Source organism: Gordonia sp. NPDC003424, from assembly GCF_053588655.1.
On sequence record NZ_JBSFQJ010000004.1, the window covers coordinates 1 to 57,671 of the forward strand.

The 57,671-nt window shown below is 67.4% G+C and carries 48 protein-coding genes, 1 pseudogene and 1 riboswitch (1 of these 50 running past the window's edge); of the genes and pseudogenes, 32 read left to right on the forward strand and 17 right to left on the reverse strand.

From position 1 onward, the window contains the following. The 12 genes and pseudogenes from ACWDTI_RS07455 to ACWDTI_RS07510 form a co-directional block, all read left to right on the forward strand. Positions 1–1,113: DUF222 domain-containing protein (locus ACWDTI_RS07455; RefSeq protein WP_449737426.1), on the forward strand; the 1,113-nt coding region annotated here is incomplete at its 5' end. A gap of 87 nt (positions 1,114–1,200) precedes the next feature. Then, positions 1,201–2,688 carry an MFS transporter gene (locus ACWDTI_RS07460; RefSeq protein WP_449737427.1) on the forward strand — a complete coding sequence of 496 codons (1,488 nt, stop codon included), beginning with the start codon at positions 1,201–1,203 and terminating at the stop codon, positions 2,686–2,688. A 154-nt stretch (positions 2,689–2,842) separates the two neighbouring features. Further along, entirely contained in the window at positions 2,843–4,114 is a 1,272-nt protein-coding gene (gene mdo / locus ACWDTI_RS07465) for an NDMA-dependent methanol dehydrogenase (RefSeq protein WP_449737428.1), read from the forward strand. 163 nt (positions 4,115–4,277) lie between these two features. Beyond that, positions 4,278–5,335, forward strand: a pseudogene (locus tag ACWDTI_RS07470) (MadB family AAA-type ATPase). A 5-nt stretch (positions 5,336–5,340) separates the two neighbouring features. Then, the gene (gene madC / locus ACWDTI_RS07475; RefSeq protein ID WP_449737429.1) at positions 5,341–6,882 is read left to right on the forward strand and encodes a MadC family VWA domain-containing protein; all 1,542 of its coding nucleotides are present in this window, start codon (positions 5,341–5,343) and stop codon (positions 6,880–6,882) included. Then, entirely contained in the window at positions 6,879–7,349 is a 471-nt protein-coding gene (locus ACWDTI_RS07480) for a response regulator (protein ID WP_449737430.1), read from the forward strand. Before madC ends, ACWDTI_RS07480 begins: the two co-directional genes overlap by 4 nt. Positions 7,350–7,539: 190 nt before the next feature. Continuing rightward, complete coding sequence (locus tag ACWDTI_RS07485) at positions 7,540–8,679, forward strand: HoxN/HupN/NixA family nickel/cobalt transporter (protein WP_449737431.1); 1,140 nt, start codon at positions 7,540–7,542, stop codon at positions 8,677–8,679. A 287-nt stretch (positions 8,680–8,966) separates the two neighbouring features. Next, positions 8,967–9,554 (forward strand): L,D-transpeptidase, encoded by a 588-nt coding sequence (locus ACWDTI_RS07490; RefSeq protein ID WP_449737432.1) that lies wholly within the window; start codon positions 8,967–8,969, stop codon positions 9,552–9,554. 57 nt (positions 9,555–9,611) lie between these two features. Next, positions 9,612–10,961: an 8-oxoguanine deaminase gene (locus tag ACWDTI_RS07495; RefSeq protein ID WP_449737433.1), complete on the forward strand. Its 1,350-nt coding sequence runs from the start codon at positions 9,612–9,614 to the stop codon at positions 10,959–10,961. Continuing rightward, a complete protein-coding gene (locus ACWDTI_RS07500; RefSeq protein WP_449737434.1) occupies positions 10,961–11,779 on the forward strand; it encodes an FAD binding domain-containing protein in 819 nt (272 codons plus the stop codon). The genes ACWDTI_RS07495 and ACWDTI_RS07500 overlap by 1 nt, the downstream gene beginning before the upstream one ends. Beyond that, positions 11,776–14,553: a molybdopterin-dependent oxidoreductase gene (locus tag ACWDTI_RS07505; protein WP_449737435.1), complete on the forward strand. Its 2,778-nt coding sequence runs from the start codon at positions 11,776–11,778 to the stop codon at positions 14,551–14,553. The genes ACWDTI_RS07500 and ACWDTI_RS07505 overlap by 4 nt, the downstream gene beginning before the upstream one ends. A 79-nt stretch (positions 14,554–14,632) precedes the next feature. Then, complete coding sequence (locus ACWDTI_RS07510) at positions 14,633–15,910, forward strand: Nramp family divalent metal transporter (RefSeq protein WP_449737436.1); 1,278 nt, start codon at positions 14,633–14,635, stop codon at positions 15,908–15,910. 19 nt (positions 15,911–15,929) lie between these two features. Here the strand turns inward: ACWDTI_RS07510 and ACWDTI_RS07515 are convergent, their stop codons facing one another. After that, positions 15,930–17,159, reverse strand: a complete 1,230-nt coding sequence (locus tag ACWDTI_RS07515; protein ID WP_449737437.1) for an acyl-CoA dehydrogenase family protein — start codon at positions 17,157–17,159, stop codon at positions 15,930–15,932. Positions 17,160–17,270: 111 nt separating this feature from the next. Further along, complete coding sequence (locus tag ACWDTI_RS07520) at positions 17,271–17,924, reverse strand: GAP family protein (protein ID WP_449737438.1); 654 nt, start codon at positions 17,922–17,924, stop codon at positions 17,271–17,273. A gap of 51 nt (positions 17,925–17,975) precedes the next feature. Between ACWDTI_RS07520 and ACWDTI_RS07525 the strand changes: the two genes are divergently transcribed. Continuing rightward, entirely contained in the window at positions 17,976–18,638 is a 663-nt protein-coding gene (locus ACWDTI_RS07525; RefSeq protein ID WP_449737439.1) for a (2Fe-2S)-binding protein, read from the forward strand. Here ACWDTI_RS07525 and ACWDTI_RS07530 read toward each other — a convergent pair. Both ACWDTI_RS07530 and ACWDTI_RS07535 read right to left on the reverse strand, forming a co-directional pair. After that, on the reverse strand, positions 18,584–19,426 hold the full coding sequence (locus ACWDTI_RS07530) for a CbtA family protein (RefSeq protein ID WP_449737440.1): 843 nt from the start codon (positions 19,424–19,426) through the stop codon (positions 18,584–18,586). The two genes, ACWDTI_RS07525 and ACWDTI_RS07530, sit on opposite strands and share 55 nt — an antisense overlap. A 27-nt stretch (positions 19,427–19,453) precedes the next feature. Continuing rightward, positions 19,454–19,678 (reverse strand): CbtB domain-containing protein, encoded by a 225-nt coding sequence (locus tag ACWDTI_RS07535; RefSeq protein ID WP_449737441.1) that lies wholly within the window; start codon positions 19,676–19,678, stop codon positions 19,454–19,456. A gap of 62 nt (positions 19,679–19,740) precedes the next feature. Further along, a riboswitch (cobalamin riboswitch) is annotated at positions 19,741–19,823 on the reverse strand. A gap of 63 nt (positions 19,824–19,886) precedes the next feature. On the opposite strand from ACWDTI_RS07535, the gene ACWDTI_RS07540 reads away from it, so the two are divergent. Both ACWDTI_RS07540 and ACWDTI_RS07545 read left to right on the forward strand, forming a co-directional pair. After that, on the forward strand, positions 19,887–24,539 hold the full coding sequence (locus ACWDTI_RS07540; RefSeq protein WP_449737442.1) for an ATP-dependent helicase: 4,653 nt from the start codon (positions 19,887–19,889) through the stop codon (positions 24,537–24,539). Next, a complete protein-coding gene (locus tag ACWDTI_RS07545; RefSeq protein WP_449737443.1) occupies positions 24,532–25,299 on the forward strand; it encodes a DNA-formamidopyrimidine glycosylase family protein in 768 nt (255 codons plus the stop codon). Before ACWDTI_RS07540 ends, ACWDTI_RS07545 begins: the two co-directional genes overlap by 8 nt. A gap of 99 nt (positions 25,300–25,398) precedes the next feature. Here the strand turns inward: ACWDTI_RS07545 and ACWDTI_RS07550 are convergent, their stop codons facing one another. Both ACWDTI_RS07550 and ACWDTI_RS07555 read right to left on the reverse strand, forming a co-directional pair. After that, positions 25,399–25,821 carry a pyridoxamine 5'-phosphate oxidase family protein gene (locus tag ACWDTI_RS07550; protein WP_449737444.1) on the reverse strand — a complete coding sequence of 141 codons (423 nt, stop codon included), beginning with the start codon at positions 25,819–25,821 and terminating at the stop codon, positions 25,399–25,401. Between the two features lie 108 nt (positions 25,822–25,929). Further along, a complete protein-coding gene (locus tag ACWDTI_RS07555; RefSeq protein ID WP_449737445.1) occupies positions 25,930–27,672 on the reverse strand; it encodes a glycerol-3-phosphate dehydrogenase/oxidase in 1,743 nt (580 codons plus the stop codon). A 55-nt stretch (positions 27,673–27,727) separates the two neighbouring features. Between ACWDTI_RS07555 and glpK the strand changes: the two genes are divergently transcribed. Beyond that, positions 27,728–29,233: a glycerol kinase GlpK gene (gene glpK / locus ACWDTI_RS07560; RefSeq protein ID WP_449737446.1), complete on the forward strand. Its 1,506-nt coding sequence runs from the start codon at positions 27,728–27,730 to the stop codon at positions 29,231–29,233. Between the two features lie 148 nt (positions 29,234–29,381). Here glpK and ACWDTI_RS07565 read toward each other — a convergent pair whose 3' ends face one another. Then, positions 29,382–30,785 (reverse strand): NAD(P)H-quinone dehydrogenase, encoded by a 1,404-nt coding sequence (locus ACWDTI_RS07565; protein WP_449737447.1) that lies wholly within the window; start codon positions 30,783–30,785, stop codon positions 29,382–29,384. Between the two features lie 236 nt (positions 30,786–31,021). On the opposite strand from ACWDTI_RS07565, the gene ACWDTI_RS07570 reads away from it, so the two are divergent. Beyond that, entirely contained in the window at positions 31,022–31,504 is a 483-nt protein-coding gene (locus tag ACWDTI_RS07570) for a gamma-glutamylcyclotransferase (RefSeq protein ID WP_449737448.1), read from the forward strand. Between the two features lie 16 nt (positions 31,505–31,520). Here the strand turns inward: ACWDTI_RS07570 and ACWDTI_RS07575 are convergent, their stop codons facing one another. Together ACWDTI_RS07575 and ACWDTI_RS07580 are read right to left on the reverse strand one after the other, a co-directional pair. After that, positions 31,521–32,678, reverse strand: a complete 1,158-nt coding sequence (locus ACWDTI_RS07575; protein WP_449737449.1) for an amidohydrolase — start codon at positions 32,676–32,678, stop codon at positions 31,521–31,523. After that, positions 32,675–33,373 (reverse strand): enoyl-CoA hydratase/isomerase family protein, encoded by a 699-nt coding sequence (locus ACWDTI_RS07580; RefSeq protein ID WP_449737450.1) that lies wholly within the window; start codon positions 33,371–33,373, stop codon positions 32,675–32,677. The genes ACWDTI_RS07575 and ACWDTI_RS07580 overlap by 4 nt, the downstream gene beginning before the upstream one ends. A gap of 192 nt (positions 33,374–33,565) precedes the next feature. Between ACWDTI_RS07580 and ACWDTI_RS07585 the strand changes: the two genes are divergently transcribed. The 3 genes from ACWDTI_RS07585 (at position 33,566) to ACWDTI_RS07595 (ending at position 37,128) form a co-directional block, all read left to right on the forward strand. Next, positions 33,566–34,369: a purine-nucleoside phosphorylase gene (locus ACWDTI_RS07585; protein ID WP_449737451.1), complete on the forward strand. Its 804-nt coding sequence runs from the start codon at positions 33,566–33,568 to the stop codon at positions 34,367–34,369. 188 nt (positions 34,370–34,557) lie between these two features. Beyond that, positions 34,558–35,343 carry an ABC transporter ATP-binding protein gene (locus ACWDTI_RS07590; protein ID WP_449737737.1) on the forward strand — a complete coding sequence of 262 codons (786 nt, stop codon included), beginning with the start codon at positions 34,558–34,560 and terminating at the stop codon, positions 35,341–35,343. A gap of 219 nt (positions 35,344–35,562) precedes the next feature. Further along, complete coding sequence (locus ACWDTI_RS07595; RefSeq protein WP_449737452.1) at positions 35,563–37,128, forward strand: DUF222 domain-containing protein; 1,566 nt, start codon at positions 35,563–35,565, stop codon at positions 37,126–37,128. A gap of 2 nt (positions 37,129–37,130) precedes the next feature. Here the strand turns inward: ACWDTI_RS07595 and upp are convergent, their stop codons facing one another. Beyond that, positions 37,131–37,754: a uracil phosphoribosyltransferase gene (gene upp, locus ACWDTI_RS07600; RefSeq protein WP_449737453.1), complete on the reverse strand. Its 624-nt coding sequence runs from the start codon at positions 37,752–37,754 to the stop codon at positions 37,131–37,133. Between the two features lie 123 nt (positions 37,755–37,877). On the opposite strand from upp, the gene ACWDTI_RS07605 reads away from it, so the two are divergent. The 3 genes from ACWDTI_RS07605 to ACWDTI_RS07615 all read left to right on the forward strand — a co-directional run bounded on the left by ACWDTI_RS07605 (position 37,878) and on the right by ACWDTI_RS07615 (position 40,519). Beyond that, complete coding sequence (locus ACWDTI_RS07605) at positions 37,878–38,204, forward strand: type VII secretion target (RefSeq protein WP_449737454.1); 327 nt, start codon at positions 37,878–37,880, stop codon at positions 38,202–38,204. Next, positions 38,205–39,143 carry a C40 family peptidase gene (locus ACWDTI_RS07610; RefSeq protein WP_449737455.1) on the forward strand — a complete coding sequence of 313 codons (939 nt, stop codon included), beginning with the start codon at positions 38,205–38,207 and terminating at the stop codon, positions 39,141–39,143. It begins immediately after the preceding gene. A 62-nt stretch (positions 39,144–39,205) separates the two neighbouring features. Further along, positions 39,206–40,519, forward strand: coding sequence for a primosomal protein (locus ACWDTI_RS07615; RefSeq protein WP_449737456.1), 1,314 nt, complete (start codon positions 39,206–39,208; stop codon positions 40,517–40,519). A 19-nt stretch (positions 40,520–40,538) separates the two neighbouring features. Here ACWDTI_RS07615 and ACWDTI_RS07620 read toward each other — a convergent pair whose 3' ends face one another. The 3 genes from ACWDTI_RS07620 to ACWDTI_RS07630 are packed head-to-tail and all read right to left on the reverse strand — an operon-like array spanning position 40,539 to position 43,410. Beyond that, positions 40,539–41,687: an adenosine deaminase gene (locus tag ACWDTI_RS07620; protein WP_449737457.1), complete on the reverse strand. Its 1,149-nt coding sequence runs from the start codon at positions 41,685–41,687 to the stop codon at positions 40,539–40,541. After that, complete coding sequence (locus ACWDTI_RS07625) at positions 41,684–43,006, reverse strand: thymidine phosphorylase (RefSeq protein WP_449737458.1); 1,323 nt, start codon at positions 43,004–43,006, stop codon at positions 41,684–41,686. Before ACWDTI_RS07625 ends, ACWDTI_RS07620 begins: the two co-directional genes overlap by 4 nt. Then, positions 43,003–43,410, reverse strand: coding sequence for a cytidine deaminase (locus tag ACWDTI_RS07630; RefSeq protein WP_449737459.1), 408 nt, complete (start codon positions 43,408–43,410; stop codon positions 43,003–43,005). The genes ACWDTI_RS07625 and ACWDTI_RS07630 overlap by 4 nt, the downstream gene beginning before the upstream one ends. A 224-nt stretch (positions 43,411–43,634) precedes the next feature. Between ACWDTI_RS07630 and sdhC the strand changes: the two genes are divergently transcribed. The 6 genes from sdhC to ACWDTI_RS07660 all read left to right on the forward strand — a co-directional run bounded on the left by sdhC (position 43,635) and on the right by ACWDTI_RS07660 (position 49,466). Next, complete coding sequence (sdhC, locus tag ACWDTI_RS07635; RefSeq protein ID WP_449737460.1) at positions 43,635–44,042, forward strand: succinate dehydrogenase, cytochrome b556 subunit; 408 nt, start codon at positions 43,635–43,637, stop codon at positions 44,040–44,042. A 10-nt stretch (positions 44,043–44,052) separates the two neighbouring features. Beyond that, positions 44,053–44,511: a succinate dehydrogenase hydrophobic membrane anchor subunit gene (locus ACWDTI_RS07640; RefSeq protein WP_449737461.1), complete on the forward strand. Its 459-nt coding sequence runs from the start codon at positions 44,053–44,055 to the stop codon at positions 44,509–44,511. A 17-nt stretch (positions 44,512–44,528) separates the two neighbouring features. Beyond that, positions 44,529–46,283, forward strand: a complete 1,755-nt coding sequence (gene sdhA / locus ACWDTI_RS07645) for a succinate dehydrogenase flavoprotein subunit (RefSeq protein WP_449737462.1) — start codon at positions 44,529–44,531, stop codon at positions 46,281–46,283. Further along, positions 46,283–47,071 carry a succinate dehydrogenase iron-sulfur subunit gene (locus ACWDTI_RS07650; protein ID WP_449737463.1) on the forward strand — a complete coding sequence of 263 codons (789 nt, stop codon included), beginning with the start codon at positions 46,283–46,285 and terminating at the stop codon, positions 47,069–47,071. The genes sdhA and ACWDTI_RS07650 overlap by 1 nt, the downstream gene beginning before the upstream one ends. Before the next feature lie 186 nt (positions 47,072–47,257). Further along, a complete protein-coding gene (locus ACWDTI_RS07655) occupies positions 47,258–48,763 on the forward strand; it encodes an APC family permease (protein WP_449737464.1) in 1,506 nt (501 codons plus the stop codon). After that, positions 48,753–49,466, forward strand: coding sequence for a type 1 glutamine amidotransferase (locus ACWDTI_RS07660; RefSeq protein ID WP_449737465.1), 714 nt, complete (start codon positions 48,753–48,755; stop codon positions 49,464–49,466). Before ACWDTI_RS07655 ends, ACWDTI_RS07660 begins: the two co-directional genes overlap by 11 nt. An 11-nt stretch (positions 49,467–49,477) precedes the next feature. Here the strand turns inward: ACWDTI_RS07660 and ACWDTI_RS07665 are convergent, their stop codons facing one another. After that, entirely contained in the window at positions 49,478–50,893 is a 1,416-nt protein-coding gene (locus ACWDTI_RS07665; protein WP_449737466.1) for an NAD(P)/FAD-dependent oxidoreductase, read from the reverse strand. Then, a complete protein-coding gene (locus tag ACWDTI_RS07670) occupies positions 50,890–52,380 on the reverse strand; it encodes a gamma-aminobutyraldehyde dehydrogenase (protein ID WP_449737467.1) in 1,491 nt (496 codons plus the stop codon). The genes ACWDTI_RS07665 and ACWDTI_RS07670 overlap by 4 nt, the downstream gene beginning before the upstream one ends. A 111-nt stretch (positions 52,381–52,491) precedes the next feature. Here ACWDTI_RS07670 and ACWDTI_RS07675 point away from each other — a divergent pair, with 111 nt between their 5' ends. Genes ACWDTI_RS07675 through ACWDTI_RS07685 form a run of 3 tightly spaced genes read left to right on the forward strand, consistent with a single transcriptional unit; the run spans position 52,492 to position 55,615 of the window. Then, positions 52,492–52,956, forward strand: coding sequence for an Lrp/AsnC family transcriptional regulator (locus ACWDTI_RS07675; RefSeq protein WP_449737468.1), 465 nt, complete (start codon positions 52,492–52,494; stop codon positions 52,954–52,956). Continuing rightward, positions 52,953–54,320, forward strand: coding sequence for an aspartate aminotransferase family protein (locus ACWDTI_RS07680; protein WP_449737469.1), 1,368 nt, complete (start codon positions 52,953–52,955; stop codon positions 54,318–54,320). The genes ACWDTI_RS07675 and ACWDTI_RS07680 overlap by 4 nt, the downstream gene beginning before the upstream one ends. A gap of 20 nt (positions 54,321–54,340) precedes the next feature. Next, entirely contained in the window at positions 54,341–55,615 is a 1,275-nt protein-coding gene (locus tag ACWDTI_RS07685; RefSeq protein WP_449737470.1) for a D-alanyl-D-alanine carboxypeptidase family protein, read from the forward strand. Positions 55,616–55,617: 2 nt separating this feature from the next. On the opposite strand, the gene ACWDTI_RS07690 is transcribed toward ACWDTI_RS07685, so the two are convergent. Beyond that, complete coding sequence (locus tag ACWDTI_RS07690) at positions 55,618–56,709, reverse strand: YhjD/YihY/BrkB family envelope integrity protein (protein ID WP_449737471.1); 1,092 nt, start codon at positions 56,707–56,709, stop codon at positions 55,618–55,620. A 20-nt stretch (positions 56,710–56,729) separates the two neighbouring features. Next, positions 56,730–57,671, reverse strand: partial view of a tryptophan--tRNA ligase gene (trpS, locus tag ACWDTI_RS07695; RefSeq protein WP_449737472.1) — the 3' portion only. It continues 93 nt past the right edge of the window; only the last 942 of its 1,035 coding nucleotides appear in the window; its start codon lies off the right edge, out of view; the stop codon is at positions 56,730–56,732.

Below are 57,671 nucleotides of genomic sequence, written 5' to 3' on the forward strand. Positions count from 1 at the left end.
CTCCGGGCGGGCAGGTTCTCGGCGAAACGGTTGCGCGACATGATCGACCGCATCATTTTCCGGCATGATCCCGACGCGGTGCGCGAACGCCGCAAGGATGCGATGGATAAGCGGGGCGTGTGGGTGGAGAACCGGGGCGACGGCACCGCGGCGCTGACCGCGGTGATGTCGGCGGAAAACGCCCGCATCGCCTATGCCAGCATTGACGCGCTGGCCGGCCGGGTGTGTGACCACGACGGCCGCACCAAGAATCAGCGTCGCTCCGACGCGGAGTTCGCACTGCTGTCGGGCACCGAGTACGCGTGTGAATGCGGCCACGGTGACTGTCCGATCACCGCACCCACCCTCGACGCGGCATCCGACAGCGACGCGGCCACCTCGACGGCTGTGGTGCCGGTGGCCGCCAAGGTCGTCATCCATGTCGTGTGTGACGAGGCCACCCTGGCCGGGCGTGCGAACAATCCGGGTTTCCTGGATGGGCACGGGGTGATCGACGATGAGCATGTGCGGGAGTTGGCTGCGCGTCCGGATGCGCGGATCGCTCCGCTGATCCCGCCCGGCACCCCGAGGAATCCCGATGGCTCGGTCACGGTGGCCGGGTCGTTGCCGTCGGATCCGTATCGGCCGTCCGCGTCGTTGGATGCGTTCCTGCGGATTCGCCACGGCTACTGCAGCGAACCCGGCTGCGGTATGAGCGCGTGGGAGTGCGACGGCGACCACGTCGCCGAGTTCGACCACGACGATCCCGCCGCGGGTGGTCAGACCACCTCGGAGAACATGAACCCGAAATGCCGGCCGTGGCACTTGCTGAAAACGTTCTCCGGCTGGCTCGATTACATGTGGCGCGACGAGAAGGGTCGGCTGCGTACCGAGACGGTCACCCCCGAGGGACTGGTCATCCCGGGTGAGGCCGAGACCATGGAGGAACTGTTCCCCGGGCTACGCCGCATCCGCTACACCGCGACCCCGCAAGCACCGCCCACCACCCAGGCCCCACCGATCGACCGCCCGACACGCACCCGCAGTCGGACGGCGAACAAACACGCCCGCCGACGCGCAGAACGCAACCGCAACCACAAACGCCACCACGACGGACCACCACCACCCTTCTGAACCCGACCGCGCCCGTCGAATACAGACCCCACCGAACGCCCGATCGGTCGCCCGATCCGCGTGGGTTACGGTGTTCAGCGGAGGTGGATGTCGGTGAGTGCGCTCGATAAGCCGCGGGCGAAGACGCCCGTAGGCCCCCCGGACGACACCCCACCGGAGCACCATCCCCGCCTCGCCGTCAGCGTGCTCTGCGCCGCCGGCATCGTCGTCGCGCTGATGCAGACGATCATCGTGCCGCTCATCCCCAGCCTTCCGACTCTGCTCGACGCAGCACCGGCCGACACCTCGTGGGCGCTGACCATCACCCTGCTGACCGGTGCCGTCGTCACCCCGATCGGTGGACGGCTCGGCGACATGTACGGAAAGCGCCGGATGCTCGTCGCCAGCATGGGTGCGGTCGCCACCGGCTCCGTGGTGTCCGCCCTGTCCACCTCGCTCGTACCCTTCCTGATCGGCCGCGGCCTGCAGGGTCTCGGCTTCGGCACCATCGCCCTGGGCATCAGCGTGATGCGCGACATCGTGCCGCCCCGTCACCTCGGGGCGTCGGTCGGCACCATGAGTGCCTCCCTCGGTGTCGGTGGCGCGCTTGGACTTCCGTTCGCCGCGGCGATCGCCCAGCACCTGAGTTGGCACGCCCTGTTCTGGGCCTGTGCGGCCGCCGCGGTGGCCGGCGGCATCGGCATCCGGCTGACGGTCCCGGAGAGTCGTGCTCCCAGTGGCGGCCGATTCGACATCGTCGGAGCGATCGGTCTTGCCACCATGCTCACCTGTCTGCTATTGCCGCTGTCCAAGGGCGCGGCGTGGGGATGGGCCGATCCGCTGACCCTCGGACTCTTCGGCGCGTTCGTGCTGGTGGCCGCGGCGTGGTGGTTCGTCGAACGGCGCGCGGCGACCCCACTGATCGACCTGCGCCTGGCCGCCGAACGGCCGGTGCTGCTCACCAACATCGCGTCGATAGCGGTCGGGTTCGCCTTCTACTCGATGCAGCTCATCCCGATCCAGCTCCTGATGGCGCCGACGTCGACTCCCGACGGACTCGGCTTCGACATGCTCACCGCGAGCCTGGTGCTGACCCCGAGCGGCCTGGTCATGTTCCTGTTCTCCAACCTCAGTGCCCGGCTCACCGCCGCCTACGGACCGCGCGTGTCACTGGCCACCGGCGCGGTCGTCCTCGGCCTCGGATACGTCGTGTTCATCGTGGCGATGGCCGGACCGTGGCCCATGACCTGGTGGCTGATGGTCATCCTCGCGTCGCTGATCGGCGCGGGCCTCGGTATCGCCTACTCCGCGATGCCCGCACTCATCATGCGCGCGGTCCGGGTGGAGCAGACCGGCGAGGCCAACGGCGTGAACGCGCTCATGCGTGTGGTCGGTACCTCCACATCGGCGGCGGTGGTCGGCATGATCCTCACCGCCTCGCTGATCCACGTGTCCGCCGACGGCGCCGCCGTGTCGGTCCCGTCGACCGGCGGATACCTCGCCGCCGCGGCCATCTCCCTCGGTGCGTGCGCGGTCGCGGCGATGCTGGCCCTGGCGATCCCCTCAGCCAGGCCGATGGTCGTCGAAGACATCTGACGCACTTCCCACCTGTCCCAACAGGCAGGTCACGTAACTGACCTCTAGGACTGAACATATGTGTATATGAACAGGTGATCTTGTTTGGGGTGTGATCTGTCCAACAGTCTGGAAGGGCTTCAGATCAATTCGCCTCACTAGGGAGTTTGACCACATGGCCATCGAGCTCAACCAGATCTGGGACTTCCCGATCAAGGACTTCCACCCCTTCCCCAACGCCAAACTCGGTGTCGGCGCCCACGACATGCTCGGCGTCGAGGCCCGCAACCTCGGCATGACCCGCGTCCTGCTGATGACCACCGGCCTGCGCGGCTCGGGGATCATCGAGGAGTTGACGGGCAAGATCGAGTATCAGGGCGTCGACGTCGTCCTGTACGACAAGGTCGAGTCCAACCCCAAGGACTACAACTGCATGGACGCCGCGGCGCTCTATCAGTCCGAGAAGTGCGACGGCATCATCTCGGTCGGCGGCGGATCGAGCCACGACGCCGCCAAGGGCGCCCGGATGGTCATCGCGCACGACGGCCGCAACATCAACGAGTTCGAAGGCTTCGCCAAGGCCACCAACAAGGAGAACCCCAAGCACATCGCGGTCTCCACCACCGCAGGCACCGGGTCGGAGACCTCGTGGGCCTACGTCATCACCGACACGTCGGACATGAACAAGCCGCACAAGTGGGTGGCCTTCGACGACACCTGCCTCGTCGACCTGGCGATGGACGATCCGCTGCTCTACTACAGCTGCCCCGAGCACTTCACCGCGTTCTGCGGCTTCGACGTGCTGGCCCACGCGAGTGAGCCGTACGTGTCGCGGCTGGACTTCGCCCCGTCGCTGGGTAACGCCAAGTACTCGATCGAGCTCATCCGCGATCACCTGCGCACGGCCGTGTACGAGCCCCGCAACCTCGAGGCGCGCACGGGCATGATGCACGCGCAATACATTGCGGCACAGGCATTCAACTCGGGCGGTCTCGGCCTCATCCACTCGCTGTCGCACGCGGTGAGCGCCTTCTACGACAGCCACCACGGACTGAACAACGCGATCGCGCTGCCGCGAGTGTGGGAGTACAACCTGCCGTCCCGCTACGAGCGCTACGCCGACATCGCCCGGCTGATGGGTGTCGACACGTCCAAGATGACCACCGTGCAGGCGGCCGACGCGGCCGTGGAGGAAGCGATCCGCCTGTCGAAGGATCTCGGCATCCCGGACAACTTCGGACAGGTCACCGTCGCCAGCTACGAGAAGAACCGGATGAACACCGGCAAGTACGAGGGCCGCGGCGACACCATGGACACCTCGGACAAGCAGATCCGCGCGATCGCCGAGCACATGATGGATGACTGGTGCACGCCGGGCAACCCGCGTGAGTGCACCGTCGAGTCGCTGATCCCGATGGTGACGCACGCCATGACCGGAAGTTACTGACCTACCAGTAATTCCGGTGCGAAACGTCGGTGGTGGGGCAACGCTGCCGTCGAACGGCCCGGGTGAGGTTCGCATGAGCCTCACCCGGGCCGTGCCCTGTACATACCCGTTCTGTCACAACCTGTTGTCCGACAACACTTTTACTCACCCGAATCGAGGAGTCATGTCCGCCATGCCGGCCCTGTCCGAGCCGCTCACCACCTTCGACACCGTCGATGACCTGACGGCCGCCCTCGGCGCCCAGGGCTACCTCATCGACGACGATCTCGCGGTTGTCGTCCATCTGGCGACCCTGCTGGACCGGCCGCTGTTGCTCGAGGGCCCGGCCGGGGTGGGCAAGACGGAACTGGCCAAGGCATTGGCCGCAGCCGCCGGGCGCGAGCTGATCCGGCTGCAGTGCTACGAAGGCCTCGACGAGTCCCGCGCCCTCTACGAGTGGGACTACGCCCGCCAACTCCTGCACGTGCAGATGCTGCGCGACCGGATCAGCGGGGAGTTGGCCGCCGAAACCAGCCTGTCGTCGGCGTCGGCGGCCCTCGCGCGCACGGACGTCGGCGTCTACACCGAGGACTTTCTCGTCCCACGGCCACTGCTGGCGGCCATCATGTCGACAGTGCCCACCGTCCTGCTGGTCGACGAGATCGACCGCACCGACGAGGCGATGGAGGCGGTGATGCTCGAGGTGCTCGCCGAACGTCAGGTGAGCGTGCCCGAGCTGGGTACCTTCACCGCCCGGTCGGCACCGTGGGTCATCTTGACCTCCAACGACACTCGCGAACTCTCCCCCGCACTCAAGCGCCGCTGCCTGCACTTTCAGGTCGACTACCCGTCGGTGGAACGCGAGCGGCGCATCGTCGCGGTGCGCGCACCCGAGGTGGAGGAGGCGGTCATCGGTCGGGTCGTCGACCTGGCCCGCGACCTGCGCGACCTGCCGCTGCGCAAGAGCCCATCGATCGCCGAGGTCATCGACGCGGCCCGCGCCGCGTCCTTCCTCGAGGCCGGCGGGTTCGGGCCCGACCGGGCCGCGGTCGATCGAGCTCTCCTGGCACTGTTGTTGAAGTTCGGCTCCGACCTGGATATCGCGCGGCGGGCACTGGTGACACCCTCAGGTCGCGATTCCACCGGCGGTCAACAGATCAGAACCGACGGCTCGACCCCACCGGGACGGTGACCGCGACCGCCTTCGGCGCCGGTCGAGCACGCAGCGCGCAGCGGCGGTAGCGGCGATGTCGACCCTCGACGGCACGTCACCGGAGACGGCCGATCGCGATCGGGTACTCGACGTCCTCTCCGTACTGTTCGGACAGACCCTGCGCCGCCACTCGGTCGCCGCGTCCCCCGCGGAGGTCATCGAGATCCGCCGCACGCTCGCCATCGTCGGCGCCGCCGATCTGACCGTACTGCGGGCGGCACTGCGTAGCGTCTGCGTGAAGTACGCCCATGAAGACACGGGTTTCGACCGGGCGTACGAGATGTTCTTCGCCGCGGGCGGCGCCGACCATGCCGACCAACCGCTGCCGCGCATCCGCGGAGCTGCCGCCGAGCTGCCGGAAGACGTGGTGTGGGATGACGAATTCGTCGGCGCGGCACGACGAATCGGCGCCGACGAGCACACCGACGAGATCGGCGAGCTGATGATCGACGATCCCGACACGGCCGAACGCAATGCGGAGAGCGCGCATCGCGAGGAGAACGACTTCACCGTCTCCTCGGGATCCGAGCAGCTCGGCGTGGACCCCGACACCGAATCGGTTGCCGGCGGCATCACCTACACCGTCGAGATAGAGGAGGCCGATTCCGGCTCGGTCGGCGAACTCGTCGGATCGGCGACGCGGGTCCGCGGCACACCGTTGGGACTGACCGACGCGGCCGCGATCCTGGCCGCCCTCGACGGCTACGACGCACGGCGCGCGTACGGCACCGACGGCGCGGAAGGCCTCGACGACCGGCGACGGGCCGAACTCGAACGCGCCCTGACGGCGTTCATCGACGCTCTGGCCGCCCGGCTCGACGCCGAGCTGTCAGTAATCGCCGACGACGAGTCGCCGCCGCAGGCCGCCAGTGACCAGGCCGAGATCGATCGCGCATGCCATCGGCTCGTACAGCGCATGCGCGGCGCACCCCGTCGCGTGGCACGGCGCGGCGACCGCGGCATGCTCGACATCCGCCGGACCATGCGTGCGTCGGTGACCACCGACGGAGTGCCCCTGCAGCTTTGGCGCAGGCAGCGCACGCCGGGCCCGGTGCGGCTGCTCATCCTCGTCGACGTATCCCTGTCGGTCCGACCCGTCACCGGATTCATCCTGCGACTCGCCCAGACGCTGCACCGCATGGGCGACCGGTGCGAGGTCGTCGCCTTCGTCGACCGTCCGGTCCTGGTCACGACGGCACTACGCGCGGCACACGCCGACAACGCACTCGCCGCGGTGCTGGCGGCCGACGGTCTCGACCTCGCCGCCACCAGTGACTACGGCACCATGTGGGACTCGCTGCTCGAGGAGTACGGCGATCTCGTCACCTCGCGGACCTCGGTTCTCGTCGTCGGCGACGCCCGCAGCAATGGTTTCGACCCGCGGCCCGATCTGTTCGCCGAGGTGTCTCGGCGTGCGCATCGAGTCGCGTGGGTGACCCCGGAACCCACCCGGTACTGGACCCAAACAGGCTGCGCCATGGCCGATTACGCAGACCATTGCGCGAAAGTCGTGGCGGCCCGCGACGGGACCGAAATGCTCAGCCGGGCAGATGATCTGGGGAGCGGACTGAGTTGACCGCCAGGCGTGCATCGCTGCCCGCCCGCACTCGCTGCTCGACACCGGTGCGGGTGGTCCTCGCCGACGACCACGTCATGCTGCGTGAGAGCCTGCGCTGTCTATTGGATCGGCACCCGCAGATCGACGTCGTCGGCGAGGCGGGGTCCACGGAGGAGGCATTCGAGCTGATCACCGGCCTGAATCCCGACGTGGCGGTGGTCGACCTGAAACTCGTCGGCGCGCAGGGCCACTACTGCGGGCTGGACCTGATCGAGCGGTTGGCCGGCAATCACCCGGCCGTGGCTTCGCTGCTGCTCACCACATTTCTGGACGAGCGTGTGGTCGCAGCGGCGGCCGATGCCGGCGCACGCGGTTGCGTCGTCAAAGACGTCGACACCACACGCCTGGTCACCGCCGTCCTGGAAGTGGCTGCGGGCCACCTCGTCTTCACGCCGCCCAACCACCAGCAGACACCGACCATCTGAGCGGCGAGTCGCAGCCCCTCGAATATCCCTGCCCGCGTACCGATTCGGACATTTCGCGCACAGCACCACAAACCCGGCACGGCGCCACTTTTCCATCTCGACAGATCAACAGATAGACAGATAATGTGAGCTGGCGCGCTGTCGAGCGCGGGAGTCGGGGCGCTCTACCGGTTATCACGGAGGTACGGCCATGACGAGCAGCGGCGCCACCGATTCACCCGCCACGGGACGATTCACGCAGTTCCGCCGAAGCCTGTCCGGAGCGGACAAAGCGTCGCTGGCCGGCATGTACGGCTTCATCCTCCTGCTGCATCTGATCGGTTTCGGCGTCCTCTTCGGCCTGGTGGTGCCGCACCACTACCAGCTGGGTGGCGATCATCCCGTGTTCACCATCGGCGTCGGCATCCTCGCGTACACGTTCGGTCTGCGGCACGCCTTCGACGCCGACCACATCGCAGCGGTGGACAACACCACGCGAAAGCTGTTGGCCGACAACCTCGATGCGGGCGTCGACCGAAAACCACTGTCGGTCGGTTTCTGGTTCTCCCTCGGACATTCGACGATCGTGTTCGCGCTCTCGGTGTTGCTGGCCGTGGGAGTGCGAGCCCTCGTCGGGCCCGTCGAGAAACAGGACTCCACACTGCACACGATCACCGGTCTCATCGGGCCGTCGGTGTCCGGCGTATTCCTGTGGATCATCGGTCTGCTCAACCTTTTTGCCCTGCTCGGGATCGTGCGGGTCCTCCAGGAACTGCGACAGGGCCGATACGACGAGGCCGCTCTCGAACGCGAACTCGATTCCCGCGGATTCATGAACCGATTCCTCGGCGGGCTCACCAAGACCGTCACCAAGCCGTGGCACATCTACCCGATCGGCGTACTGTTCGGACTCGGCTTCGACACCGCGACCGAGGTCGGGTTGCTGGTTCTCGCCGGTGGCGCCGCCGCCCTCAGTCTGCCGTTCTACGCAATCCTCGTGCTGCCCATCCTGTTTGCGGCCGGCATGTGTCTGATGGACACCAGCGACGGCGTGTTCATGAACTACGCGTACGGGTGGGCGTTCGCCAGGCCGGTCCGCAAGATCTTCTACAACCTCACCATCACGTCCATCTCGGTCGCGGTCGCCCTGATCATCGGCACCATCGAACTCATCGGCGTCATCGCCGACCGCCTCGACATCGAGTCCGGCCCGGTGGCCGCCATCGCGAACATCGACCTGGGCTACGCGGGCTACTTCATCGTCGGTCTGTTCGTCGTCTCGTGGCTCGTGGCCTTGGCGGTCTGGCACTTCGGCAACATCGAGGAGCGCTGGACGCCCGCTTCGGATTGATCTACATTATCTGCGTATGAATGCAGATATACCTGCCACTGTCCATACACACGAGCACACCCACGACGGCACGACTCATACGCACGCCCACACCGACCACACGCATGCCCACGTCACGCACGAGCACACCCATACGCATGACGGCGTCGAACACACTCATGCACACGTGCACGAAGAGGGCCTGACCTCCGAGCACGCCCACAGTCACAGCTGAACCCGGAGTCGGGCGGCGACACCTGATTCGACCGTGTCGACCGGCGACCCCATCGAGGGCATAATCGTGACCCGTGGTCTGGTCCGGGGAGAAGCGAGTCGTGGATTGGGACCGCGTATGGCTGTCGTTGCTGACGGTCGCGGTACTCGTGGTCAGCCTGGTCGTGGCCGGGCGACTGATCCGCGGCAACGCCCAGGCTCCCCAGACCCCGACGGCACCCATCGCGATTGCGGCCGGTATTCCCACGGCTGTGCCGAAGCCGCCGCCATGTTCGGGTAACACGTCCGGAAATCTGGTGAAGGTCAGCATCGCCGAGCAGCACATGTGGATGTGTCGCGGCCAGACACCGATCGCCGACTCACCGGTGACCACCGGCAGTTCGAGCCTCGGCGTCGGCACCCCGGTGGGTGATTTCCACGTCGCCGATCACGAACCCGACCGCTACCTCAGCGGCCCGGGGTACACGGTGTTCGTGCACTACTGGGTGCGACTGTTCGGCGACATCGGGTTCCACGACTCACCGTGGCAGAAATTCAGCTACGGCGACACGACCCGGTACAAGGTCGACGGCTCACGCGGCTGTGTCCACGTTCCCGAGACGATGATGGGACGGCTCTACGACTGGGCCGGCGACGGCACCAGGGTGTCGATCGTCCCATAGTCATCGCCTGACATGCGGTGATCGCCGGTTCGTCGTAGCGTGACTCCGGTGTCCCCCATGACGTTGATCGAGAACGCCCAGGTCATCACGGTTGACGCTGCGCGTCGCGAGTTGCCGTCAGCATCCGTGGTGATCGACGGCACACGCATCGTGTCGGTGGGCGACACCCCCGACCGGCTGCCCGACGACGTGATCAGGGTGGACGGTAGCGGCTGCGTGCTGACGCCCGGCCTGGTCAACACGCATCACCACCTGTATCAATGGATCACGCGGGGTCTGGCGGCCGATCACACGCTGTTCCAGTGGCTCACCACCCTCTATCCCATCTGGGCCGGTATCGACGAGAACGCGGTCCGCACGGCGGCCCTCGGTGGGCTCGCCCAACTGGCCCTGTCCGGCTGCACCACGACGACCGACCACCACTACGTCTTCCCGGCCGAGGGCGGCGACCTGCTCGGCGCGGAGATCGACGCCGCGCGAACGATCGGGCTGCGGTTCCACCCGACACGCGGATCGATGGATCTGTCGGAGAAGGACGGTGGGCTACCACCGGATTCGGTGGTCCAGAACCTCGATCAGATCCTGACCGCCAGTGCCGACGCGGTCTCGAAATGGCACGATGCCGGACCCGACTCCCTGCTGCAGGTCGCCCTGGCTCCCTGCTCACCGTTCTCGGTGACCACCGACCTGCTGCGCGAATCCGCTGCCCTGGCACGCGAACTCGGCGTGCGGATGCACACCCATCTGGCCGAGTCACTGGACGAGAACACCTACTGCGACGAGCATTTCGGTTGCACGCCGCTGCAGTACATGGAATCGGTGGGCTGGGTCGGTGACGACGTCTGGTTCGCGCACGGCATCGAGTTCGACGACGACGAGATCGGGCGCCTCGCGGCCACCTCGACCGGCGTGGCGCACTGCCCGACGTCGAATGCCCGTCTGGGCAACCGGATCTGCCGCACCCGCGATCTGGTCGACGCGGGCGTGCCGGTCGGTCTCGGCGTCGACGGCGCGGCGTCGAGCGAGTCCTGCCGCCTCCTCGAGGAGGCACATCAGGCGGTCCTGATGGCCCGGGCGCGTGGCGGGCCGACCGCGCTGACCACCCGCACCGCAATGGAATTGGCGACCATCGGCGGTGCCCGAGTGCTGGGCCGCGCCGGTGACACCGGCTCCATCGAGGTCGGCAAGCTGGCCGATCTGGTGCTGTGGGATCTGTCGACGCTGGCGCACACCGGGATCGACGATCCGGTCGCGGCCCTGGTCCTGGGTGCCATCCCACCCATCGCCGGCAGTTGGATCGGCGGCCGCCGGATCATCGACGACAATCAAATGCTCACCGTCGACACCGATCTCGTGGCCGGCGACGTCGCACGCGAACACCGGCGCCTCATCGAGAAAGCCGGCTGATGGACCTCAACACCGTCACCGGCTACCGCTACGCCCACACCCGCTCCGATCTCATCCTGGCCCCGGGCGAGCAGCTCGTCGCGGGCGGAACCTGGGTCTTCTCCGAACCGCAGGTTGCCACGACCGGCCTCGTCGACCTCACCTCGATGGACTGGCCTGCGCTGGAAGAACTTCCGGATGGCGGGCTCCGCATCGCGGCCACCTGCCCCATCGTCGAGATCACCCGGTTGCCGGAGCATCCGCACTGGCGGGCCCGTCCACTCTTCGCCCAGTGCGCCAACGCCTTGCTCGCCTCCTTCAAGATATGGAACATCGCCACCGTCGGCGGCAACATCTGCCGGTCGTTCGCGGCGGCGTCGATGGTCTCGCTCAGCGCGGGGCTCGACGGCGTCGCGGGGGTGTGGACCCCCGACGGCGACGAGTATCGGATTCCGGTGGCGGACATGGTCACCGGCAACGGCACCAATACCCTGGCGGAGGGTGAGGTGTTGCGGTGCATCGACATCCCCGGACATGCGATGGGGTCGCGCACCGCGTTCCGCAAGATCGCGCTGGCCGAGCTGGGCCGGTCCGGTGCCGTGGTCACCGGCCGCGTCGATGACGACGGCACAACGGTTTTCGGCATCACCGCAGCCACCGAACGGCCGACGATCCTGCGCTACCCCGCACTTCCCGACGCCGATGCGTTGCGCGGCGAGGTCCTGGCCGCCCACGGCTACTACACCGACCCGCTCGGTGCCGCGGACTGGCGACGCGGCGTCTCAGCCGTCCTCGCCGAGGAGATCCGCAGCGAACTGGCCGTCGGTGGTCCGCAGTGAAGTACACGATCAACGGCGAGCCCCATGCGGAGACCCCACAACCCGGGCAGTGCCTGCGCACCTTCCTGCGCGACGCCACCCATTTCGAGGTCAAGAAGGGCTGCGACGCCGGCGATTGCGGTGCCTGCTCGGTGCTGGTCGACGACATGCCGGTGCACTCGTGCATCTATCCGGCGCAGCGCATCGACGGACATGACGTCACCACGGTGTCGGGTCTCGGCACACCCGACAACCTGCACCCGATGCAGCAGGCCTTCGTCGACAACTTCGGCTTCCAGTGCGGCTTCTGCACCGCCGGGATGATCGTCACCGCCTCCACCCTCACACCCGAAGACCTCGACGACCTGCCGCGGAAGATGAAGGGAAACCTCTGCCGCTGCACCGGATACCGCGCGATCCGGGATGCGATCGGCCAGGGGGTGCTTGCGACGAGCGCACCCCCCGCTGATCGAGTAAGCGAGGAGCTTGCGACGAGCGCATCGAGATCCCCCGCCGACGGCAACGCAATCGGCCACGCCGTCACCCCACCCGCCGCGCGGCGCGTGGTCACCGGCACCGAGCCCTACACCTTCGACACCGCGATCGAAGGCCTCACCTACCTCCGGGTTCTCGGCTCACCGCATGCGCATGCCCGGATCGTCGCCATCGACACGTCCGCGGCCGCCGAAGTAGACGGCGTCGAACTCATCCTCACGCACGAGAATGTGCCCGCCACACGGTTTTCCACGGCACGACACGAGCACCGCGAGGACGATCCGGACGACACCCGCATCTTCGACGACGTGGTGCGGTTCGTCGGACAGCGGGTGGCCGCCGTCGTCGCCGGCACCGCAGCCGCGGCCGAAGCGGCATGCCGGGCGATCGAGGTGACCTACGAAATCCTGCCCGCCGTGTTCGATCCGGAGGAGGCACGCGGCCCGGGCGCTCCACTCCTGCACCCGGACCGCACCCCCGCCGATCGCGTCGCACATGCCGACACGAACGTGATCGCCGCGTTCCACGAGGGATTCGGCGGGGATATCGATGCGGCGTTGGACGATTCCGCGGTGCGCATCTCCGGCACCTGGTCCAATGCCCGAGTCTCCCACGCGCAGCTGGAAACCCACGGCAGCCTCGGATGGCTCGACGACGACGGACGCCTCGTCATCCGGACGAGCACGCAGGTGCCGTTCCTCGTCCGCGACGAACTCGCGCACATCCTCGATCTCCCTGCCGAGAAGATCCGCGTGTTCAGTGCCCGGGTGGGCGGCGGTTTCGGGGGCAAGCAGGAGCTTCTGACCGAAGACCTTGTCGCCCTTGCCGTTCTGCGGACCGGCCAACCCTGTGCCTACGAGATGAGCCGCACGGACGAGATGACCCGCACCACCTACCGGCACCCGTTCCGGGTGGCCGTCGACCTCGGCGCCGACCCCGACGGGCGCCTCACCGCCCTGAAGATCGACGTGCTGTCGGACACCGGCGCCTACGGAAACCATGCGATCGGTGTCATGTTCCATGCCTGCGCCGAATCCGTCTCGGTGTACAACTGCCCGGTGAAACGCGTGGACGCCGAAGTCGTCTACACCAACAACCCGCCGTCGGGCGCCTTCCGCGGTTACGGACTCGGCCAGGTCATCTTCGCGATCGAGAGCGCGCTCGACGAACTCGCGATCGAACTCGACCTCGACCCGTTCGAGGTGCGGCGCGTCAACGCCGTCGCGGACGGCGATCCGCTGCTGATCGCGCATCCCGAACCCGAGGCCGACCTGCTGTACGGCAGTTACGGCCTCGATCAATGCCTCGACCTGGCAAAACGGGCGCTGTTGCGCGGCAACGGGATCGAGGCACCACGTGGTGAACAGTGGCGCGTCGGCGAGGGGATGGCGCTCGCCGCGATCGCGACCATGGCACCGCGCGGGCACATCTCACGCGCGACGGTGTCGGTCGGTGCCGACGGCATCTACGAACTCGGGGTCGGCACGGCGGAGTTCGGCAACGGCACCACCACCGTGCACACCCAGATCGCGGCGACCGCCCTCAACACCACGCTGGATCACCTAAGTCTGCGCAACGGGGACACCGACGGCGCCGACTACGACACCGGCGCCTTCGCGTCCGCGGGCATCACGGTCGCCGGAAAGGCGCTGCACGCCGCGTGTATCGCATTGCGTGAGAAGTTGATCGAGGCCGCGGCGACAGTGACACACGCCGAGGAGGATCGCATCGTCCTGGGCCCCGATGGGGCCCTCGTCGGCGAGCGCATGGTCTCGTTCGCGGAGATGATCGACACGTCCGGGCCGGTCGACCGCGACGGCGACCGGCTGGTGGGTACCGGTGTCGAGAACGGCGACCTCCGGTCGATCGCGTTCAACGTGCAGGCCTTCCGCGTAGCGGTGAACGTCGAGACCGGCGCGGTCGTCATCCTGCAGTCGGTGCAGGCCGCCGACGCCGGCACGGTGATGAATCCGCAGCAGTGCCTGGGGCAGGTCGAGGGTGGCGTCGCGCAGGCGATCGGGTCGTCGCTCTACGAGGAGATCATGCTCACCGACGGCGTGCCGCAGACCCCGGTGTTCCGGACCTATCGGGTGCCGCAGATCGGCGACATCCCGACCACCGAGGTCTACTTCGCCGACACCTCCGACGATCTCGGGCCGTTCGGCGCCAAATCCATGAGCGAGTCCCCGTACAACCCGGTCGCCCCGGCGCTGGCGAACGCGATCCGCAGGGCCATCGGCGTGCGCCCCCACGAGCTGCCGATGTCCCGCGACCGGGTCTGGCGATCGGTCCAGCGATGAGCCGGCATCATTTTCGGGTATCCGAACTTTTTCTTTCGCCAGGATTGAAACATCTGTGGCGATATGCGAAATTCAACGGGTGAGCATGGTCGGTAATCGCGAGTCGGTCTCGACGGAACCCGTCAAACTGGTGCGCAATCGCCGGGCCTGGTTGCGCAACGTCGCCATGCTCGGACCGGCATTCGTGGCGGCGATCGCCTACGTCGACCCCGGCAACGTCGCGGCGAACATCACCGCCGGCGCCCGGTACGGATTCCTGCTGGTCTGGGTGCTCGTCCTGGCCAACGTGATCGCGATGGTCATCCAGTACCAATCGGCCAAGCTCGGCATCGTCACCGGCAACAGCCTCCCGACCCTGCTCGGTCAGCGTCTGGGTACCCGATCCCGACTGACGTTCTGGGTACAGGCCGAGATCGTCGCGATCGCCACCGACCTGGCCGAGGTGCTCGGTGGCGCGATCGCGCTGCAACTTCTCTTCGGCCTGCCGCTCGTCGTGGGTGGGGTGATCGTCGGCGCCGTGTCCTTGCTGCTGCTCCTGCTGCAGAATCCGGAACAGCAACGCATCTTCGAGCGGGTGATCCTGGGATTGCTCGCGATCATCGTCGTCGGTTTTCTCGCGGGACTCTTCGTCAATCCACCGCCCGCCGACGAGGTCCTCGGGGGCCTGATCCCCCACCTGCAGGGACCTGAGACCGTCCTGCTGGCCGCGAGCATGCTCGGCGCCACGGTGATGCCACACGCCATCTACGTGCACTCCGCGCTGGTCATCGACCGCCACGGAAAGAGTGACACGGCTTCGCGCAAGCGCTGGCTCGTCCGCATCACCCGCTGGGATGTGGTGATCGCGCTGCTGATCGCCGGCGCGGTGAACATCGCCCTGCTGCTGCTGGCGGCCCAGAACCTGCGCGGCATCGAGGGCACCGACACCATCGAAGGGGCCTACGACGCGGTCGGCAACGCGCTGGGTCACGGCATGGCGACGGTGTTCGCCGTCGGCCTGCTGGCCAGTGGTCTGGCCGCCACCTCCGTCGGCTCCACGGCCGGCGCCGCGATCATGGGCGGCTTGCTGCACAAGCGCATCCCGTTGTTCGTCCGGCGGGTGGTGACGGTGATCCCGGCGCTCGTCGTGCTGGCCATCGGGGTCGATCCGACGTGGGCGCTCGTGCTCAGTCAGGTCGTGCTGAGCTTCGGTATCCCGTTCGCCGTGATCCCGCTCGGCCGCCTGACCGCCGACCGCGAACTCATGGGCGAGTTCGCCGATCGGTGGCCCTTGCGGATCGCTGCCGGCGTCGCGTCGGTGCTCATCGTCATCCTCAACGTCACGCTGCTGGTGTTGCTCTTCTGCGGAGCCGCCTGACACGCATCGCGCTCGGGCGCTACCCCCGCAGCAACCCCTTCGCCACGTGCGTCACCTGGATCTCGTTGCTGCCGGCGTAGATCATCAACGACTTCGCATCGCGCGCAAGCTGTTCCACACGATATTCGGCCATGTAGCCGTTGCCGCCGAACAGCTGCACGGCTTCCATCGCGACGTCGGTGGCCGCCTTCGACGAGTACAGCTTCATCGCCGATGCCTCCGCCAGGCTCAGCGGCTTACCGGCCTGCGCCCGCTCGATCGCGTTGAACAGCATGTTCTGCACGTTGATCCGGGCGACCTCCATCTCGGCGAGCTTGAGCTGGATGAGCTGGAACTGTGCGATCTCCTGACCCCACAGTTTGCGGGTCTTGGCGTAGTCGATGGAGAGCCGCTGACATTCGTTGATGATGCCGAGTGACAGCGCAGCGATGCCGACCCGTTCGGCGGTGAATCCGGCCTTGACGCCCTCGTCGCCGCGGGAGTTGGACCCGGTGTCCTCGGTCTCGCCGAGCAGCCGATCCTTGCCGAGCCGCACATTGTCGAAGAACAGTTCCCCGGTGGGCGAACTCATCATGCCCATCTTCTTGAACGGTTTGCCCTGTGTGAGGCCCTCCATCCCCTTGTCGAGGACGAAGGTGAGAACCTTCCGCTCGCGCATCGGGGTGCCGGCGCCGTCGTCGAGCTTGGCGAACACGACGATGGTGTCCGCATACGGGCCGTTGGTGATGAAGGTCTTCTGCCCGTTCAGGACATAGTCGTCGCCGTCGCGGCGGACGGTGGTCTTCATCCCGCCGAGCGCATCGGACCCGGAGTCGGGTTCGGTGATCGCCCAGGCGCCGACCTTCTCCATCGTCACGAGTTCCGGCAGCCAGCGCTTCTTCTGCGCGAGCGTGCCCTTGCCGCGAATGGCCGACGCCGTCAGGCCCATGCTGACGCCCATCGAGCCGACCAGACCCAGGCAGACGCCGGCGAGTTCGATGTTGACCATCATGAACATCGAGCTCGACATGTTGTTGCCGCCGCCCCCGCCGCCCGACGACTTCGTGCCCTCCGCCTCGGCCGCGAGTTCCTTCTCGACCGCGTCGCGCGCCATGGCGTCCACGCCGAAGGCGGCGAGCAGTTTGCGGGTGATGTCGTAGGGCGGAAGCTGCCCGGTCTCGAGCTCGTCGATGTGCGGCCGGATCTCCTTGTCGATGAACGCGCGCAAGGCATCTCGCACCATCAAGTCTTCGTCGGACCATTCGAACATCGGCACACTCCCCACCGGAATCAGAACACGTTTCAGCTGCTTGTCACCACTGTGTCAGGAGTCACCGGGCATGTAAAGACACGCAACGCATATTTCGTGTCTTTGTGGGCCTCACAGCCCTGTCACGCCGTTGACGATCAGGATGACGCCGAGGACGGCCAGCACGACCGCCACCACGGAGTCGCCGTACCGACCGGTCCACCGATCGGCGACGTCGAAGAAACCGGCGGCCCGATCGCCAAGTAGCCCGCTGATCAGCACCGGAGCGGCGATGGCCAGAGTGCCGACCGCGGCGAACACGACGACGGCCAGAACCTGTTCGGGGATCCGATGAGTCGCGTCCGCGATCGTCGCGGCGGCCGCGGCGACCACCGCCACGTTCTTCGGGTTGACCGCGGCCAACAGAAAACCGATCGTCGCCGCGCGTCCGGACGTCATGGTGTCGATGGCGGATAACCATTTCGGCGCCGCGTCGTCGCCGTCGGAATGCCCGCGCCACTTGCGCACCGCCAGGACGACCAGCAGCAGACCGACCACGATCTTCAGGTAGTCCAGCCATGGGCCGTCCCGGTCGGCGAGATAGATGCCGTCGGCGACGAGCAGGATCACCGCACTCGCGACGAGCAGGCCCACCAGCCACCCGGCGAGAAATGCTGCCGCGACGGCGAACGGACGCTTGATGACCACCGTCAGGCTGACCAACGCCACCGGCGCCGACACCAGCAGTAGACCGATCGCCGCCGGAAGGACATCGAGAATGGCCACGCGCCAATGTAGCACCGCCGTGTTCCGCGGAAGCGCTATGTTTGTCGGACGATGATCGAGCATGACCTCGCGGCATTGGGTCCGTTCTTCGCCGTCGACGGCCACCGACCTGGTGAGACCAAAGATGCGCCCTGGCAACCACTCTCGGTACTTCTGTACGAGTCGGGCATCACCGCACGGGTGCGTGCGGTCCGCGCCGCGCTGGCGCCCGGCGCGCCCTCCGGACTGGTCGACGAGCGGGTCGCGGCGTCGGTGGCCCACCTGGGGTTGGTGGCACGCATCATCGCACCCTGGGTGGCGTCGGTTGCGTTGGGCGACAAGCCGATATCCCGACGCGTCGACGACCTTTGGTGGCAGGACCGGCTCGGCGGGCCGTACCCGCTGTCCGTGACCGTCACCGTCGAGCCCGATCCGTGGGACGAGTCGGCAATCGTGGTGCTGACCGAGACGGTGGCGAGTGTGTTCGGCGTCAGCGGCCACGTGCTGTGGGGAAATGTCGCCTCGGCGGCCAACAGCGCCGCGCGGTTGATCGCGGTGGCCAGGGGCGATCTCTCGGCGCGGGCGCACGCCGCGGCCGACACCATCCTGGCCGAACCGGAGGTCGAATCCGGAGACCTCCGGTCCGGACCGGACTTTCGTCGTCGGAGTTGTTGCCTGATCTACCGGGTGTCCGGGGATCGCACGGCCGTCTGCGGTGACTGTGTGCTCGGTTGACTCGCCGATTCCTCCGAGGCCATCATCCGTCCGAGGACGAGTGCGAACACGACGGTGAGCACCGTCCACAGGATGACCTGGTTGGCGATCGCGAAGACGCGGAAGTCGCCGATGACGTCGCCCGGGAATCCCGCGAACACGATCTGACCGGCGTCATTGGTCAGCGGGCCGGGCACTTCGTGGAATTCGGGAAGGAAGGCGGCGGCGACGGTCACCGCTGCGAGATATCCGATGCCGCCGACGACTCCGGAGACCAGACCGCCGATCCGCGGGCGCAGCGACAGCGCGACGAGGACGGCGAGGATCGCGAACGCGACCGACAACAGGGTGATCGTCAGGAATGCGCCACTGCGTGCGCCGATGGTGTCGTCGTTCCCGACCGCCGGAGGATTGGCCGGGTAGACGAAGAACGGTACGGCGAACATCGAGACGAAGCCGATCACCCCGAGCGCCGCGGCCACCCAGCGCGGGTCGGTCGCCGGATACCTGCGTCCGAGATAGGCCCACAGCAGGGTGAACGCCACCGCGAAGAACGCCCCCATGCAGACGGCGAAGACGACGGTGCCGACACCGGCGCCGATGTTCTCCTGCACGGATCTGGTGAACACCTCGCCATGCTCGTGGCCGCCATGTTCGCCGGCGAGCATCTCCTCGGCGTGCGACCGTCCTTCCTCGTAGTCGATGGCCTTGGCAACCTGCGGTTCGATGAACAAGCGGGCGAATACGTACGCGACTATGCCGGCGATCAGGCCCGAGAGCAGACCTGCGCCGATGAATTTCTTTTCCATGTGTTGTTGTCTCCCTGCCGGGTGCGCTCAGTGGCAGGGGAAGCCGAGGAAGTGGCGCGCGTCGTGCACGAACTCGTGCACATGGGTGTCCGATCCGAACACCGACACCGCGCCCTGGTCGTAGCCGAGGAAGTAGTAGGCGAGCGCGGCGAGCATGACCGTCACGGTCAGCCAGAGCGCCGCGCTCGCAACGGAGAGATTCGGAATGGCGAGTGATCGGGGTGTGGCACTCGCACGTGTCGAGGCGGTCATCGGTGTCCTTTCCCTGGGATGTCGCGTCCCAACTGCGTTGTCCAAACGAGGTTCATCACGGCGGCATTCTGGCTCTCCGTCGGCGACGGGCATGTCGTCTACGGATCACAGCGGCGCGACCACTCCGGACTCTCACCGGATTCCCCGCACAGTGATGTGAGATGACTCTATACCCAGGGTTGTCGGACGTCTGGGGGATGATGGCACAGTGCCCCGAAAGGTGTCCGTCCTCGACCGTTTCACCGCTCCCACCCGGCGGTGGTTCACCGGCGCGTTCACCGAGCCGACCGCGGCGCAATCGGGTGCCTGGACATCGATCGCCGACGGCAACAACACCCTGGTAATCGCACCCACCGGATCGGGCAAGACGCTGTCGGCGTTCCTGTGGGCGCTCGACCGTTTGTCGGCCGACGAGGATCGCCGACACGGCACCCGCGTCGTCTACATCTCGCCTCTCAAGGCGCTGGCCGTCGACGTCGAGCGCAACCTCCGCGCGCCACTGACCGGCATCACCCGCGCCGCGCAGGAACTCGACGTGCGCGAACCCAACATCACCGTCGGCGTCCGGTCCGGCGACACGCCGGCGGCCCAGCGGCGCTCGCTGGTCAAGACGCCGCCGGACATCCTGATCACCACGCCCGAGTCGCTGTACCTGATGCTGACGTCGGCAGCTCGCGAGACCCTGACGGATGTCGACACGGTCATCGTCGACGAGGTCCATGCCGTCGCGGCGACCAAGCGGGGCACCCACCTCGCGCTGACGCTCGAACGTCTCGACGCGCTGCTGGACAAGCCGGCACAGCGGATCGGCTTGTCGGCGACGGTGCGCCCCCCGGACGTGGTCGCCGGATTCCTCAGCGGCGCGGCCCCGTGCACGGTGGTGAAGCCGCCCGCCGCCAAGACCTTCGATCTGCGCGTCGACGTACCGGTGGAGGACATGGCCAACATCCCCCCACCCGCGGGCGCCGGGAGCGGAGCGAGCGGGCCCAATTCCAACGGCGCCGGTGACGACCTCGACGACGCGTTCTCCCCCACCGCCGGGTCGCTGTGGCCGTACGTGGAGAACTCGATCGTCGACCTGATCGAGAAGAACCGCGCGACCATCGTGTTCGCCAACTCCCGACGGCTCGCCGAGCGACTCACCGCGCGGCTCAACGAGATCCACGCCGAACGGCACGGCACCGCCGTCGAGGCGGCGCCGAATCCACGGGTGCCCGGCGGCTCACCGGCGTTCGTGATGGCCAGTGGGGCCAGCGCCGGCGCCGACCCGGTCCTCGCACGCGCCCACCACGGGTCGGTGAGCAAGGAGCAACGCGCCGAGATCGAGGACGACCTCAAGGCGGGACGGCTCGCCTGCGTGGTGGCGACGAGCTCGCTGGAACTCGGCATCGACATGGGCGCGGTGGATCTGGTGATCCAGGTCGAGGCGCCCCCGTCGGCGGCAAGCGGTCTGCAGCGCATCGGCCGGGCCGGCCACCAGGTCGGCGAGATCAGTCAGGGTGTGCTGTTCCCCAAACACCGCACCGACCTCATTCACTGCACCGTGGTCGTGGAACGGATGCTCGACGGTGCGATCGAGGAACTGCGGGTCCCGCAGAATCCGCTGGACATCCTGGCGCAGCAGACCATCGCGGCGGCCTCCATCGACGATCTCGACGTCGAGGAGTGGTTCGGCCTGGTCCGCCGTGCGGCGCCGTACCGGGAACTCTCCCGCGGCGTGTACGAGGCGACGCTCGACCTCCTGTCCGGACGGTTCCCGTCCGACGAGTTCGCCGAGTTGCGCCCGCGGGTCACGTGGGATCGCGACACCGGCACGCTGGTCGGCCGCCGTGGTGCGCAACGCCTGGCGGTCACCTCCGGCGGGTCGATCCCCGATCGCGGACTGTTCGGCGTCTTCATGGTCGGTGAGAAGTCGACCCGCGTCGGGGAGCTCGACGAGGAGATGGTCTACGAGTCGCGGGTGGGTGACGTCTTCGCGCTCGGTGCGACGAGCTGGCGGATCGAGGACATCACCCACGATCGCGTCCTGGTGACACCGGCACCCGGACAGCCGGGACGGTTGCCGTTCTGGATCGGCGACTCGGTGGGCCGGCCGGCCGAATTGGGTGCGGCCATCGGCAAATTCACCGGCGCGGTCGCCGACCCGGAGGTACTGACCGCGCACGCCGAGCGGCTCGGGCTGACCGAGTTCGCCCGTGACAACCTGGCCGCACTCATCACCGAGCAACGCGACGCCACCGGATACCTGCCGACCGACCGCACCCTCGTGGTGGAGCGTTTCCGCGACGAACTCGGCGACTGGCGACTCATTCTCCACTCCCCCTACGGTTTACGTGTCCACGCACCGTGGGCCAGCGCGATTTCCGGGCGACTTGCGGCCACCCTCGGCCTCGAGGGCGCGACCACCGCGTCCGACGACGGCATCATCGTGCGACTCCCCGACACCGACGACGATCCGCCCGGCGCCTCGGTGTTCGTGATCGATCCGGACGAGATCGAGCAACTGGTCACCGACGCCCTGGCGGATTCGTCGATGTTCGCCTCACGGTTCCGCGAATGCGCCGCCCGCGCCCTGCTGCTGCCGCGCCGCGATCCCGGCCGCCGCGCCCCGCTCTGGCAGCAGCGGCAACGAAGTGCCCAACTGCTTTCCGTCGCTTCGCAATTCCCTGACTTCCCGATCGTGTTGGAGGCGGTGCGGGAATGTCTGCAGGACGTCTACGATCTGCCCGCGCTCATCGACCTGCTGACCCGCATCCGGCAGCGCCGGGTGCGTGTCGTCGAGACGGAGACACCGAGCCCGTCACCGTTCGCGGCGTCGATGCTGTTCGGCTACGTGGGGGCGTTCATGTACGCCGACGACGCCCCGCTCGCCGAACGCCGTGCGGCGGCACTGTCACTCGACACCAGCCTGCTCGCCCAACTCCTCGGCCGGGTCGACCTGCGTGAACTGCTCGACCCGGCGATCATCGCCGAGGTCATCGCACGCCTGCAGCGGCTGGCACCCGAGCGCCAGGCGCGCGATGCCGAGGACGTCGTCGACCTGTTGCGCTGGCTGGGCCCGTTGACCAGCGAGGATGTCGACGACCGCTACCGCGGTGACGAACCGGCACTCGAAATCCTGACGGACTTGCACCGTTCCGGTCGGATCATCTCCGTCAAGCACCGCGGGCAGCCGCTGTGGGCATCGGTCGAGGACACCGCGCGGCTTCGGGATGCGCTGGGAGTTCCTGCGCCGCTGGGTATTCCGGCCGCCTTCTTGGAGGAGGTGCCGGACCCGGTCGGCGATCTGGTGAGCCGGTATGCCCGCACCCACGGCCCGTTCACCCTCGCCGACGCCACCGAAGCCCTCGGCATGGCCAGTGCCGTGGTGCGTGACACGCTCACCCGACTCGCCGGCGACCGCCGTGTCGTCGAGGGCGACTTCCTGCCGGACAGCGCCGGCCCGACCGGATCCCGAAGCACGCAGTGGTGTCACGCCGACGTGCTCGGTCAGATCCGCCGCGGATCACTTGCCTCGAGTCGCGCCGAGGTGGAGCCGGTGGGCACCGACGTGTTCACACGGTTCCTGACCTCGTGGCAGCACGTCGGGACCGACGAGCCACTCCGGGGCGTCGACGCGGTGGACACCGTCGTCGATCAGCTGGCCGGTTACCCGATGCCCGCGTCGGCGTGGGAATCGCTGGTGCTGCCCGCACGCGTCGCCGACTACGCCCCCACGATGCTCGACGAGTTGCTCGCCTCCGGCGACGTGGTGTGGTCGGCACACGGACGGATCGGCGGATCGGACGGGTGGATCAGTCTGCACACCGCCGACGTGGCCCCGCTGACCGTCCCCCCACCGGACGAGATCGACCTGACGCCGCTGCACTCGCGTGTCCTGGCAACGCTGGAACCCGGTGGCGCGCTGCGATTCACCCAGATCGTGGACGCCGCCACCGGTGACGACGGCACGCCACCGTCCATGTCGGACGTCGAGGCGGCGCTGTGGGATCTGGTCTGGGCGGGCTGGGTGAGTAACGATTCGTTCGCGCCGCTTCGGGCGGCTATCACGCCGCGACGCACGCCGTCGGCACCGAAGTCCCTGCCGGCGCACCGGTCTCGTGGCCGTGCGCCCCGGCTGCGTCCGCAGCGATTGTCCACTCGCTATCTCGCCGAACAGGGATTGCACGGCACGGTGGCGCCCACCGCCGGTGGCCGGTGGTTCTTGTTGCCGCGCACCGAGATCGATCCGACGGTGGCCACGCAGGCACTCTGCGACCAGTTGCTCGCCCGCTACGGCGTGGTGACCCGCGGCAGTGTGACCGCCGAGGATGTGGTCGGCGGTTTCGCGCGGATCTACAAGGCGCTCAACATCTTCGAGGACAGCGGGCAGATTCGTCGCGGCTACTATGTCGACGGCCTCGGCGGCGCCCAGTTCGCGTCGCCGTCGCAGGTCGACGTGCTGCGAGGTCACGCCCTGTTGGACCGTCACCACACCGGACGCGCGATCGTCCTGGCCGCCACCGACCCGGCGAATCCCTTTGGTGCGGCACTGGATTGGCCGACCTCGCGGGAACCCGACAGCGGCCACCGGCCCGGCCGCAAGCCCGGCGCGCTCGTCGTGCTGGTGGATGGCGAACTCGTGGCGTTCGTCGAACGCGGCGGCAAGACCATCCTCACCTTCAGCGACCGGGAGTCCGCAACCCAGGCGGCAGCCGGCGCGTTGGCCACCGTGGTCCGCTCGGGACGGGTCTCGCGGCTGATGGTCGATCAGATCGACGGTCAACCCTCACTGAGCAGTGATTTCGGTAAGACGCTGGTCGCCGCCGGGTTCGCGACGACACCGCGCGGCATCCGGTTACGCTACGGTACCCATGCCTGAGGGCGACACCGTCTATGCGACGGCCGCACTGCTGCGCACCGCACTGGCCGGTCACCGTATCGACCACTGCCAGTTCCGGATTCCGTCGCTGGCCACCGTCGACCTGTCCGGCCGCGAGGTGACCGGGGTGCGATCGGTGGGCAAGCATCTGATGATCGACGTCGGTGACGTGAGCATTCATTCCCATCTCAAGATGGAGGGTGCCTGGCATGTGCAGCGCGTCGGCCAACGGTGGCGCCGTCCCGCGTTTCAGGCGCGAATCGTGCTGCGCGCCAACGGGCAGGAGGCCGTCGGCTTCGATCTCGGCATCCTCGAGGTGCTGACCGATCCGGACGGCGCGCTTGCCCACCTGGGCCCGGATCTGTTGGCGGACAACTGGGATGCGGCCGAAGCGGTACGACGATTGGCCGGCGATCCGGATCGAGAGATCGGCGCAGCGCTGTTGGATCAGCGCAATCTGGCGGGGATCGGCAACGTGTACCGGAGCGAGATCTGTTTCCTGCGTGGCGTGCTGCCGACCCGGCCGGTGCGTGACGTCGACCTCGTGCCCATGGTGGACCTGTCGCGACGGTTGCTGTGGTCGAATCGGTTGCGGAGCGCGCGTACCACGACCGGAAGCACCGCTCCGAACGCACGCACGTGGGTCTACGGACGGCGTGGACAGTGGTGCCGGAGATGCCAAACGCCGGTCGAGCGAGAACAACTCGGCTCGACCGGCGATGAACGCGTCATCTACTTCTGTCCACGGTGTCAGACGTGACACACGTCGGACTCGCAGCGGATCGCGAGGCGGCAGCCAGCGCGATACCCGCCCCCGATGGGGGTGCGTTTCCCGTTGCTTCTGCGCGGGAAACACACCCTAGACCGGGTACCGTTCCGGCTCTGGACCGAACAGGAATCGCCGACCGCTGATCTCGGTGACCGAGATCTCGACGTAGTTGTACTTCATCGTGGGAATCCACGGATGCAGCGGCAACTCGTCGGCAGCGGCGATGTCATGGCCCGAAACCAGCACGCGAGCAGTACCTTTCGAGACGACACTCCAACCACCCGCGTCGGAGTGATCGTCGGCCTCAAAGGCGACACGCTCGTTGACCACCAGCTCGGTGAGCTTGGTGCCCTCGCCGGTGCGGAAGACGATCCTGCCCTCACCCGCATAGAAGTTGACCGGGAAAATGTCCGGCTGACCGTCGACGCTCAACGCGATTCGCCCGAGTGTGACGGTGGCCAGCAGCTTCCAGGCCTCCTCCACGGCGAGTTCCTGCACTGGATTCTCAACCATGATCTGTCCTTCTGCCATAGTTCATTGTTCCTCCTGAAGCCTAGAGGGACCAGAGTCCAAGGTCCCAGCCCTGACATAGCTTTTCACTGACACAGCGACAACGACCTTTCACTCCGGCACCGGTACCGGCTCCAGGATCTCCGGCCGCGCCTCCGGCGCCGCGGCGCGCAGGGCATCCGCGGACGCGTCGTCGGGTTGCCGCTGTGAAGCGATCTCGGCCTCCACGCGGGCGATGTAGGTGGCCACCTCGAACGCGGTTTCCTCGTCGGTCCATCCCAGCACCGACCCGAGCAGTTCGGCGACCTCCGCGGCGCAATCGACGCCCCGATGCGCGTACTCGATGGCGATGCGGGTGCGGCGGGCCAGCACGTCCTCGAGGTGCAACGCGGCCTCGTCGATTGCGGCGTAGACGATCTCGACGCGCAGATACTGCGGGGCCGCGGCGAGCGGTGCGAGCAGCGACGGATCGCTGTCGGCGTAGTACAGCACATCGTCGATCAACGATCCGTAGCGGTTGAGCAGACGACGAATCCGATACGGGTGCAGACCAAATCGCTGCCCGAGGTGCTCACACTGATTGATCAGCGCGAAGTAGCCGTCGGCACCGAGAAGGGGCACCCGTTCGGTGATCGACGGCGCCACCCGGGTCGGGATGAAGTCGTTGCACGCGTCGACCGCATCGGCCGCCATCACCCGGTAGGTGGTGTATTTGCCGCCGGCGATCGCGACGAGCCCAGGCGCGACGGTGGCCACTGCGTGTTCCCGCGACAGTTTGGACGTCTCGTCGTCCTCCCCGGCCAGCAGCGGACGGAGTCCGGCGTACACACCTTCTATGTCATCGTGGTTCAGTTTGGTCACCAGGACCTCGTTGACCCGTTCGAGGATGTAGTCGATGTCGGCACGGGTGGCCGCCGGATGGGCCAGATCGAGATTCCAGTCGGTGTCGGTGGTGCCGATGATCCAGTGCGTCTCCCACGGGATCACGAACAGCACCGAGCTGGTGGTCCGCAGAATGATCGCGGTCTCGCTGACGATCCGGTCCCGGGGCACCACGATGTGCACCCCCTTGGAGGCACGAACCCTGAAGTGCCCCCGCTGTTTCGACAGCGCCTGAACCTCGTCGGTCCACACCCCGGCGGCGTTGATCACGCAGTGGGCGCGCACCTCGGCGACTTCGCCGTTCTCCGAATCACGTACGCGCACACCGAGCACACGGTCCGACTCCTTGATGAACCCGACCACCTGCGTCGAAGTCCGGATCACCGCACCGTAATTGGCCGCCGTGCGGGCGACGGTGAGGCAATGGCGCGCGTCGTCGACCACGGTGTCGTAGTAGCGGATACCGCCGATCAGCGAATTCCGTTTGAGTGCCGGCACCACCCGCAATGCGCCGGCGCGTGTGACGTGTTGTTGCCCGGGAACGGATTTCGAGCCACCCATCTGGTCGTAGAGGAACAGCCCGGCCGCCACGTACGGCCGTTCCCAGACTCGGCGGGTGAGCGGATACAGGAACGGCAGCGGCTTGACGAGGTGTGGCGCGAGGAACCGCAGCGAGAGCTCCCGCTCACGCAATGCCTCACGGACCAGACCGAATTCGAGTTGTTCGAGGTAGCGCAACCCACCGTGGAACATCTTCGACGACCGGCTCGAGGTCCCCGAGGCAATGTCTCGCGCCTCGACCAGCGCCACCCGCAACCCACGGGTCGCGGCGTCGAGCGCGGCACCCACCCCGACCACGCCGCCGCCGACCACGACGATGTCGAATTGTTCACTGCCCAGCCGACGCCACGCCTCCGCGCGATAGAGCGGTCCCATATCCGCGGGTCGGTCGGGATTGAACTCGGTGTTCATGATTGCTCACCCTAATTGATCTTGGACAGACCCACAGCGTGCGACACTGTCCGGCGTGGGTAGTGCAACGTATGTCGCAGCCATCGATCAGGGCACCACCTCGACGCGGGCGATGATCTTCGATCGCCGGGGACGGGTGGTCAGCACCGAACAACTCGAACACCGGCAGATCTTTCCGCGGGCCGGCTGGGTGGAGCACGATGCCGCGGAGATCTGGCGCAACACGCGACGAGTGGTCGCGTCCGCGCTGGCGTCCGCGGATCTGGAGGCCGCCGAGATCGCGGCGTGCGGTCTGACCAACCAGCGCGAGACCACGGTCATCTGGGATCGGGCGACCGGCGAACCGATCCACAACGCGATCGTGTGGCAGGACACCCGAACCAGTCCCCTGTGCGACGAACTCGCGGGCGACCACGGTGTCGGCCGATACCGCGACCGCACCGGACTGCCGCTGTCCACCTACTTCGCCGGCCCCAAGATCCGCTGGTTGCTCGACAACGTCGACGGCGCCCGCGAGCGCGCCGAGGCGGGTGAACTCTGTTTCGGCACAATGGATTCGTGGATCGCCTGGAACGCCACCGGGGGCCCGGACGGCGGCGTGCACATCACCGACGTCACCAATGCGTCGCGGACGATGCTGATGGATCTGCGCTCCTTGCAGTGGGATGACGAGATCTGCGCCGAGATGGGTGTGCCCACCGCGCTGCTCCCGGAGATCCGCAGCTCCTCCGAGGTCTACGCACCCATGCGGGAGCACGGGTCGATGGCCGGTGTCCCGCTGGCCGGCATCCTCGGCGACCAGCAGGCGGCAACCTTCGGGCAGGCCTGCCTGAGCCCCGGCGAGGCGAAGAACACCTACGGCACCGGCAACTTCCTGCTCCTCAACACCGGAACCGAACCGGTCTTCAGCGATCACGGACTCCTGACCACCGTCTGCTACCGGATCGGCGAGCAGGACGCCCGCTACGCGCTGGAGGGATCGATCGCCGTCACCGGGTCGCTGGTGCAGTGGATGCGTGACAATCTGGGCCTGATCTCGCATGCCTCCGAGATCGAGACGCTCGCCGCCGAGGTGGACGACAACGGCGGCGCCTATTTCGTCCCGGCATTCTCCGGCCTGTTCGCCCCGCGCTGGCGACCGGACGCCCGTGGCGTCATCGTCGGGCTGACGCGGTTTGTCAACAAGGGCCACCTGGCGCGAGCCGCGTTGGAGGCCAGTGCTTTCCAGACGCGTGAGGTGATCGAGGCGATGCAGGCCGACTCCGGTGTGGCACTGTCGACCCTCAAGGTCGACGGCGGCATGGTGGTCAACGAACTCCTGATGCAGTTCCAGGCCGACATCCTCGGCGTGCCGGTGGTCCGGCCCGTCGTCAGCGAGACCACGGCACTCGGTGCCGCATACGCTGCCGGGCTCGCCGTCGGCTACTGGGAGTCCGAAGACGAGATCCGCGACAACTGGGCGCAGGACAAGCAGTGGGACCCGCGGATGTCCGACGACGAGCGGGATCGGCTCTACACCGGCTGGAACCGGGCGGTCGAGCACAGCCTCGACCTGGCGTGAGTCGCCGGCTCAGCTGGCCATGAGCGTCGGGTTGCGGCTCGGGTGACCGACGCCCGTGCGGCGGCTTTGTGCAGGTGCGCCGGATGTTTCGGGCGCGCCAACACAAGTCCGCCTCACCAACCTCCGGTCAGCGTGAGCACCCCGCCGCTCAGTCCAGGTCGTCGTGCCGTACCAGCTGACGCGCGGCCTCGGTGATGGACCCGGACAGCGACGGGTAGACCGAAAACGTCTGCGCGAGATCGGAAACCATCAACTTGTTCTGGACGGCCAACGCGATCGGCAGGATCAGCTCCGACGCGTTGGGGGCGACCACCACGCCACCGATCACCACACCGGTCGCCGGACGGCAGAAGATCTTCACGAAGCCGCGGCGCAGTCCGCTCATCTTGGCGCGCGGATTGGTGGCCAACGGCAGCATCACGGTCCGCGCGGGGTATTCGCCGGCGTCGATCGCCTTCTGCGACACCCCCACGGTCGCGATCTCGGGCCGCGTAAAGATCGCGGACGCAACGGTTTTCAGCTTGATCGGGCTGACACCCTCACCGAGTGCGTGGTACATCGCGATGCGCCCCTGCATGGCAGCCACCGACGCCAGTGGCAGCAGGCCGGTGCAGTCACCCGCCGCGTAGACGCCCGGCACCGATGTCCGGGACACGCGATCGACGGTGATGTAGCCGCCCTTGCCCACCTCCACCCCCGCACGGTCGAGACCCAAGCCGGTCGTGTTGGGCACCGAACCCACCGTCATCAACACGTGCGATCCGGTCACGGTGGTGCCGTCGGCCAGGTAGGCCACCACCGAATCCCCTTGTCGCTCAACCTTGTCGGCCCGTGCGTGTTTGATCAGCTCGACACCGCGCTCGGCGAGGGCGTCCTCGAGCACCAGCGCCGCGTCCTCGTCCTCGTGGGGCAGCACGCGGTCGCGGCTCGACACGAGCGTGACCTTGACACCGAGTTCGCTGTAGGCGTGCACGAACTCCGCGCCCGTGACACCCGAGCCGACCACGATCAGATGCTCGGGCAGCGCGTCGAGGTCGTAGAGCTGCCGCCACGTGAGGATGCGTTCGCCGTCGGGCTGCGCGTCGGGCAGGATGCGCGGTGTCGCACCGGTCGCCACCAGCACCACGTCGCCGTCGTAGCGTTCGGTGGTTCCGTCGTCGAGGTGCGCGATGACACCGTGCGTAGAGACACCGAGGTGGCGGGCGTCGAGTTCGGCACGTCCCGACAACACCGTCACGCCCTCACTGACGAGCCGTGACCGGATGTCGGCCGATTGCGCGAAGGCGAGGTCGCGAACACGTTGATGGATCTGCGTGAGCGCGATGTTCACGTCGCTGGTGCTGAGGTTGATGCCGAGGTCTTTGGCTCGGCGCACCTCGGTGCGGATCCCGGTCGACGCGATGAACGTCTTCGACGGCACGCAATCCCACAGGACGCACGCGCCGCCGACACCGTCGGAATCGATCACCGTGATGTCGGCACCATAGGCGGCAGCGGCCAAGGCCGCTTCGTAACCGGCAGGTCCGCCGCCGATGATCACGATCTTGGTCACACTGCACTCCTGTCTGAAGGTGCCGGGCTGCGCAGAACTCGACCTCAAACTTAGTCCCCCTCGGTGACATCGGGTGCACGGACCGAGCGCAGCGGCGCCGGGCACCGCCCACGGCCATCTGCATGGCGTGCCCGACGCGCAGGCGTAATACGATCAATCGGAAACTGAAACCAACGGGCCCCCGATTCACCTGAATCCAATGCCTGGAAGTCGAGAAAGTGCAGGTCAGAGGCTTAATGCCCATCTACGCCGCATACGGGTCCAACATGCATCCCGAGCAGATGGCCGAGCGTGCACCACACTCTCCGATGTCCGGGACCGGGTGGCTGCGCGGTTGGCGCCTGACGTTCGGGGGTGGCGACATCGGGTGGGAGGGTTCGCTCGCGACCGTCACCGAGGACCGCGACGACCCCGACGCGAAGGTCTTCGTCGTGCTCTACGACGTCACGGGCGAGGACGAGGAGAACCTCGACCGCTGGGAGGGTTCCGAGCTCGGCATCCATGTCAAGCTTCGCGCCCGGGTGGAGACCGCGGACGGGCCGGTGCTGGCGTGGCTGTATGTCCTGGACGCGTTCGAGGGGGGCCTGCCGTCGGCACGCTACCTCGGGGTGATGGCCGAGGCCGCCGAGATCGCCGGCGCTCCGGCCGAATACGTCCAGGAGCTGCGGCTTCGTGAATCGCGGAACGTGGGTCCCGGTCCCGGTCCCGACGAGCAGTGATGCGGCGGTAGTCGACTCAGGACGGGCCCAGGACGACACCGGCGAGGGTGCGCACACCCACTTCGAGCGCGCGCTCGTCGAGGTCGAAGTTCGGCTGATGCAGATCCACGTGCGGCCCCATGCCGTCCCACACGCCGAGGCGGCCCATCGCGCCCGGCACGTGCTCGAGGTACCAGGAGAAGTCTTCGCCACCCGGTGACTGCGGGGTGTCCGCGACGGCGTTGGGCCCGATCGCGGCGACCGAGTCGCGCAGCATGTCGATGGCCTTCTCCTCGTTGACCACGGGCGGTACGCCCCGGAAGTAGGCGAGGTCGTAGCGGACGCCGAGCGGCGCGAGCAACTCGCCGACGACACTTCGCACCATCGGCTCCAGCTCCGCCCATGTCGCGTGGTCACCGGTCCGGACCGTCCCACGCAGGCGCCCTTCCTGCGGAATCGCGTTGGGCGCGTTGCCCGCGTGGGCGGCCCCCCAGACCATGATGGTTCCCGAACGCGGATCGACACGACGGGACAGGATTCCGGGCAGCGCGACGATCACCGTGCCCATCGCATACACCAGATCCGCGGTCAGGTGCGGCCGTGACGTATGTCCCCCGGCCGAGTGCAGCTGCAGGTCGATGTGGTCGGCCGCCGACGTCAGGGCGCCCTCGCGTAAGCCGACCGATCCCACCGGCAGGCGCGGATCGCAATGCAGGGCGAAGATTCTGCTGACTCCGTTGGTCACGCCCGCGGCGATCGCGTCGAGCGCACCGCCGGGCATCACCTCCTCGGCCGGCTGGAAGATCAGCCGCACCCCGACCGGCAGCGATTCGACCGAGGCGAGGAGACACGCGGCACCCATCAGGATCGCGGTGTGGGCGTCATGCCCGCACGAGTGCGACACCCCTTCGACCGTGGATGTGAACGACAGTCCGGTGTGTTCGGCGATCGGCAACGCATCCATGTCGGCGCGCAACGCGATCCGCGGCCCGTCGTCGGGTCCGAGATCGCACACGACCCCGGTGCCCAGCGGCAACCGGCGGGGCGTGAGCCCGACCGCGGTCAGCTGTGCCATCACCATCTCGGTGGTGTTGACCTCCTGCCGCGACAACTCGGGATGGGCGTGGATGTGGCGCCGCCACCGCACGACGTCCTTGCCGTGCGCCGCCCACCAGTCACCGATGATGTCGCTCACAACACGCTCGCCGGTGTCTGGGTCTCCAGGTCGGCGATCAGCGGCTGCCGGAGACCACGCTTGATCGCACCCATATTCGGACCGGACAGCGGGGCGCGATCGGCCAGCAGCTCGGCCGCACGCGCAGCGAGCTTGTCGGCGTCGACGGCCTCGTCCACGATTCCGGCGGCGGCTGCCGCGTCGCCCCCGTACCGCCGACTGGTCAGCATGGCCTCGGTCGCGGTCGCATCGGTGAGCCGCGTGCGCACGAGGGCGGCCATGCCGCGGGTGAAGGGCATGCCCAACGCAGCCTCTGGCAGCGACCAGAATCCGCGATCGGTCCGCATCACCCGCACGTCGGCGCACAGGGCGAGCATCGCGCCGGCACCGAACGCGTGCCCGTTGATGGCCGCGGCGGTAGGCACCGGCAGGGTCAGCGCCTTGACATACAGCTCATGGACGCGGTCGAGATAGCGCGGCAACCCGCTCGCGTTGGCGGCGACGTAGTCGGTGTCGAGGCCGTTGGAGAAGAACTTGCCGGTCGCGGTGATCACCAGAGGCTTCGACGGCTCGGCCGCCACCGTGTCGAGGAGGTCGCCCACCTGGGCCATCCACTCCAGCCGGAACCGGTTGTCGGGGTTGGCCTCATCGAGTTCGACACCTTCGGTTCCCAGAAAGAGCTCGTTGACATCACCTGCGGAACGGAGAAACGGCATGGTGCGACCTTATCGCCCTAACCGGTCCTGTCCGTAAAGGAGCCGGGGGTCTTCGGCGTTCGATGCACGACTGGCCGCGTCGTCGTCGATCACGATGACTCCGTCATCGCCCACTCCTCCGCCTTGCCAGTCGCCCATCGCTCCACCGATTACCCCGGACGAATCTGCGAACAGCACCACTAAGGTTGTGCCATGGACCCGACCATCGATGCCGATGCCGCCGCGATCGCCGCCGCCGCGACCATCGCCGCCGAAACCGATTGCTCCGCGCATGACGTGGCGGTGATCCTGGGATCCGGCTGGGCCCCGGCCGCGGACGCGTTCGGCGCACCGATCGCGACACTGCCGATGGCGTCGGTGCCGGGCTTCTCCGCACCCAAGGCGGCCGGCCATGGCGGAACCGTGCGTTCGGTGCACGTGGGTGACCGTCGCGTCCTGATCCTGCTCGGTCGGATTCACGCGTACGAGGGCCACCCACTGGCCCGGGTCGTCCATCCGGTGCGCACTGCGGCCGCGGCCGGCGCCCACACGATCGTGCTGACCAATGCCGCGGGCGGATTACGTGACGACATGTCGGCCGGCCAGCCCGTCCTCATCTCCGATCACCTGAATCTGACGGCCCGCTCCCCGCTCGAGGGCGCCCAGTTCGTGAACCTCGTGGACGCGTACTCCCCGCGGCTGCGAGAGATCGCCCGGCACGCGGATTCGTCTCTGGCAGAAGGGGTTTACGCCGGTCTGCCCGGCCCGCACTACGAGACCCCGGCAGAGATCCGGATGTTGCGCACGCTCGGCGCAGACCTGGTCGGCATGTCCACGGTCCACGAAACGATCGCCGCACGCGCCGCCGGACTCGACGTGCTGGGGGTCTCGCTGGTGACCAACCTCGCTGCCGGAATCACCGGCGAACCGCTCAGCCACACCGAGGTACTCGAGGTCGGACAGGCGTCGGCGGCCCGGATGGGAGAGTTGCTGGCGACGATCGTCGCCGAACTCTGAGCAGCCGGGCTCTGAACGGCCGGGCTCTGAACACCGGAACGCTGAACATCTCGGCGCTGACAACCGCTGCCGGCCGCCGCCCGTCCACATCGCATACTGGACCCGTGACCGTCGCCCCGTCAGACTCAGCCCGATCAGACTCAGCTGACGCATCCGAAACCGTCACTCCGGTCCTCGATGCCGGATCGATCGACGTGGTCCGCAGCGGCCGTCACCTGCTGCGTGACGTCAGCCTGCGTGTCGTACCCGGCGAGCACTGGGCACTGCTCGGTCCGAACGGCGCCGGAAAATCGACGCTGATGACCATCCTCGGCGCCCGGGGCCATCCGACGACGGGAACGGTGGACGTGCTCGGCAAGCGACTCGGCCGCGTCGACATGCGTGAATTGCGCACGCACATCGGACATGTCGATCCGCGGTGGCGCATCGACATCCCCCTGACCGCGCATGAGGTGGTGCTCACCGGTCTGACCAACACCCCCGAACTCGACCGGCGCCACCATTACACCGAGGCTGAACATCGGCACGCCGACGACCTGCTCGACCTCCTCGGCATGACGCCGCGCCGCGACTCCGTGTGGCCGGTGATGAGCCAGGGCGAGCGCGGTCGCACCCTGATCGCCCGCGCGCTCATGCCCCAGCCCGCGCTGCTGTTGCTCGACGAGCCGGCCACCGGCCTCGACCTCGCGGCCCGCGAGAAGCTGCTCACCGGCATCGACCAATTACGTTCGGAGGTACCGGAACTCGCGAGCGTGCTGGTGACCCATCACCTCGAGGATCTGCCGATGAGCACCAGCCACGCGATGCTGCTGCGCGACGGGGTGACCGTCGCCTCGGGACTCGTCGACGACGCACTCACCTCGGCGACGATCAGCACCTGCTTCGATCACGACGTCGTTGTGCGGCGTGCGGATGGACGCTGGTCGGCGGTGGCGGGCCAGCCGACCCCCGTACCCACCGCCCCCACTCCCTGAGGTGCGACGCGCCACCCGATTCTTCGACGCCCGAGGTGCCAGGGGCCAACCGATTCTTCGTTGCCTGAGGTGCGAGGCGCCAACCGCCTCCGACGCGCTCGTTCCTCGCTCGCCGGGGATCCCCCACGAAGGGTCCGAACCCGCGCACCCCCTTGCGCCTGACCAGCACATACGGTAGACTTTCGAACATCAGTTCGAGTGACTTGGGGAGGAGGCTCGATGACCAGCGGCAACGTCACGGAGATTGTCGGGCTCTACCGCGAACTCGACGACCTGCTCGATCGGATCGCCGCCGTCGACACCACCCCGGCCTCCTCCGACGAGATCGTGGCAGTCGCCGAAACCCATGAACGCTCCGCGCGGCGGATGAGCTTCTACGGGTTGCAGCGGCTGCTGGAGTGTTCGGACCGCAACATCGTCGCCGAGGAAGGCTACCGGTCCCTCAGCGATTTCATGGTGGACCGGTTGCGGATCACCGACCCCGGCCGACGCCGCAAGCAGATGGCGGCACTGCTGGCCCTGCACTCGCTGAGCGGGGAGAAGCTCGACCCACCATGCCCGACCCTGGCCGAGGCCTACGCCGAGGGCGCGATCGGTGTCGACCACGCGGTCACGGTGATCACCGTGCTCGACAAACTCCCCACCACACTCGACGCCGAGCAACGAGCGGCGGCCGAAGAGCTGATGGCCGACTACGCGCGAGTGCACACCCCGAAAGAGTTGACCACACTCGGTGCCCGCCTGCTGGCCCACCTCGACCCCGACGGCGCCCTGACCGACGACAAAGACCGGGCGCGGCGCCGCAGCCTGCACCTGTCCAAACAGGACGCGCAGTTGATGAGCACCCTGGAAGGACAACTCGACCCGGTCACCCGGGCGCTGCTGGATGTGGTGCTCGACGCGTGGGCAGCGCCCGGCATGAACAACCCCCAGGACGAACTGTCACCGCGGGGCAGCAAAGACGACGCCGACCTCGACGTGCTCAAACAGGCAGCCGAGCGGGACCTCCGCACGCCCGGGCAACGCAACCACGACGCCCTGCATGCCCTGCTCCAAGCGGTCGCCGACGGCGGGCTGTTGGGCAAGAGTCACCGCGGGTTGCCGCCACACCTGATCATCACCATCAGCGAGACCGAACTGCGCGAACGCGCCGGGGTGGCGACCACCGCGGGTGGGGCTCTCCTGCCGATCGCCGACGTGATCGAGTTGGCGGCCGAAGCCCAGCAGCATCTCGCCGTGTTTGCCGACCACACCGCCCAACCGTTGTATCTGGGGCGGGCCAACCGGTTCGCCAGCCAGGCCCAGCGGATGATGCTGCTCGCCCGCGACGGCGCCACCTGTACCTGCCCGGGCTGCTCCCAGCCGTTCACCCGCACCGAGGCGCATCACGCCGAACAGGATTGGAAAGACGGCGGGCTCACCGACATCCAGGATCTGGCCGCGGCCTGCCCGACCCACAATCGGATGGTCGGCGACAAGCCGGGCCAGTGGTCGACCCACATCGTCACCGACGGACCCGATGCCGGACGCCCCGCCTGGACGCGTAATGGGCGACGTGGGAAGGGGCGAGCGCGGGTCCGGGTGGATCGCAACCGGGAGGTGGCCGAGGCGTTTGCCCGTCACCTGCGCCGGGGTGATCACCCACGGCCACCCCAGAATCGTTCGGGCGCAACCCAACCCAAAACCCCGACCGGACCGCCCGGGCACCCCGAAGAACGTCGACGCATCCCCCGACTCATCTCATCGGGGTGGACCGTCAACACCGTCGACCTCGGGGTGAGCTGACCTCAGCGCGGACCGAACTGCCGGTCGCCCGCGTCGCCGAGGCCCGGCACGATGTAGGCGACGTCGTTGAGCCCGTCGTCGACGGCGCCCACCACGAGTCGGACCGGGTGTCCGGAAGTCTCCAGTGCCGCAACACCTTCCGGTGCCGCGACGACGCAGACCGCGGTGATGTCGGTGGCGCCGCGCGCGACCAGGAGCTCGATCGTGTACAGCATCGATCCGCCGGTCGCGAGCATCGGGTCGAGGACGAACACGGGCTTGCCGGACAGATCGTCGGGCAGCGATTCGAGGTACGGGACGGGTTGGGCGGTCGTCTCGTCACGGGCGACACCGACGAACCCGATGAAGGCCTCGGGCACCATCGCATGCGCCTGCTCCACCATGCCGAGGCCGGCACGCAGCACCGGGACCAGCAGCGGCGGTGCGGCGAGCCGGGTTCCGGCGAACGGCGCCAACGGCGTCTCGATCGGTACCACCGCGGTCGGTGCCCCGGCCAGCGCCTCGTATATCAGCATCTGGGTCAGGTCCGACAACGCTTCCCGGAAACCGGCGTTGTCGGTGGTCTTATTACGCATGGTGGTCAGCCGGGCCGCCGCAAGCGGGTGATCGACGATCTTTACCTGCATGGGTTCAGACATTAGGGCATGTCTCCCGATTCCACTGCGAGGAATTGTGAGACATGCCCACAGGCGTGCGGGGCCGGCATCTCGCGGGCGGAACCGATCCGGATCCTGTCGCGTCCTATCTGCATGACCGAAGTAACCGCTCGACCCACCGCGCTCGAGACGTACGCCCGCGCACAGCACTTCGCCGCCGACGCGGTCGGCACCCAGGCCGCCCGGCAGCGCGGTGAGATCGGCGGACTGGCCACCACCTTCGGCGTCATCGGCGCCGACTTCCTGGCCGCCACCGCTTACGCCCTCGATCATCGGGCGCACGGCCTCGAGACCGTCGCGCGGCGCCACGCCGACCAGGGCGACCGAACCCGGGCCGCCGAAATCGCCTACACCGACGACGATGCGTCGTCGGCGACGTCCATCCGGACCACCGTCGGCGACCGAGGGCTGCGTCTGTAGATGCTGACCGTCGAGATCCTCATCGCGCCGCTGCGCATCATGATCACCGCGCTCGGCACGGGGGTGCTGCCCCCGGACAATCCCGCGGATCATCTCCGCGCGGCGACGCCACAACTCGACCGGGTCCGTGAGGCGTCGATGACCGCCACCCGGACGGTTGCCGACGACTGGCGTGGAGCGGGTGCCGATCGGGCGGTGACCGCGGCGAACCGCACGCACACGACCACCGCGCAGCTCACCGACGACGGTTCCGCGATCGCCACGATGATCGAGAGCGCCGGAGCCAAGGTCAAGGTCGCCGCCGATCAGCTCAACGGCCTGCTCACCTCGTTCGAGCGAGCAGCGAAGGGCCTGGGCTCGACGCTCTTCACCCCTGAGGGGCTCGCGATGATCGTGCCCGTCGCCGTCGACCACATCGTCCGCGGCATGCAGATCGTCGCGCGCACCCAGGCCGATCTGAAGGCCGACACCGACAGGATGATGTCGCTCGCGCGCACCCGGGCACCCGCCGAGGTCCGCACCGCGCTGCCGGCGGGCTCCGACAGCGGCGGAGTCTCGGTCGCACTGCCGGACGGGTCGACGGTGCACGCACCGGACGAACGGGCAGCCACCGCGGTGCGCGCAGCGCTCAGCCAGCGCGGCGTGCCCTACGTGTGGGGCGGCACCACCCCGGACGGTTTCGACTGCAGCGGACTCACCCAGTGGGCGTACCAGCAGGCCGGGGTCGATCTCCCCCGGCTCGCGCAGGACCAGGACACCGCCGGCTACCCGGTCAGCCAGGGACAACTGCAGCCCGGCGATCTCGCCGTGTGGGACGGACACGTCGCCATGTATGTGGGAAACAACCAGCTCGTCGAAGCCGGCGATCCGGTGCAGGTGTCCCCGCTGCGCACCACGAATGCGGGCCAAGGCTTCCAGGGCTTCTTCCGGCCACGATGAGCACCACGAGTTCACGGGGTCGCTACCCGCTTTCACAGCTCGGATCGCTACGCTGTGTCCTCATGGCCGGAGACATTGTCCCCATCGAGCTCGGACTCACCGACGGAAACATCGTCACCCTCTGGGCGCCCCGGTGGCGCGAAGGTGACGACGAGTGGGAGGCGTTCCTCGGCCTCGACGAGGACCTCTACGGATTCCCGGGCGTCGCGGAGCTCGCCGCGTTCATCCGCAACGACGACGACAACGATCTCGTCGAGCACCCGGCGTGGCCGACGCTCGTCGGATTGCAGGCCGACGAACTGGTCCCCGACGACCGCCACACCTACGACCTCGTCGGTGTCCCGGAGCTCGCGGCCGAGGATCCGACCCCGGAGGTCATCGCCGAACTCGAGGACGCGCTGGAGATCGTGCGCATCCTGGGCGAGGTCTGCGAGCTGACCGTCATCACCAAGTTCTTCAACGGCAACCCGATCCTCGGCGCGGTGACGACCGGCACCCGCAACTTCACCGGCCGCGACGGCGTGGACCTGTGGGTGCGCATCGGCCGGCTCATCGCCAAGCATTGGGACGACGTGCTCGACGCCATCGACGACGTCATCAGCACCCCTGCGGTCGATGCTGCCGCCGTCGAGACCGCCGAGGCCGAACTCGAGGCCGCGGCTTCTGCGGAGGACGAGGACGAACCGATCGACGAAGACCTCGAACTCGTCGACGGCGTCGCCGCCGCGGATGCCGACGACGAGAGCGACGAGGACACCGAAGACGACACCGAGACCGACGAGACCGACGAGACCGACGAGGATCTCGACGACGAGATCGACGACGACGACTTCTGGACCAACGTCGGGATCGACCCGATCAAGATCGTCACCGCCGACGGCGAATACCTCTCCCTGCGTTGCTATCTCGGCGACGATCCGATCTTCCTCGGCTCCGACGGAAAGATCTTCGTGTTCACCTCGGCGCGGTCGCTGGGCCGGTTTCTCGCCGACAACAACAACCACGACCTGGCCACCCTGTCGACGTTCGACGACGTCCGCGCCGGCGCCAACGACGGCTCACTGGAGTTCGACGTCCTCGACGAGAACGTCTACGTGCTCCCCGGCCTGACCGAGGACATCGCCGACGGCCCCCGCCGCATCGACAAGAACCAACTCGACCTCGCCGTCGAACTCCTCACGGATGCAGCCGATTACGCGGACGACGACTCGGTCAACAACGCCCTGGGTGCCACCACCCCGCTGGGCTGGTTCGTCGACTACACGATCAATCCGGATCCCAAGCGCATGGCACCGAGCGCGCCGTTCGACAACGAGTCCGAGGCGTGGCGAGCACTCGTCCACGACTTCGAGGGCCGACTGGTCAAGAAGGGCTGAGGCCCGGAGGCCGCGCCTCTCAGCCCAACAGCACCGCATACCCCGGCTTGACCACGTCGTCGATGATCCGCAGCCGTTCGTCGAAGTGGATGAACGCCGATTTCATGGCGTTGATGGTGAAACGCTCGAAGTCGGCCCAGCCGTAGCCGAACTGCTCGGCGAGGCGCAGGAACTCCTTGCTCATGGTGGTATCGCTCATCAACCGGTTGTCCGTGTTCACCGTGACCCGGAATCGCAGGCGCGCAAGCACATTGAACGGATGAGAGGCAATGGAGGCCACCGCCCCGGTCTGCACGTTGGAACTGGGACACAGTTCCAACGGAATTCGCTTGTCGCGCACAATGTTCGCGATCGGGCCGAGCTGCGCACCGTCGAACGACTCCGCCGCGAGATCGACCCCCTCGGGCAGGGTGATGTCGTCGATGACCCGGACGCCGTGCCCGAGACGGTCGGTTCCACAGAAGGCGATCGCCTCGTGGATGGACGGCAGCCCGAACGCCTCCCCGGCGTGAATCGTGAAGTGCGCGTTGTTCGCCCGCATGAACTCGAACGCGTCGAGGTGGCGGGTCGGCGGATTGCCGGCCTCGGCGCCGGCGATGTCGAACCCGGCCACCCCGTCGTGACGGTAGCGCACCGCGAGTTCGGCGATCTCCCGCGCCCGCGCGGCGTGGCGCATCGCCGTGACCAGGCAGCGCACGGTGATCGGCCGGCCTTCGGCCGCGGCCGCCTTCTCCCCCTCGGCGAAGCCGGCGAGCACCGCCTCGACGACATCGTCGAGGGTCATCCCGTGTTCGAGATGCTGTTCGGGCGCATACCGCACCTCCGCGTAGACCACACCGTCGGCGGCGAGGTCCTCGACACACTCGCGCGCGACGCGCGCCAGCGACGAGGGTGTCTGCATCACCGCGACCGTGTGCGCGAACGTCTCCAGGTACCGCTCCAGCGATCCGCTGTCGGCGGCGTCCCGGAACCACCGCGCGAGTGAGTCGGCGTCGTCGGCCGGGAGGTCGGTGTAGCCGACCTCCCGCGCGAGGTCGAGGACCGTCGAGGGGCGCAGCCCACCGTCGAGGTGATCGTGCAACAGCACCTTGGGCGCCAGCGAGATGTTGGGGAGATCGAGCGGTCGTCCCGCCGGGGCGGCGCCGCCCGTGATGAATCCGTCGGTCATGGCTCGACGGTAACGCGATCGATGATCAATGGCTGCCGATCGCCCGGCATGTCCCCCACCGAGACGGCGGTGACCAGCGCGCCGCGCGCAGCGCCGAAGCGGTCGGGTGTCTGGGTGTGCAAGGTGAACAGTGGATCGCCGGCGCGTACCCGGTCACCCGGCTTGGCATGCATCGTGACCCCGGCCTCGGCCTGCACGCTCTGGCCGGGTGCGGCTCGTCCGGCACCGAGCCGCCACGCCGCCACCCCCACCGCCATGGCGTCCAGTCGCGTGAGCACCCCGGACTCGGTGGCGACGACGGTGTCGGTGTGCCGTGCCGCCGGCAACGCGGCATCCGGGTCTCCGCCCTGGGCGCGGATCATCGCCCGCCAGGTGTCCATCGCGGTACCGTCGGCGAGATGCCGGGCCGGATCGGCGTCGAAGAGCCCTGCGGCGTCGAGCATCTCGCGGGCCAGCACGAGTGTGAGCTCGACCACGTCCGCGGGTCCACCGCCGGCGAGCACCTCGACCGACTCGGCCACCTCGAGCGCATTGCCTGCGGTACGGCCGAGCGGCGTGTTCATGTCGGTCAGCACCGCGCGTGTGCGGACACCCGCGGCGGTCCCCAGCTCGACCATCGTCGCGGCCAGCTCACGCGCCTCGTCGAGGGACTTGAGGAATGCGCCGCTGCCCACCTTGACATCCAGCACGAGCGCGCCGGTGCCCTCGGCGATCTTCTTGCTCATGATCGAACTCGCCACCAGCGGTATCGATTCCACCGTCGCGGTGACGTCCCGCAGCGCGTAGAGCCGCCGGTCGGCGGGCGCGAGGTCCCGGCCGGCCGCGCACACCACGGCGCCGACGCGTTCGAGTTGGTCGACCATCTCGTCGGCGGACACCTCGGCCCGCCAGCCCGCGATCGCCTCCAGTTTGTCCAGCGTGCCGCCGGTGTGGCCCAGGCCGCGGCCGGACAGCTGGGGCACCGCGACGCCGAACGAGGCCACCAGGGGTGCCAGCGGCAGGGTGATCTTGTCCCCGACCCCGCCGGTGGAGTGCTTGTCGACGGTGACCAGCGGCCGGCCGTCGCGGCGCAGACCGGAGAAGTCCATCCGGCGCCCGCTGCCGATCATCGCCTGCGTCCACCGCGCGATCTCGCGGGCACTCATCCCACGCAGGAAGATCGCCATGAGCAGCGCGGACATCTGCTCGTCGGCGACCACACCGTGTTCGTGCGTGTACCGCTCGATCACCCAGTCGATCTGCGCATCGGAGAGCTCACCACCGTCGCGTTTGGCGGCGATCACCGAGATCGTGTCGATGACCTCGTCGAGATCGCTCACCCCGCTGCCCCGCCGGCCAGGTCGTCGGGTCCGAACGCATCGGGCAACAGGGCCGAAAGCGCCACCGGCCCACCACGATGATCGACCAGCATCTCGCCACCGCCGTGTTCGAGGAGCACCTGCCGGCACCGCCCGCAGGGCATCAGGATCTCGCCACGGCCGTCACACACGGATATCGCCCGCAAACGTTTCCCGCCGGTGCCGACGAAATGGGCGATCAATGCGACCTCGGCGCAGATCCCCAGTCCGTATGAGACATTTTCCACATTGCACCCGAGCACCACGCGGTCGTCGTCGGTCAGGCCCGCGGCGCCCACCGGGAATCGCGAGTACGGCGAATAGGCCCGGCCGATCATCGATTTTGCCCTGTCCCGCAACAGATTCCAGTCCGGATCGACAGCCAACCGGGTTCCTCACATTCTCCTACGGGCGTCCAAGTCGTGACCGCCCTTACCATCCAAAAAGTTGGTAAGGCAAACCTAACTCGAGATACCTTGTCGCCCAAATCTGTTCAGGCTGATTACCTCCGGCCTCAGCATAGGTTTAAAGTCTCTTCCATGGGTCCACGGCCGAGCCTCATAATGCCGACTCGGCAGTTCCATCGACGCTGTTGGAGGCCAATTTCCCGATGAGTACCCCCACCGACGTAGCACCAGAGCCGGTGCGCAAACGCTCCCTGTATCGCGGCGATCCCGGCATGTGGTCGTGGGTGCTGCACCGCATCACGGGCGTGAGCATCTTCTTCTTCCTCTTTGTACACGTGCTCGACACGGCGGTGATCCGCGTCGATCCGAACAAGTACTCCGAGGTCATCGAGACCTACAAGACCCCGATCATCGGTCTGATGGAGATCGGCCTGGTGGCGTGCGTGCTGTACCACGCGCTCAACGGCCTCCGGATCATCCTCATCGACTTCTGGTCGAAGGGTCCGAAGTACCAGCGTCAGATGCTGTGGACGATCCTGACCCTCTTCGTGATCGTCTTCGGAGCGGCAGCCGTCCGACTGCTGCAGATCCTGATCACCCACTCGTTCTAGGAGGCACCTGATGACTGCATCGCAAGCCGCACCAGGTGTCGCCAAGACCCTGGGCACCCAGCACGACCGCCCGGCCAGCCTCGACAACCCGCGCGCGCCCCGGATGCGCAAGGGCGGCAACTTCGAGAAGTACGCCTGGTTGTTCATGCGCTTCTCCGGCCTGGCGCTGATCATCCTCACCATCGGCCACATGTTCATCATGCTGGCGTGGGACGACGGCGTGCACCGCATCGACGCCTCGTTCGTCGCGGCCCGCTGGCGCGAACCGTTCTGGCAGGTCTGGGATCTCACCATGCTGTGGCTGGCGCAGCTGCACGGCGGCAACGGTGTGCGCACGGTGATCGCCGACTACTCGCGCAAGGATTCCACCCGCTTCTGGCTCAACGTGCTGCTCGGGATCTCGATGATCCTGGTCCTCGTGCTCGGCACCTACGCGCTTCTGACCTTCGACACCAACAGTGTCGGCTAGAGGAGATTGACGAACTGATGCAGGAACATCGCTACGACGTTGTCATCGTGGGTGCCGGCGGCGCCGGGATGCGCGCGGCCATCGAGTCCGCACCGCGCGCCCGCACCGCCGTGCTGACCAAGCTGTACCCCACCCGTAGCCACACCGGCGCGGCCCAGGGCGGCATGTGCGCCGCGCTGGCCAACGTCGAGGAGGACAACTGGGAGTGGCACACCTTCGACACCGTCAAGGGTGGTGACTACATCGCCGACCAGGACGCGGTCGAGATCATGGCCAAGGAGGCCATCGACGCCGTCCTGGACCTCGAGAAGATGGGTCTGCCGTTCAACCGGACCCCGGAGGGCAAGATCGACCAGCGCCGCTTCGGCGGCCACACCCGTGACCACGGCAAGTCCCCGGTGCGTCGCGCCTGCTACGCCGCCGACCGCACCGGCCACATGATCCTGCAGACGCTCTATCAGAACTGCGTCAAGCACGACGTCGAGTTCTTCAACGAGTTCTACGCCCTCGACATCTGCCTGACGGAGAACGACAACGGCGAGCCGGTGGCCACCGGCGTGGTCGCCTACGAACTCGCGACCGGCGAGATCCACGTGTTCCACGCCAAGTCGATCGTCTTCGCGACCGGCGGTTCGGGACGCATGTACAAGACCACGTCGAATGCCCACACGCTGACCGGTGACGGCATGGGCGTGGTGTTCCGCAAGGGACTTCCCTTGGAGGACATGGAGTTTCACCAGTTCCACCCGACCGGCCTGGCCGGCCTGGGCATCCTCATCTCCGAGGCGGTCCGCGGTGAGGGCGGCATCCTGCGCAACGCCGACGGCGAACGGTTCATGGAGCGTTACGCGCCCACCATCAAGGACCTCGCACCCCGCGACATCGTGGCGCGGTCCATGGTGCTCGAGGTGCTCGAGGGCCGCGGCGCCGGCCCGAACAAGGATTACGTCTACATCGACGTGACCCACCTCGGCGAGGACGTCCTCAACGAGAAGCTCCCCGACATCACCGAGTTCGCCCGCACCTACCTCGGTGTCGATCCGGTCACCGAATACGTGCCGGTCTACCCCACCTGCCACTACGTGATGGGCGGTATCCCGACCAACATCACCGGTCAGGTCCTGCGCAACAACGAGGACATCGTGCACGGCCTCTACGCCGCCGGCGAGTGCGCCTGTGTGTCGGTCCACGGCGCCAACCGCCTCGGCACCAACTCGCTGCTCGACATCAACGTCTTCGGCCGCCGGGCCGGGATCGCCGCCGCCGAATACGCCAACTCCTCGGAGTTCGCCGACCTGCCGGAGAACCCCACCGCGATGGTCGACGAGTGGGTCACGTCGATGCTGTCGGACCACGGCCACGAGCGGGTCGCCGACATCCGCACCAAGATGCAGCAGACCATGGACGACAACGCGTCGGTGTTCCGCACCGAGGAGACCCTCAAGCAGGCGCTCACCGACATCCACGCCCTCAAGGAGCGCTACGCGAACGTCCGTGTGCACGACAAGGGCAAGCGCTTCAACTCCGATCTCCTCGAGGCCATCGAGCTGGGCTTCCTGCTCGAACTCGCCGAGGTGACCGTGGTCGGGGCGCTCAACCGGAAGGAGTCGCGCGGCGGTCACGCCCGCGAGGACTACCCGAACCGCGACGACGTCAACTACATGCGGCACACGATGGCCTACAAGAAGGGCGACGGCCTTCTCTCGGACATCGAGTTGGACTACAAGCCCGTGGTGCAGACCCGTTACGAGCCGATGGAGCGTAAGTACTGATGACAGCGACGATGGAGAATCCGGCAGCATCCGCGGACGAGCCACCACTGCCCCCGGTACCCGACGAGGCCACCATGGTGACCTTGAAGATCTACCGGTTCAACCCGGAGAACCCCGACGCCCAGGGCTTCGAGAGCTTCCGGGTGCCGGCACTGCCGACCGACCGGCTGCTCAACCTGCTGCTCTACGTGAAGGGCTACCTCGACGGCACCCTCACCTTCCGCCGCAGCTGCGCGCACGGTGTGTGCGGGTCGGATGCCATGCGCATCAACGGCGTCAACCGCCTGGCCTGCAAGCTCCTGATGAAGGACATGCTGCCCAAGGACAAGAACAAAGAGGTCACCATCACCGTCGAACCCATCAAGGGTCTGCCGGTGGAGAAGGATCTCGTGGTCAACATGGAGCCGTTCTTCGACGCGTACCGCGCGATCAAGCCGTTCCTGATCACCTCGGGCAACGAGCCGACCCGCGAGCGCATCCAGAGCCAGACCGACCGCGCCCGCTTCGACGACACCACCAAGTGCATCCTCTGTGCGTGCTGCACCACGAGCTGCCCGGTGTTCTGGAACGAGGGCAGCTACTTCGGCCCGGCGGCCATCGTCAACGCCCACCGCTTCATCTTCGACAGCCGCGACGAGGCGGCGGTGGAACGACTCGACATCCTCAACGACGTCGACGGCGTGTGGCGCTGCCGCACCACGTTCAACTGCACCGACGCGTGCCCCCGCGGCATCCAGGTGACCCAGGCGATCCAAGAGGTCAAGCGCGCGCTGATGTTCTCGCGCTGACCGAAAGCAGACAACCCTCTGCAGCCCCGACGAAGGCCCGCACCACACGGTGCGGGCCTTCGTCGTCCGTTCGGTCCGGTGACGGACCCACCTCCGGGCGATGCTGGTTCACCACATAAGCGCACGGTGCGACGGCGGAAAACGTACCCTCAAGATCGGTCGGAACCACCGTCGGAAGAGCGGCTCATGTCAGACAGCGTCCATGCCGAGATGCACACCGAGGGCAAGGGTTTGCGCACCGGCTCGATCGGCCTGCTGGGCAATGTGATCATCGGGCTCTCGGCGGTCGCCCCCGCCTACAGCCTCGCCGCGACGCTCGGCTATGTCGTGGCCGCGGTGCACTCCAAGGCGCCGGCGATGTTCGTGCTCGCCTTCATCCCGATGCTCCTCGTGGCGTTCGCGTATCGCGAGTTGTCCGAGGACACCCCGGACTGCGGCACCACGTTCACCTGGGGCACGAAGGCATTCGGGCCGTGGGTCGGCTGGATCGGCGGCTGGGGACTCGCCGTGTCGGCAATCATCGTGCTGGCCAACGTATCCGAGATCGCCGCGGTCTATCTCCTCAAGTTCCTCGGCCAGGACGAGTTGGCCGACACCTTGTGGGTCAAGGTCACCCTGGGGTGCCTGTTCATCGCGGTGATGACGTGGATCAGCATCCGCGGCATCGTGATCAGCGAGCGCATCCAGGCCGTGCTCATGTTCATCCAGTTCGCGATCCTGATCAGCGCGAGCATCATCGCCCTGACCAAGGTCGCGCTCGACAAGGCCGGCCCGCAGGCGATCACCCCAAGCCTCAGCTGGTTGTGGCCGAGCGGATTGACGCAGTCGGAGATCGCGGCCGCGGTGATCCTGTGCATCTTCATCTACTGGGGATGGGACGCGTGCCTGGCGATCGGCGAGGAGACCAAGGACCCCGCCAAGACACCGGGCCGCGCGGCCGTGATCACCTGCCTGATCCTCGTCGCCACGTACGTGCTCGTCGCCTACGCGGTCGAGTCGTTCGCCGGTTTCGGCGACACCGGCATCGGACTCAACAACCCGGAGAACACCGACGATGTGCTCACGATCCTCGGCGAACCCGTGGCCGGCGCGGTGATGTCCTCGGCGCTGCTGCTGACGGTGAGCATCTCGGCGCTGTCGTCCACGCAGTCCACCATCCTGCCCACCGCCCGGGGAAGTCTGTCGATGGCCGTCTACAAGGCCCTCCCCGACCGGTTCGCCGCCATCCATCCCCGATACATGACGCCGGCATTCGGCACCGCGGTGATGGGGATCTCCGCGCTGGTGTTCTATCTCGTGCTGTCGTTCCTGAGCCAGAACACCCTGGGTGACTCGATCGCCTCACTCGGCCTCGCCGTCGCGTTCTACTACGGCATCACAGCGTTCTCGTGCGTCTGGTACTTCCGGCGGACACTGTTCGTCTCGGCACGCCACTTCTTCATGCGTGGCCTGTTCCCGCTGCTCGGCGGCATCGCGATGGCCTGGGCGTTCATCAAGAGCGCCATCGACATGATCAACCCCGACTACGGTTCGACGTCGGTGGGCGGCATCGGCGGTGTGTTCATCCTCGGCGTCGGCATGCTCGTGCTCGGTATCCCGTTGATGCTCGCGTGCTTCGTGCACCGCCGGGATTTCTTCGAGGGCAAGACGCTCGACGCCACCACCGAGGTGAAGGTGCCGGATGTCTATTGACCCGGTCCTCGAGCTGCGGCACGCGGAATGCGAATCGCCCGGCAGCTACGGAGCGGGTCTCATGGGGCTTGCGCCCGTCACCACCGTGCGGGCGTGGCGCGACCCGATCCCTGACGACCCTGCCTCGTACTCGGCGATCCTCGTCATGGGTGGACCGATGGGAGCCGGCGACACGGCCCTGCTGCCCTGGCTCGACGACGAGCTGACCTTTCTGAAATCTGCGGTCGCACAAGATGTCCCCGTCTGGGGAGCATGCCTCGGCGCCCAGTTGCTGGCGCGCGCGCTGGGCGCTCGCGTCTACCGCGCGACGACCCCGGAACTCGGCGTGGTCGACATCGCCCTGACCGATGCCGGTCGGCGCGACCCGGTCTGGGGAACGGATGCAGAGCCGGAGTTCCCTGCTCTGCAATGGCATTTCGACACGTTCGACCTCCCCGAGGGCGCCACCCTGCTGGCGTCGTCGGAGACCTGCGCACATCAGGTGTACCGTCACGGACCACACATGGGTGTGCAGTTCCATCTCGAGGTCGACGTCGCGTTGTTCGATCAGTGGCTCGCCGTCGACGAGTACCGCAGCGAGCTGCTCGCCGTCGTCGGACCGGACGGGCTCTCCCGCACGATCGCCGATGTGGCCCGTATCCAGGAGATCACCAGGTCCCGAGCTGCCGACGCGATTCGCCGGTGGTATCAGCAGACCCGCTGACACCACCGATCTCACGAGTCGAAGCCCAAGCCCACCTTGTCCATCGCGGACAGCCACGCGCCGCGCTTTCCCTCACGCTTCTCGCTGCGCGCCAGTTCGCGTCGGGTCACGGTGATGCCCACCCACCGCAACGGCTCCGGCGGGAACGGAATCGGCTTGCTGCGCACCATCTTCAGTCGCGTGCGGTCGGTGTCCTTGCCGTCGACAAGGTCCAGCGCGGTGCGGGCACCGAAGTGCGACGCACCCACTCCGAGGCCGGTGAACCCGACGACGCTCACCACCCGCCCGTCGTGCGCGCGGTCCCAGAAGGCGCTGAATCGCGAGCAGGTGTCGATGACGCCACCCCACGCGTGCGAGGCGCGGATACCCTCGAGCTGCGGGAAGAACTGGAGCAGATGTTCGCCCAGCACGCCGAACTCGCCGGGTTCGAACTCGTGGCGGGCGCTGGCGTCGGATCCGTAGTGGTACAGGGCATCCCAGCCGCCGAACAGGATGCGGTCGTCGGCGGTGAGCCGAAAATAGTGGAAGCGCGGGCCGCAGTCGGCGAGCCCTTCGCGCCCGGACCAGCCGATTGCCGCACGCTGTTCGGTCGTCAACGGTTCGGTCATCAGGGCGTAGTCCCACACCGGCACGGTGTACAGGCGCAGCCGCCGGATCAGTGACGGGCTCGCCGACGTCGCGAGAACCGCAGCGGCCGTGTCGATCTCGCCGTAGGCGGTCTTCGCGACGACGCGATTGCCCACCGTGCGCAGTCCGGTGATCTCGGTGTGCTCGTGAATCCGCACACCGAGACGCTCGGCCGCCGCCGCGAGACCCCAGGCCAGTTTCGCCGGGTCGAGCATGATCACATCCGGATCGCGCAGCGCGGCCACCACCATGGGCGAGCTGACCTGCTCGCGTGCCTGCGGCCCGGGCAACAGCGGCAGGTCGACACCGAGCAGCGCGGCCTGCGACGACTGTTCCTTCAGATCGGCGACCTGCCAGTCGAAGTTCGCGAGGTCGAGCTCGCCGGTCCGTTCGGCATCCGCGTCGATCCCGAGGCGCGCCATGGTCGCCTCGATCTCGTCGAGCGTGTCCCGCCCCATCTGCACCAGGGTCGGCATCTCGTCGGCGAACCGGTCGAGTCCGTTGGCCAGCCCGTGCGTGATGCTCGCGGAACAGAATCCGCCGTTGCGGCCGGACGCCTGTTCGGCGATCCGGTCCCGCTCGACGAGCACAATACGACGATCCGGGTTCTCCTCGGCCGCCTGTACCGCCGTCCACAGGCCGGTGAATCCGCCCCCGACGACGAGCAGATCCGCCTGCACGTCGCCGGCCAGCCGGGGACGCGGTTCCGGACGTTCGGCACGGTCGAGCCAGTACGAGACCGGGCGTGCCTGCGCCACCAGTTCTCGCCCACGCGGTGTGGGTTGCGTCGCCCAGCTCATCGCGCCCCGGTGAAGACAGTTCGATGCCAAGGCTTTTCGGCGACCGCGGTGATGTCGCTCATGACGTGCTTGATCGTCAGGTACTCGTCGAGCGAGTAGGTGGACATGTCCTTGCCGAAACCCGACGCACCCACGCCGCCGTGCGGCATCTCACTGATGATCGGGATGTGGTCGTTGATCCACACGCACCCGGTCTTGATCTCCCGGCCGGCGCGCTGGGCCCGGTACAGGTCGCGCGTCCAGGCCGATGCGGCCAGACCGTAGACGGTGTCGTTGGCGCGGCGGATCGCGTCGTCGTCGTCGGTGAAGGAACTGACGGTGAGGACGGGTCCGAACACCTCGTCCCGGTAGACCTCGGCGTCCTCGGAGACATCGGCGAGCAGGGTCGGTGGATAGAAGCAGCCGGGACCGTCCGGGCGCACACCGCCGGTGACCAGGCGGGCGCCGGCGGCAACGGCGCGGTCGACCATGCCCGCGACCTTGTCCCGGTGGGCGTGCGAACTCAGCGAGCCCATGTCGGTGGCGAGGTCGGTCGGATCACCGACCGTCATCGTGCCCATCACCTCGGCCACACCCGCGACGAAGTCGTCGTACAGATTCGGGGCGACGATCGCTCGGGTGGCCGCGGTGCAGTCCTGCCCGGCATTGATGAGCGAACCGGCCACCGCACCCTGGATCGCCGCGTCCAGGTCGGCGTCGTCGAACACCACGAAGGGCGCCTTGCCGCCAAGCTCGAGTTGTACGCGCGTACCGTTACGCGCGGCCTGGGCCATCACCAGGCGGCCGACGGCGGTGGAACCGGTGAAGGTGACCATGTCGACGCCCGGATGGCCGGCGATGGCCGCACCGACGTCGGCGCCCGTGCCGACGAGGATGTTGAGGACACCGTCGGGCAGTCCGGCCTCGGTGGCCAGACGCGCCAGCGTCAGCGTGGTGAGCGGGGTCTGCTCGGCCGGCTTGAGGACGACGGCGCATCCCGCGGCGAGCGCCGGAATCACCTTCCAGATGGCCATCTGGAGTGGATAGTTCCAGGGCGAGATCGACCCGACGACGCCGACCGGCTCCCGTCTGATCGACGATGTGTGGTCGCCGGAGTACTCGGCGCTGGCCTTGCCGTCGAGGTTGCGGGCGACGCCGGCGAAGAAGCCCACATTGTCGATGCTGCCCGGAAGATCGAACTCGGTGGCCAGTCGCATGGCCCGGCCGGTGTGCGACACCTCCTGTGCCGCGAGGTCGTCCGCGTTGTCGGCCAGGACCGCGGCCAGGCGATGCAGGACCGCCGAGCGCTCTGCGGGAGTTGCTGCACCCCAATCGCTTTGCGCGGCGCGTGCGGAGGCGACGGCGATATCGACGTCGTCGGCGCCGGCAAGGGCGAGATCCGCGACGGGTTCATCGGTGGCCGGATTGACGACGGTGTACTGCGGGCCAGAACCCTTGTACGCCACTCCGTCGATCCAACCCGTGGGAACGGTGTTGGGGTATGACATAGCAGCGGAGCTTACCGGCTCGACGACGGAATCACTAGATTCAGCGACAAATTTCTGCGAAATACGCAGATTCGACTTGCATTGCCTTACTGAATCCGCCACGATCGGTATGTGGTCGAATCCTCCGGAACTGCTCTCGACGCCACCGCCAAGAAGATCATCGAAGAACTTCAGGCCGATGGCCGGGCATCCTATGCATCGATCGGCAAGTCGGTCGGATTGTCGGAAGCCGCCGTGCGCAACCGCGTGCAGAAACTCAGCGAGAGCGGACTGCTGCAGATCGTCGCGGTCACCGACCCGCTCAAACTCGGCTTCTCCCGCCAGGCATTGATCGGCATCCGGTGCACCGGCGACACCGAGGCGCTGGCACGGCAGCTCGGCACCTGCCCGGAGATCGACTACGTGGTGCTGACCGCGGGCTCGTTCGACATCCTCATCGAGGTCGTCTGCGAGGACGACGACCATCTGTTGAAGATCCTGAACCAGCAGGTCCGTGTGCACTCCGAGGTCACCGCCACCGAAACGCTCGTCTATCTGAAACTGGTCAAGCAACAATACAATTGGGGTACCCGATGACCGTCACCGAACCGACTCTCGGCCAGCGCAGCGCCGCTCACCTCTGGGGCCATTTCGCCCGCCACGGCGAGAACATCACCCCGCCGGTGATCACTCGCGGCGAGGGAATGCGGATCTTCGACGACAAGGGACGCAGCTATCTCGACGGGCTTGCCGGATTGTTCGTCGTCCAGGTCGGACATGGCCGCACCGAGCTTGCCGAGGCCGCGGCCAAACAGGCGAAAGAGCTCGCGTTCTTTCCGTTGTGGTCGTATGCGACACCGCCGGCGATCGAGCTCGCCGAACGCCTCGCCGCCTACGCGCCCGGCGATCTGAACCGCGTGTTCTTCACCACCGGTGGTGGCGAGGCCGTGGAGAGCGCGTGGAAACTCGCCAAACAGTACTTCAAGCTTGTCGGAAAACCGTTGAAGCACAAGGTGATCTCGCGCTCTGTTGCCTATCACGGCACCCCCCAGGGCGCGCTGGCCATCACGGGTGTGCCCGAACTCAAGCAGATGTTCGAGCCGCTGACCCCGGGTGCGTTCCGCGCGCCGAACACCAACATCTACCGCGCAGACGACGAACTCGCCGCCGATCCCAAGAAATTCGGCCGCTGGGCGGCGGACCGCATCGCCGAGGCGATCGAGTTCGAGGGACCCGACACCGTCGCCGCGGTGTTCCTCGAACCGGTGCAGAATGCGGGTGGCTGCTTCCCGCCGCCGCCCGGCTACTTCGAGCGGGTCCGGGAGATCTGCGACGAGTACGACGTCCTGCTCGTCTCCGACGAGGTGATCTGTGCGTTCGGACGGATCGGATCGATGTTCGCCTGCAACGACTTCGGCTACGTCCCGGACATCATCACGTGCGCCAAGGGCATGACGTCGGGCTACTCCCCGATCGGCGCGATGATCGCGAGCGACCGGCTCTTCGAACCGTTCCGGGACGGGACCACCACCTTCCCACACGGCTACACCTTTGGCGGACATCCGGTTTCGGCCGCGGTGGCGCTGGCCAACCTCGACATCTTCGAGCGCGAGGGACTCAACGACCACGTCAAGACGTCGGCACCGGCATTCCGGGCGACACTGGAGAAACTCCACGACCTGCCGATCGTCGGCGACGTCCGCGGTGAAGGCTTCTTCTACGGGATCGAGCTGGTCAAGGACAAGGCGACCAAGGAGACGTTCAGCGCCGCCGAGTCCGAGCGCATCCTGCGCGGATTCCTGTCGAGTGCACTGTTCGAGAACGGGCTGTACTGCCGGGCCGACGACCGTGGCGATCCCGTGGTCCAGCTCGCGCCGCCGCTGATCGCCGGCCAGGCCGAGTTCGACGAGATCGAGCAGATCCTGCGGTCGGTGCTGACGGAGGCGTATACGCTCCTCTGAGCCTGGTAACCTCACGTGCCGTGAAAGTGACGGTCGTCCTCGTGACGGTGCTCGCCGCGATCGGCCTGATCTGCGCTCCCGCGTGGGCGGGCCCCACCTCGCCCGGCACACCGCTCACCACGCCCGTCACCGATCACTGCCCCCAGAAGATCGGCACACCACCCCCGGTCGACGAGTCGGAGGTGGTCGCTCCCGGCTCCACCACCCCGACACCGCTGCCGGTCCCCGACCCGCCGGTGGGCGGCGAGCGGATGGGTGAGTGCGGGGTGGTCGCCGATCCCGCACTCGGCCCGGTGCCGCCCCGGCTGACGTCGGCGGCATGGCTGATCGCCGACCTCGACACCGGCAACGTGATCGCCGCGAAGGATCCCCACGGGCGCTATCGCCCCGCCTCCACGATCAAGGTCCTCCTCGCGCTGGTCGCCCTCGACGAGCTGGATCTGGACACCGTCGTGGCACCCACGCCGGAGGACTGGAGTGCCGAAGGGGATCTGTGCGGGATGGGTCCGGGCGGTCACTACACCAACCGGGACCTCTTGACCGGACTGGTCATCGTGTCGGGCAACGACTGCGCGAATGCGCTGGCGCGCCAGCTCGGCGGCGTCGAGGAAACCCTCGCCAAGATGAACGCCAAGGCAAAAGCTCTGGGCGCGTTGGACACCCGCGCCGCCAGTCCGTCGGGCCTGGACGCGGCCGGGATGTCGACGTCGCCCTACGACCTCGCCGTCATCTTCCGCGAGGCGATCCGCAACAGCACATTCCGTGAACTCATCGCGATGGCGACGCACATGTTCCCCGGTTATCCCAAGCGCCCGGACGTACCCGGCGACACCGATCATCCGGCGTATCTCATGCAGACGTCGAATCAGCTTCTCCTCGACGGGTATCCGGGGATGCTCGGCGGCAAGACCGGCTACACCGACGACGCCAAGAAGACCTTCGTCGGCGTCACCGAGCGGGACGGCCGGCGGATCCTCATCGTGCAGATGTACGGGCTGACCATCGTCGACGACTCGTATTGGGACCAGGCGAAGTCGTTGTTCGACTACGGTTTCCGCGCACCGGCCGACACGGCGGTGGGTTCGCTCGCGGCCGCCGGCCGATCGTCGTCCGACGCGGCGTCAGCGGCGACGACCACCGCCTCGCCGACCGTGCAGGCGGCGGCGGGAGATCGGGCGGCCACCGGGTCCGACCAGCCGTCGCGGTGGTCGATGCGGGTTCTCGTCGGCCTCCTCGCGGCTCTCGCCGCAGTGGTCTTGTTGCTGATCGCGTTGCGGCTCTTCCGCAGACGCTGAGGTCAGTCGTCCGATCCCGGCGAACGGTGCCGGCCGCGGCGACCCAGCAGCGCACCGGCCACCGCGCCGGCCCCGGCCGCCACCGCCAGCGATCCCGGTCGGCCCACCGGATTGACCTGATAGGTCGGCGACACCACGACCGGTGTGCGCGACTCGTCGTCGTCGCCCTCGGTGTCGTCGTCGGTGACCTGGTACTCCTCGTTCATCGCGTCGGTGGCACACCATGCGGAGGAGTAGAGGATGATGCGCGAGGCGAGATAGGCGAAGACCATCAGGCCGAGGATGGGCCCGAACGCGACCCCGGCCGGACTGCCGAGCACGGATTTGAGGTAGACGCCGCCGACGGTCTTCAGGATCTCGAAGACGATCGCGGTGATCAGCCCGGCCTTGAGGGCGTTACGAAACGGGATCTGTACCAACGGAAGTCGCGAGAGGATGAGGGTGAACAGCATCCAGCTCGCGACCAGCGAGACGACGATCGACGCGACGCGCACCACGACGGGTGCCCACCCGGCGTCGTCGAGACCCACCCAGCCGAGCATCGACCGGACGAACCCGCCGTTGCCCAGCGCGGTCAGCGCCACGGTGACCGCGAACGCCACGCCGAGCAGGAAGAACGTCACCAGGTCCCACACCTTCGACATGACCAGGTTGCGGTCGACACGACCACCCCACATCTCGGTCATGCCGACCCGGACACCGGAGATCCAGCCGATTCCCGTGAAGCCCGCGCCCAGCAGACCGACGATGCCGACGGTGGTGCGCGAGGCGATCGCCGAGTCGATCAGCTGCTCGACCTGATCGCCGAGTTCGCCGGGCATGGCCTTCACGACGGCATCCTTGATGTCCTCGATGAGCGCAGGATTCCCGGCGAGCACGAACGCCGCGATCGCGAAGGCAACCATCACGATGGGGACCATCGCGAGGATCCCGTTGAAGCTGATCGCCGCCGCGTACACGTTCCCGCGCCGTTCGTTGTATCGCTGGACCGTTGCGATGAGGTGCTCGAGCCATGGCCAGCGTTCCCGCAGCCGCTCGAACGTGGACTTGGCCTCCCCCACCGTCGACTTCGTCGTGTCCACCACCGTGCTCACGGGTACCGCCTCCTGTCAGATCATCCTGCAGGTGCCAAGAACCCCACTCTGTCATAGACGCGCCCCAGCGTGTGCGAGGCGACTTCCCGGGCACGAGCCGCACCCTTGGCGAGGATGGCGTCGAGTTCGGCCGGATCGTCCATGTACTCGGTGACGCGACCACGCAGCGGGGTGACGAACTCGGTCAGCACCTCGGCGGTGTCGACCTTCAGATCGCCGTAGCCCTTGCCCTGATACTTGTCCTCGAGGTCGTCGATCGGCACCCCCGACAGCGCCGACTGGATGGTGAGGAGATTGCTGACGCCGGGTTTGGCCTCACGGTCGAACCGGATCTCGGTGCCCGTGTCGGTGACCGCCGAGCGGATCTTCTTCGCCGACCGCTTCGGATCGTCGAGCAAGTTGATCAGACCCTTGTCGGTCTCCGCGGACTTGCTCATCTTCGCCGTCGGATTCTGCAGGTCGTAGATCTTGGCGAACTCCTGCACCAGATAGGCCTGCGGGACGGTGAACACCTGGCCGAATCGGGAGTTGAACCGCTGGGCCAGATCTCGGGTGAGTTCGAGGTGCTGACGCTGATCCTCGCCCACCGGAACCCGGTCCACCTGGAAGGCCAGGATGTCGGCGGCCATCAGGATTGGATAGGTGAAGAGCCCGACGCCGGCGGCTTCCACCCCCTGCTTGGCCGTCTTGTCCTTGAACTGCGTCATCCGGCTCGCCTCGCCGAAGCCGGTGATGCAGGACAGCACCCAGGTCAGCTGCGCGATCTCGGGGACATGCGACTGCACGTAGATGGTGGAGCGTTCGGGGTTGACACCCAGCGCCAACAGCTGCGCCACGCTCAGTCGCGTGCGGTCGGCGAGTGTCTTCGGGTCGAACGCGACGGTCAGGGCGTGCATGTCCGGGATGAAGTAGAACGCCTCGAAATCGTCCTGCAGCGCCACCCACTGCCGCACGGCACCGAG

Excerpts from the sequence above, each read along its gene's own strand:
- ACWDTI_RS07460 (WP_449737427.1), top strand. The coding sequence starts at position 1,201 with ATGTCGGTGAGTGCGCTCGATAAGCCGCGGGCGAAGACGCCCGTAGGC.
- mdo (WP_449737428.1), top strand. The coding sequence starts at position 2,843 with ATGGCCATCGAGCTCAACCAGATCTGGGACTTCCCGATCAAGGACTTC.
- madC (WP_449737429.1), top strand. The coding sequence starts at position 5,341 with ATGTCGACCCTCGACGGCACGTCACCGGAGACGGCCGATCGCGATCGG.
- ACWDTI_RS07485 (WP_449737431.1), top strand. The coding sequence starts at position 7,540 with ATGACGAGCAGCGGCGCCACCGATTCACCCGCCACGGGACGATTCACG.
- ACWDTI_RS07495 (WP_449737433.1), top strand. The coding sequence starts at position 9,612 with ATGACGTTGATCGAGAACGCCCAGGTCATCACGGTTGACGCTGCGCGT.
- ACWDTI_RS07500 (WP_449737434.1), top strand. The coding sequence starts at position 10,961 with ATGGACCTCAACACCGTCACCGGCTACCGCTACGCCCACACCCGCTCC.
- ACWDTI_RS07515 (WP_449737437.1), bottom strand. The coding sequence starts at position 17,159 with ATGTTCGAATGGTCCGACGAAGACTTGATGGTGCGAGATGCCTTGCGC.
- ACWDTI_RS07525 (WP_449737439.1), top strand. The coding sequence starts at position 17,976 with ATGATCGAGCATGACCTCGCGGCATTGGGTCCGTTCTTCGCCGTCGAC.
- ACWDTI_RS07530 (WP_449737440.1), bottom strand. The coding sequence starts at position 19,426 with ATGGAAAAGAAATTCATCGGCGCAGGTCTGCTCTCGGGCCTGATCGCC.
- ACWDTI_RS07535 (WP_449737441.1), bottom strand. The coding sequence starts at position 19,678 with ATGACCGCCTCGACACGTGCGAGTGCCACACCCCGATCACTCGCCATT.
- ACWDTI_RS07545 (WP_449737443.1), top strand. The coding sequence starts at position 24,532 with ATGCCTGAGGGCGACACCGTCTATGCGACGGCCGCACTGCTGCGCACC.
- ACWDTI_RS07550 (WP_449737444.1), bottom strand. The coding sequence starts at position 25,821 with ATGGTTGAGAATCCAGTGCAGGAACTCGCCGTGGAGGAGGCCTGGAAG.
- ACWDTI_RS07555 (WP_449737445.1), bottom strand. The coding sequence starts at position 27,672 with ATGAACACCGAGTTCAATCCCGACCGACCCGCGGATATGGGACCGCTC.
- ACWDTI_RS07570 (WP_449737448.1), top strand. The coding sequence starts at position 31,022 with ATGCCCATCTACGCCGCATACGGGTCCAACATGCATCCCGAGCAGATG.
- ACWDTI_RS07580 (WP_449737450.1), bottom strand. The coding sequence starts at position 33,373 with ATGCCGTTTCTCCGTTCCGCAGGTGATGTCAACGAGCTCTTTCTGGGA.
- ACWDTI_RS07585 (WP_449737451.1), top strand. The coding sequence starts at position 33,566 with ATGGACCCGACCATCGATGCCGATGCCGCCGCGATCGCCGCCGCCGCG.
- ACWDTI_RS07595 (WP_449737452.1), top strand. The coding sequence starts at position 35,563 with ATGACCAGCGGCAACGTCACGGAGATTGTCGGGCTCTACCGCGAACTC.
- upp (WP_449737453.1), bottom strand. The coding sequence starts at position 37,754 with ATGCAGGTAAAGATCGTCGATCACCCGCTTGCGGCGGCCCGGCTGACC.
- ACWDTI_RS07605 (WP_449737454.1), top strand. The coding sequence starts at position 37,878 with ATGACCGAAGTAACCGCTCGACCCACCGCGCTCGAGACGTACGCCCGC.
- ACWDTI_RS07610 (WP_449737455.1), top strand. The coding sequence starts at position 38,205 with ATGCTGACCGTCGAGATCCTCATCGCGCCGCTGCGCATCATGATCACC.
- ACWDTI_RS07615 (WP_449737456.1), top strand. The coding sequence starts at position 39,206 with ATGGCCGGAGACATTGTCCCCATCGAGCTCGGACTCACCGACGGAAAC.
- ACWDTI_RS07620 (WP_449737457.1), bottom strand. The coding sequence starts at position 41,687 with ATGACCGACGGATTCATCACGGGCGGCGCCGCCCCGGCGGGACGACCG.
- sdhC (WP_449737460.1), top strand. The coding sequence starts at position 43,635 with ATGAGTACCCCCACCGACGTAGCACCAGAGCCGGTGCGCAAACGCTCC.
- ACWDTI_RS07640 (WP_449737461.1), top strand. The coding sequence starts at position 44,053 with ATGACTGCATCGCAAGCCGCACCAGGTGTCGCCAAGACCCTGGGCACC.
- sdhA (WP_449737462.1), top strand. The coding sequence starts at position 44,529 with ATGCAGGAACATCGCTACGACGTTGTCATCGTGGGTGCCGGCGGCGCC.
- ACWDTI_RS07650 (WP_449737463.1), top strand. The coding sequence starts at position 46,283 with ATGACAGCGACGATGGAGAATCCGGCAGCATCCGCGGACGAGCCACCA.
- ACWDTI_RS07655 (WP_449737464.1), top strand. The coding sequence starts at position 47,258 with ATGTCAGACAGCGTCCATGCCGAGATGCACACCGAGGGCAAGGGTTTG.
- ACWDTI_RS07660 (WP_449737465.1), top strand. The coding sequence starts at position 48,753 with ATGTCTATTGACCCGGTCCTCGAGCTGCGGCACGCGGAATGCGAATCG.
- ACWDTI_RS07665 (WP_449737466.1), bottom strand. The coding sequence starts at position 50,893 with ATGAGCTGGGCGACGCAACCCACACCGCGTGGGCGAGAACTGGTGGCG.
- ACWDTI_RS07670 (WP_449737467.1), bottom strand. The coding sequence starts at position 52,380 with ATGTCATACCCCAACACCGTTCCCACGGGTTGGATCGACGGAGTGGCG.
- ACWDTI_RS07680 (WP_449737469.1), top strand. The coding sequence starts at position 52,953 with ATGACCGTCACCGAACCGACTCTCGGCCAGCGCAGCGCCGCTCACCTC.